This is a genomic window from Desulfothermus okinawensis JCM 13304, assembly GCF_054654515.1.
The window spans coordinates 1-40793 of sequence record NZ_BAAIEW010000028.1 but is presented as its reverse complement, the minus strand read 5'-3'; the positions used below and the strand labels follow the sequence as shown (position 1 = coordinate 40793).

The following is a 40793-nucleotide window of genomic DNA, read 5'->3' as shown; positions in this document are numbered from 1 at the left end:
TTGGAGTAATAACATGAGGGTTAAAATACAGCTTCGTTGCACAGAGTGTAAGTCAAAGAACTATTCGACTACCAAGAATAAAAGGAACACAACTAAATTAGAGTTGAGGAAGTTTTGTCCAAAGTGTGGTAAGCATGTAGTGCATAAGGAATCAAAATAATAAATTTTAAGTGCAGGCCAGTAGCTCGAATTGGCAGAGCATCGGACTCCAAATCCGAGGGTTGGGGGTTCGAATCCCTCCTGGCCTGCCAATTTTTTTGTGTGTACCTATGAAAAAAAATAAAAAAAAGTCAGTAAACGGTCAGAAAAATCCCATTGAAAGGTTTAAGGAGTTTTTTGAAGAATCCAAGGTGGAGATGAAGAAGGTGGCATATCCTTCACAAAAGCAAACTGTGGCCACCTGTACTTCTGTCTTGGTTTTGGTCTTGATAGTTTCAGTGTATCTTGGAATAGTTGACATTCTCCTATCTAAGATAATTCAAGTCATTTTATCCTAAAGGCCTGATTATTTAAAGTAGAGACTATGGAAGAAAAAAAGCAACAAGCCAAGTGGTACATAGTACAGACCCTGTCTGGTTGTGAGTACAAGGTAGAGAAGACCATACAAGAGATGATAAAAAAGGGTAAGGCAAAGGGTTATATTGAAGATGTGGTTGTTCCTACTGAAAAGGTAATTGAGATGGTGAAGGGGCAGAAAAAGACTACAACCAGAAAATTTTATCCTGGTTATGTCTTGGTAAAGATGATTTTGACTGATGAGTCCTGGCACATGGTGAGACAAATTCCCAGGGTAACTGGTTTTATTGGTCATAGGACCCGACCTGTACCCTTAAAGGACTCTGAAGCAGAGGCACTGCTTAGGTTAATAGAGCAAAGACAGGAACAGCCAAGACCTAAATATGATTTTCACCCAGGTGACAGGGTACTAGTAATAGATGGGCCATTTGCAAATTTTGATGGATATGTAGAAGAAGTAAATCAAGACAAGGGCACACTAAAGGTAACTGTTTCAATCTTTGGAAGGTCTACCCCGGTGGAACTGGACTTTGTCCAGGTATCAAAGACACAGTAATTAGCACCTTAGGATATACACCCTCTGGTGCGAGGATAAATCCAGAAGTGAAGGAAGGATGTTATGGCAAAGAAAGAGATAGCAAAAATCAAGTTGCAGATTCCTGCTGGATCCGCTAATCCGTCGCCACCTGTGGGGCCTGCTTTAGGTCAGCACGGGGTAAATATTATGGAATTTTGTAAGGCCTTTAATGCAAAGACCTCTGATCAAAAGGGCATGATTATACCAGTTGTTATTACGGTGTATCAAGACAGGTCCTTTACATTTATCACTAAAACTCCACCTGCATCTGTTTTGCTAAAGAAGGCAGCTAAGGTAGATAAAGGATCTAGCGAACCAAAGAAAGATATTGTTGGTAAGGTTACAATGCAGCAAGTGGAAGAAATAGCCAAAATCAAAATGCCGGATCTAAATTGTAGTGACCTTGATGCTGCTGTGAGGACAATAATGGGAACCGCCCGTTCTATGGGTATAGAAGTTGTTAAATAGTGGAGTTTAGTTATGGCAAAAAGAGGAAAAAAATATTTAGAAGCAAAGAAAAAAGTAGGGGATAGGAAATACGAGTTAGATGAAGCAATTAAGCTTGCCATAGATATAGCCTATGCGTCTTTTGATGAGACAGTTGACGTTGCTGTAAGGCTGGGCGTTAATCCTAAATATTCAGATCAAATGGTCAGAGGAGGGATTGCATTACCCCACGGTCTTGGTAAGGAGATAAAGGTTGTGGCCTTTTGTAAAGGTGAGAAGCAACAGGAAGCGCAAGAAGCAGGTGCTGACTTTGTGGGAGCAGAAGATTTAGTTCAGAAGATTCAGGAAGGATGGCTTGAATTTGATAAGGCAGTTGCAACCCCTGATATGATGTCTCAGGTTGGGAAGGTGGGTAGGATATTGGGCCCAAGAGGGCTCATGCCCAATGCAAAGACAGGAACTGTCACTTTTGATATAGGAAAGGCAATATCTGAGCTCAAAAAAGGAATGGTTGAATATAAGGTTGACAAGGCAGGTATTGTCCATGCCCCGGTTGGTAAAGTATCCTTTGGACTTGAGAAACTAAAGGAGAATATCCAGGCCTTGTTAGACAGTATTAATAAAGCAAAACCCCAGACTGTAAAAGGGGCATATTTTCTAGGTATGGCAATATCCACAACTATGGGACCTGGGATAAAAATAGAACCAACTAAGATAACTAGTTATATTGAATAAAAATTATAAGAGTCAAAGACAGCAGGTGGCCAGTGAGCCTTAATTGCCTGCCGAGACCGGCTTTGGCTCTATACATGGGGAGGTGGATGTGAGTAAGACACGTCAAGAAAAGGCTGAGTTAATTCAGAGAATAAAGGAGAGGGTCACAAAGGCAAATATCATTCTTGTGACAGATTTTAAAGGACTTACAGTTGAAGAGATGGAGACACTCCGGGGAATGCTCAGGGAAAAGGGTGTGGAGTTTCAAGTTGTAAAGAATACCCTTGCCAAGATAGCCTTAAAGGGAAGTGAATTTGAAATCTTGGGTGATCAGCTTAAAGAGAATTGCGCCTTCGCATTTGGGTATGACGATCCAGTTGTTGCTGCAAAGGTACTTGGGGAATATAAAAAGAAAAAGAAGGATTTTAAAATTAAATTTGGTGCTTTTGAAGGACAATTGCTCGATGAGGCAAAAATTGAACAGTTATCAAAGCTTGCCTCCAAAGAAGAATTGCTTTCTCAGATGTTGTGTACATTGAATGCTGTGCCAACTAATTTTGTATGTCTGTTTGCCAATTTAATAAGGGGACTTTTATATGCCTTACAAGGCATAAAAGACCAGAAAGAAGGTTAATTAAGCCAAAGCCAAAAATATTTTAAGGAGGATCAGATGTCAGAAATTACAAAGGAACAAGTAATTGAATTTATTTCAAACATGACAGTGTTGGAATTGGCCGACTTCATAAAGGAGCTTGAAGAAAAATTTGGAGTTTCAGCTACTCCAGTTGCAGCAGTAGCCGGGGTTGCAGCTCCCGGAGGAGAAGCAGGCGGAGCCCAAGAAGAAGAAAAGACAGAATTTGACGTAGTACTAAAGGAGATTGGTGGCAATAAGATTGCAGTGATCAAGGCCATTAGGGCATTAACTGGTTTAGGTCTCAAAGAAGCTAAGGCCAAGGTAGATGAGGTGCCATCAGTAATAAAAGAAGGGGTATCCAAAGAAGAAGCAGAAGAAGCTAAGAAACAGCTCGAGGAAGCTGGTGCTACTGTAGAGCTTAAATAACAGAAGAATATAAAGGGGCAGCTAGGTTTTAGATCAGGGGCCAAGCTGCCCTTTTTGATTTCCCACCAGGTGGTTTTCATTCCAAACCGAGTTCGGTTCTGGTCTCCGTGTGTTGCAAAGCTTAACTAAAAAAATTTTATCAAAGTGTATAAAAAAGTCCAATTCAAAAATTTAAGGTGAAATTATGGGAAGACTTATAAAGAAGTTTGGAAGGATAAAGGAAGTTTTAGATACGCCATATCTTTTACAACTTCAAAAGGAATCTTACAAGGATTTTTTGCAAAAGGACTTACCCCCCGCAAGTAGACGGGAGGATGTAGGACTTGAGGCAGCTTTTAGATCTGTATTTCCCATAGAAGATTTTTACAAAACAGCGCGCTTGGAATACGTTAGTTATGAAATCGGAGAACCCAAATATGATGTGACTGAGTGTTTAATAAAGGGTTTAACCTATGAAGCGCCCATCAGACTCAAGGTGAGACTCATTGTGTATGACGTTGACGAAGAAACTGAAACTAGGTCTATTCGTGATATCAAAGAGCAGGATATCTACTTTGGAACCCTCCCCCTTATGACAGACAGGGCCACATTTATTATAAATGGGACTGAGCGTGTAGTAGTAAATCAGTTGCAGCGTTCTCCAGGTATTTTGTTTGATCATGACAGTGGCAAAACTCACTCAAGCAAAAAAGTACTCTACAATGCCAGGATAATCCCCATGCGAGGTTCATGGCTGGACTTTGAGTTTGATCACAAGGATATACTTTATGTGCGTATCGATAGGCGCAGAAAGATGCCAGCCACTATTCTCTTTAAGGCAATGGGTTTAACCAAAGAGGAGATATTAAATTACTTTTATGATACTGAACAATATAAAATTTTAGGAGACAAGGTATACAGGCAAGTAAAAAGGGAGTTTTTTAGAAGGGAGAGGTTATTTGCTGATGTGTATGACAAAGAGGGGAACATCCTATTTCATAAGGGTAGTGAATTAAATAAAGCCATGTGGGCGGTGATGGTTAATAAGGGCGTTCAGTGGCTGGAAGTAGATCCACATAGTCTTGAAGAGGAATATGTTGCCCAGGATATTGTTGATCAAGATACAGGAGAGGTTTTAACCTGTGTAGGTGATAAGATTAGTCATGAACTTATAGATCTATTATCTGACAAGGGTGAATATCTGCTTAAAGTTTTTCACACAAAAGGTGTTGATATATCAGATTCCATCTTGAAGACTTTGGAGATCGATAAAACAACTGACCAGCAAAGCGCACAAGTGGAAATTTACAGACGTCTAAGACCGAGCTCTCCTCCCACTCCTGATGTGGCAAAGACTTTTTTTGATAACATTTTTTCAAATCCTGATTATTATGATTTATCAATAGTTGGTCGTTATAAATTAAATAAAAGGTTGGGTCACAACCTGCCAATGGATTTAAGGGTGCTCACCAATGAAGATATTCTCCTAACAGTAAAGAAGTTAATTCGATTAAAGGATACCCATGGACCAGCAGATGATATAGATCATCTTGGAAATAGAAGGGTTAGACCGGTAGGTGAGTTAGTAGAAAATCAGTTTAGGATTGGGTTGGTCCGCATGGAAAGGGCTATTAAGGAGAGAATGAGTCAACAAGAAGTGGCAACCTTAATGCCCCATGATCTCATCAATCCCAAGCCAGTTATAGCAGTGGTCAAGGAGTTTTTTGGTACATCTCAGCTCTCCCAATTTATGGACCAGACAAATCCATTGTCTGAGGTAACACATAAAAGGAGGCTTTCAGCACTTGGTCCAGGTGGTCTAACTAGAGAACGTGCTGGATTTGAAGTGAGAGACGTACACCCAAGTCATTATGGAAGGATTTGCCCAATTGAGACCCCTGAAGGCCCTAATATTGGCCTGATTGTTTCTTTAACCACCTATGCAAAAGTAAATAAATATGGATTTATAGAGACTCCGTATATCAAGGTAGTAGATGGAAAGGTAACTAATGAGATTGTATATCTCGATGCCCAAGAAGAAGAGAACGAGATAATAGCACAGGCAACAGATTTAATAGATGATGAGGGAAACATTATCCCTGACAAAGTACCAGCCAGGGAACAAGGCGAATTTGTTGTAGTTGATAAAAAACGGGTAACATTAATGGATATATCTCCACGGCAAATTGTTTCTGTATCTTCGGCACTTATTCCTTTTTTGGAGCATGATGACGCAAACAGGGCACTTATGGGATCAAACATGCAACGCCAGGCAGTACCATTGCTTATAAGTGAGCCTCCATTGGTTGGTACAGGTATGGAATCAACAGTTGCCAAGGATTCAGGAAATTGTCTGTTAGCAGAAGGAGATGGAGTTATAGAATATGTGGATTCACAAAAAATTATAGTAAGATACTATGATGAGTCTTATGCCCCTGAAACATGTGGAGTAAAAGTTTATGACTTAGAGAAATTTCAAAAATCAAATCAGAACAGCTGTTATAATCAAATTCCTATTGTAAAGATTGGGGATAAAATCTCCAAGAGGCAGATTTTGGTGGATGGTCCTTGTATTAAGGATGGAGAATTAGCCCTTGGAAAGAATTTGATAGTGGCTTTTATGCCCTGGGGTGGATACAATTTTGAGGATGCCATCTTGCTGTCTGAAAGGTGCGTAAAAGATGATGTATTTACATCTATCCATGTTGAGGAATTTGAAGTGGTTGCTAGAGATACAAAATTAGGACCAGAGGAGATTACCAGGGATATCCCAAATGTAAGTGAGGACATGCTAAAAGATCTTGATGAAAGTGGTATCATTCGGATTGGTGCAAAAGTAAAACCTGATAGTATCCTTGTTGGAAAGATTACTCCAAAGGGTGAAACACAGCTAACACCAGAAGAAAGATTACTTAGGGCCATTTTTGGGGACAAGGCAAGGGATGTGAAAAACACCTCATTAAAAGTGCCTCCAGGAATTGAAGGAACAGTAATAGATGTCAAGGTATTCAATAGAAGGTCCACTGAAAAGGATGACAGGAGTAAACAGATCGAAGCTGAAGAGTTAAAAGAGATAGATAGAAAGGAACAACTACACATAAAGGGAATAACATCTGCTATTAGGGAAAAATTATGGAATATAATTAAGGGTAAAAATCTATCTAAGACCATAGTTAAACAGGAAAAGGGAAAGGTATGGGCTGAGGCTAATAAACCCTTAAAAAAGTCTGTATTTGAGTCCATTCCTCTAAAGAAGTTAAAGGGTGCCTTTGGAAGTAAAGAAGTAAATGAGCAGGTAGATGAGATACTAAAGGAATACAATAGAAAAATTGAATTTGTTCAGGGTGTGTACGAGAAAAAGCGTGCCAAAGTTATTGAGGGCGACGATCTGCCTCCTGGTGTTATAAAAATGGTAAAGGTCTATATTGCAATTAAGAGGAAAATCAGCGTGGGAGATAAGATGGCCGGAAGGCACGGTAACAAGGGTGTTGTTTCCTGCATTTTGCCAGAAGAAGACATGCCATTTTTTAAGGATGGTAGACCTGTGGATATTGTCCTAAATCCTCTTGGTGTTCCCTCTCGAATGAATATAGGGCAGATTATGGAGACCCACCTTGGTTGGGGGTTGAAGGAACTGGGAGAACAACTGGCTGAAATGGCTAAAGAGGCAGTTGACATTGATAAACTAAGACAAGAAGTAATGGCAGTATTTGATTCAGAAGAGATTAATACAATTATAGACGAGATGAGTGATGATGAGTTTATAGAAGAGGTAAAATCTTTTAAACGGGGTATAGAAGCCAAGACCCCTGTTTTTGATGGTGCCAGTGAAGAAGAAATATGGAATTTATTAAAAAGGGCAGGGCTTCCATCTGACGGTAAAGTTGTTCTATACGATGGAAGGACTGGTGAGCCTTTTTATAGTCCTGTGACTGTGGGTTATATGTATATGATGAAACTACATCACCTTGTTGATGAAAAGATTCACGCCCGCTCAACAGGTCCATATTCTCTGGTAACCCAGCAACCCCTTGGTGGGAAGGCCCAGTTTGGAGGACAAAGGCTTGGTGAAATGGAGGTTTGGGCCCTGGAGGCTTATGGGGCAGCCTATTTATTACAGGAATTTTTAACTGTTAAGTCCGATGACGTACATGGCAGAGTAAAGATGTATGAGAATATTGTTCGTGGAGAAAATTATCTAACTTCAGCTATGCCAGAGTCATTTAATGTTTTAGTAAAAGAGCTCATGGCCCTGGCCCTTGATGTTGAGCTCTTAGTGGATAAAAGGAAAAAACAGGGTTTCAAGAAAAAAGCCGATATAGTTGACTAAATAAAAGTTATTAAGTCCCTTGAAATAAAACTTTTTTCAAGGAGAAGAAAAAATTATGTCTTTAGATGAGTTATATACAATGCAAAGTGGCACAGATGTTCAGGTAACATCGCAGGATTTAATAGGAATAAAAATATCTATGGCCTCCCCGGAAAAGATAAGGGAATGGTCTTACGGAGAGGTAAAAAAGCCTGAAACCATAAATTATAGGACTTTTAAACCTGAAAGAGATGGACTTTTTTGCGCAAAGATTTTTGGGCCTGTAAAAGACTATGAGTGTAATTGTGGAAAATACAAGAGGATGAAACACAGGGGGATTGTATGTGAGAAATGCGGTGTTGAAGTTATTTCTTCTAAAGTGAGAAGGGAGAGAATGGGCCACATTGAACTCGCTGCTCCTGTTGCACACATTTGGTACTTAAAATCTGTTCCATCTAAAATTGGTGTTCTGTTGGATATGACCATGGCAGAGGTGGAAAAGGTGCTCTATTTTGAGTCTTATGTGGTTATAGACCCAAAAGAGACTTCTTTAAAAAAGAAACAGCTTTTAACAGAGGACCAATATGTTCAGGTTCTGGAAAAATATGGAGAAGATGCCTGTCGTGTGGGCATGGGAGCCGAGGCCATAAAAGAGCTTCTAGAGGAAATTGATCTAGAAACGCTCAAAGAGGAATTAAAACAAGAGACGCTTAGTACAAAATCTGTCAATAAGAAGAAGAAAATAACTAAGAGACTAAAGATAGTTGAAGCCTTTTTAGAATCTGGAAACAAGCCAGAATGGATGATTTTAGAAGCACTGCCTGTTATTCCTCCAGATCTAAGACCCTTAGTTCCTTTAGATGGGGGTAGGTTTGCTACAAGTGATTTAAACGATCTCTACAGAAGGGTGATTAACCGGAATAATAGGTTAAAGAGATTGTTAGAGTTAGGGGCGCCTGACATTATTATCAGAAATGAGAAAAGGATGCTTCAGGAAGCGGTTGATGCGCTTTTAGACAATGGTCGAAGAGGTAAGGCAATCACAGGTACGAATGGACGTCCCTTAAAATCACTGAGTGACATGATAAAGGGGAAGCAAGGGAGGTTTAGGCAGAATTTACTTGGAAAAAGGGTTGACTATTCAGGGAGATCAGTAATTGTTGTTGGTCCAAAGCTCAAGCTTCATCAATGCGGTCTTCCAAAAAAAATGGCCTTGGAACTGTTTAAGCCCTTTATTTATCAGAAATTAGAAGAAAGGGGTCATGCCTCGACCATTAAAAGTGCTAAGAGGATGGTGGAAAGGGAAGAAGTAGTTGTATGGGATGTACTGGAAGAGATTGTTAAAGAATATCCTATCCTGTTAAACAGGGCTCCTACACTACATAGGCTGGGAATTCAGGCATTCGAGCCATTGCTTGTGGAAGGTAAGGCAATACAGCTACATCCCCTTGTATGTACCCCTTATAATGCAGACTTTGATGGTGACCAAATGGCTGTGCACGTTCCTCTATCCATTGAGGCGAGGATTGAGTGCAGGGTACTCTTGATGTCAACCAACAATATCTTGTCCCCAGCAAATGGTGAACCCATTATCCTGCCTTCACAGGACATAGTTTTGGGACTCTATTTTATGTCCCTTATCAGGTCCTTTGAACCTGGAGAGGGTAAGGTTTTTTCAGATCCTGAGGAGGTAATTGCCGCATATGATGCTGGTGTTATTTCTATCCACGCCAAGATAAAGGTGAGAATGGATGGAAAGTTGGTTGAGACATGTGCAGGAAGGGTCCTCATAGGAGAACTCTTGCCAAAGGAGGTGCCCTTTGATCTGGTTAATTGTGTTATGAATAAAAAGAGTATCGCCCGTTTAGTTGCTGAGGCATACCATCGGGCTGGTACCAAGGCCACAGTGATTTTGTGTGATAGGTTAAAAGATTTGGGCTTTGAATACGCCACTAGGGCAGGGGTAACTATTTCTGTTAAGGACCTTAAACTACCTTCAAAGAAAAAAGAGATAATTGAAACAGCAAGGCGTGAAGCTGAAGAGATTTTAAGTCAGCACAGAGAAGGTATAATCACCAGGACAGAAAGATATAATAAAGTTGTTGATGTTTGGACTAAGGCCACTAACGAAGTTGCCAAAATGATGATGGAGGAGATTTCCAAGGATATTTTGGTAAATCCCAAAACAGGCGAAGAAGTGGAAAATGACAGTTTAAATCCAATCTACATGATGAGCCATTCAGGATCAAGGGGTAACCCCGATCAGATGAGGCAGCTCGCTGGTATGAGGGGTCTTATGGCAAAACCCTCTGGTGAGATCATAGAAACTCCAATTATTGCCTCGTTCAGAGAGGGATTATCAGTGTTGGAGTACTTTACCTCAACACATGGTGCCAGAAAAGGTCTTGCAGATACAGCCCTTAAAACTGCGAATTCTGGTTACCTAACCAGGAGATTGGTAGATGTAGTTCAAGATGTCATAGTTTCTGAACTGGATTGTGGAACAGTGGATGGTATTGAAATTACTAGGGAAGTTAAACCAGGAGAAGTACAGGAAAAGCTATACAGCAGAATTCTCGGCAGGATAGCCCTTATGGACATCCTCCACCCAGAAACAGGAGAGGTATTGGTCCCTGCAAACACCATGATAGATGAACAAAAGGCTCGATTAATTGATGAGGTAGGGATAAATTCTGTAATTATAAGATCGGTATTAACCTGTCAGAGCAAAAGGGGTGTATGTGCTTATTGCTATGGTAGGGACCTGGCCAGGGGACACCTTGTGAATGTGGGAGAGGCCGTTGGTATTATAGCTGCACAATCTATTGGTGAGCCTGGAACACAGCTTACCATGCGTACTTTTCACATTGGTGGAACCGCGTCTAAAGAGATAGAACAGTCTTCCATAGTGGCTCGCTATTCTGGGAAGATTACCTTTAATGGTGTGAGGACGGTTAAAAATAGGCAAGGATATCTCTTGGTTATTGGCAGAAACGGACAAATTGGAATAGTGGATGAACAGGGTAGAGAACGTGAGAGATATACTCTTCCCATTGGGGCAAGGCTGCATGTGAATATGGGTGACGATGTAAAGAAAGGACAGTTAATTGCTGAGTGGGATCCCTTCCAAGAGCCGTTCATTGTGGATGTTGACGGTGTAGTTCACTACAGTGATATTGTAGAGGGAATGACTTACGAGGAAAAGGTGGATGAAATCACTAATAAGGCCACTAAGACAATTGTGGAATATAGGTCAACCAATTATAGGCCAAGTATATCTATTGTAAATGAAGAGGGTGAGGTAAAGAAGAGGCCTAACTCTTCACTAGATGCGGTATTTTATTTGCCAGTTGGTGCTATTCTAATGGTTGAAGAAGGTCAAAAGGTATATGCTGGGGATATTATAGCGAGAAAACCAAGGGAAACTGCAAAAATTAAGGATATAGTTGGTGGTCTTCCACGGGTAGCAGAACTCTTTGAGGTAAGAAAACCAAAAGAAATGGCCATTATATCAGAAATTGATGGAGTGGTCAGCTTTGGTCCAGATATCAAGGGTAAACGTAGGATCATTGTCACTCCAGAGACTGGTGATTCCAAAGAGTACCTGGTTCCAAAGGGAAGACACATACTTGTACAGGAAGGCGATTATGTGAAGGCTGGAGATTTTTTAACGGAAGGGTCTCCAGAACTCCATGACCTACTAAAAATTAAGGGCGAAAAATACTTGGCAAAATATCTGGTTGATGAGATACAAGAGGTGTATAAGTACCAGGGCGTAAATATAAATGATAAACACATTGAGATAATTGTCCGTCAGATGCTTAAGAAAGTAAATGTTGTTGATCCTGGCGATACCAACTTCCTAATTGGCGAACATGTAGAAAAACACAAGTTTTTAGAAGAAAATATGAAGGCAGTAGAAAAAGGACTAAAGCCTGCAGTTGCTGAGCCCCTGGTTTTGGGTATTACACAGGCCTCATTGTCCACAGATTCATTTATCTCAGCCGCTTCATTCCAGGAAACCACGAAGGTTTTGACAGAGGCTGCCTTAGAGGGAAAGGTGGATTATTTAAGGGGACTTAAAGAAAACGTAATTGTTGGAAGATTGATTCCAGCAGGAACGGGATTTAGATCATATCTAGATATTGAAATAGAAGTACCTGAACAACCAGAAAATCCCGAATTATTCCTAGACGAACTAAAAAAAGAATTGTGGAGTCAAGAGGAAGAGTATTAAGTATTTATTAAACCTTGAATTTCTTTGATTGACAGCTTATAAAAAATAGGCTACGTAAAACATCTTTTGAACACATATTTTTGTTGGTTGTTATTGATATAATAGTTTGAAGGAGGCGGTATATGCCCACGATAAATCAACTTATTAGGAAAGGGCGTGAAAAGGTTAAGTCTTCAAAGAAGAGGGCGGCACTGCAGGGATGTCCCCAGAGGAGAGGGGTTTGTGTTAGAGTTTACACCACAACTCCAAAGAAGCCAAATTCTGCCCTTAGAAAAGTGGCAAGGGTAAGACTAACAAATGGTATAGAAGTTACATCATACATCCCAGGAGAAGGCCATAATCTGCAGGAACACTCTGTTGTGTTGGTTAGGGGTGGTCGTGTTAAAGACCTTCCTGGTGTGCGTTATACAATTATTCGTGGCGCTCTTGATGCTGCAGGAGTTCAGGATCGTAGAAAGAGTAGGTCTAAATATGGTGTAAAGAGACCAAAATAGTTTTTTAAGGAGATGTAAGATATGCCTCGTAAAGGACCTGTACCTAAAAGAGAAATTTTGCCAGACCCAAGGTATAAGAGTAAGTTGGTAGCCAAATTTATCAATGGTGTAATGAGGGATGGGAAAAAGAGTGTTGCTGAAAAGATAGTTTATAAGGCAATGGAAGAGCTGGCAAAGAATACATCAGACGAGCCTTTGACTGCCTTTGAGAAGGCTCTTAATAATGTGAAACCCGAGGTTGAGGTTAAGCCAAGAAGGGTAGGTGGGGCCACTTATCAGGTTCCAGTGGAAGTTACTCCCCACAGGCAGCTCATTTTGGCAATTAGGTGGTTGATTGGAGCGGCCAGGAGCCGTGGAGAGAAAGGTATGGTACGGAGGCTCAGTGCAGAGCTTACCGATGCTTATCATAATAGGGGTATTGCAATAAAGAAGAAAGAAGATACCCATAGAATGGCGGAAGCCAACAAGGCCTTTGCTCACTATAGGTGGTAAGTTAAGGGTCAGTTTTTGAAATTTTTTTATTGAGGTGAAATGTGGGAAGGATAGTACCTATTGAGAAGCAGCGAAATATTGGTTTTATGGCGCACATCGATGCAGGGAAGACTACAACTACAGAGCGTATCCTCTTTTATACCGGTGTGTCTCATAAAATAGGGGAAGTTCACGATGGTGAAGCCATTATGGACTTTATGGCCCAAGAACAGGAAAGGGGTATAACCATAACATCTGCTGCAACAACTTGTTTTTGGAAAGGTTATAGGATTAACATAATTGATACACCGGGCCATGTGGACTTTACTGTGGAAGTGGAAAGGTCTTTAAGGGTATTGGACGGCGCAGTAGCTGTATTTTGTGCGGTTGGTGGTGTTGAACCACAATCTGAGACAGTATGGAGACAAGCAGATAAATATAGGGTGCCAAGGCTTGCATTTGTCAATAAGATGGATAGGGTTGGGGCAGATTATTTTAGGGTTGTGGACATGATAAGGGAACGACTCAAGGCCAAGCCTGTGCCTATCCAGATACCCATAGGTAAAGAAGAAAATTTTATTGGGGTCATAGATTTAATTCACGGTCAGGCCCTGTACTTTGATGAACAGACCCTAGGGAAGAAGACTTATTCTGAGACTATTCCTGAGGAGTTAGTGGAGGAAACAGAATATTGGAGATCTCACTTAGTGGAGGCAGTTGCAGAAGAAGACGATGAGTTGCTGGAGTTTTATTTATCAGGAGAAGAAATACCTACTGAGAGGTTAACTGAGGCAATTCGGAAAAGTACAATAAATTTGAAGATATGTCCTGTTTTTTGTGGGGCAGCCTTTAAGAATAAGGGTATACAACCCCTACTAGACGGAATTATAGACTTTTTGCCTTCACCAGTGGATTTACCACCAGCTGAGGGACTTAGACCAGACAGTGATGAAAAGGTAATTTGTGAATGTAGAGATGATGCCCCCTTAAAGGCGTTTGCCTTTAAATTGATGACAGATCCCTATGTTGGGCATTTGACGTTTTTGAGGATATATTCTGGCCACATTGAAACAGGAATGAGCCTTGTAAATACAACAAATATGAAGAAGGAGCGAATTGGAAGGCTCCTTAAGATGCACGCAAATAAGAGAGAGGAGATAAAAGAGGCTTGGGCAGGGGATATAGTAGCTGCTGTTGGCCTTAAAACTGTTGCCACAGGCGATACCCTGTGTGATCCCAAAGACCCAGTTGTACTTGAGAACATTGATTTTCCAGAACCAGTAATAGATGTGGCCATAGAGCCAAAGACAAAGTCAGATAGGGATAATTTGTCTTCTGCACTTGCCAAGCTGACAAAAGAAGATCCTTCCTTTAAGGTAAAGACTGACGAGGAAACGGGGCAGACAATTATTTCAGGAATGGGTGAACTCCATATAGAAATTATTGTAGATAGATTGATCAGGGAATTTAAGGTAGATGCCAATGTGGGGCAGCCAAAGGTGGCTTACAGGGAGACCATCACTAAGCCAGCCAAGAGTGAAGCTAAATTTGTTAAGCAAACTGGTGGTAGGGGACAATATGGACACGTGGTTATTGAAGTTGAGCCAGCGCCTGGTGAAGGGTACATATTTCAAAATTCCATAGTAGGTGGAGTAATACCCAAAGAATATATACCGGCTGTGGATAAAGGCATTAAAGATGCCTTGCTCAGTGGCGTCCTGGCAGGTTATCCTACAATTGACCTTAAGGTCAATTTGGTATTTGGGTCATATCACGAGGTGGATTCATCTGAACAGGCCTTTTACGTAGCTGGATCAATGGCAATAAAGGACGCATGTTTGAAGGCCTCGCCTGTAATATTAGAACCCATAATGTTAGTGGAAGTTCTCTGTCCAGAAGAATATGTGGGTGAGGTTATGGGAGATTTAAACAGTAGGCGGGGAAAGATATTGGGTATGGAATCCAGGTTAGGTACCCAAATTGTGAGAGCTTATGTACCTCTGAAGGAGATGTTTGGCTATTCAACAGTAATAAGGACCTTAACTCAGGGTAGGGCCAATTTTACAATGCAATTTGATCATTATGAAAAGGTACCAACAACAGTAGCAGAAGAAATTATAAGAAGCAGGGGGTAGTTATGGGGAAGGAGAAGTTTGAGAGGCGGAAGCCACATGTAAACATAGGGACGATAGGTCACATAGATCATGGTAAGACGACGTTGACGGCGGCGATAACGAAGCAGTTGAGTTTGAAGTATGGGAGTGCTGAGTATGTACCATTTGATGAGATAGACAAGGCACCAGAGGAGAAGGAGAGGGGTATAACCATAGCCACAGCGCATGTTGAGTATGAGACACCCAATAGGCATTATGCTCATGTGGATTGTCCTGGTCATGCGGACTATATAAAGAACATGATAACAGGTGCAGCGCAGATGGATGGTGCCATATTGGTGGTAGCGGCTACAGATGGTCCAATGCCTCAGACCAGGGAGCACATATTGCTAGCCAGGCAGGTAGGAGTGCCCAGCATAGTGGTATTTTTGAACAAGGTAGATTTAGTTGATGATGAGGAGTTATTGGAGTTAGTGGAGTTAGAGGTGAGGGAGCTACTTAGTCAGTATGATTTTCCAGGGGATGACATACCAGTGATACATGGTAGTGCATTGAAGGCGTTGGAGAGTGACGATCCAGACAGTGAGGAAGCGAAGTGCATATTTGAGTTAATGGAGGCGGTAGATTCGTATATACCTGAGCCAGTTAGGGAGATAGACAAGCCATTTTTGATGCCCATAGAGGATGTATTTACCATATCAGGAAGGGGCACAGTGGTAACAGGAAGGGTAGAGCGTGGGATAGTGAAGGTAGGAGATGAGGTAGAGATAGTAGGATTAGGCGAGACGAAGAAGACAGTGGTGACAGGCGTAGAGATGTTCAGGAAGACATTGGATCAGGGTCAGGCAGGAGACAATGTAGGGATACTGTTGAGGGGGATAAAGAGGGACGAAGTAGAGCGTGGACAGGTAGTAGCGAAGCCAGGTAGTATAACGCCGCATACGAAGTTTAAGGCAGAGGTATATGTATTGAAGAAGGAAGAGGGAGGCCGTCACACGCCATTTTTTACAGGTTATAGGCCCCAGTTTTATTTTAGGACCACAGATGTAACAGGAGTGATCAAGTTAGAAGAGGGAGTGGAGATGGTTATGCCAGGAGACAATGCGCAGTTTGAGGTAGAGTTGATAGCACCTATAGCCATGGAGAAGGGACTTAGGTTTGCAATAAGAGAAGGTGGAAGAACTGTTGGGGCAGGTGTAGTCTCGGAGATAATTGAATAGGAGTTGAGATCATGGTGAATATGCAAAGTGATAGGATTAGGATTAAACTAAAGGCCTATGATTACAGAATCCTGGACAAGGCGGTCCAGGAAATAGTGGAGTCCGCAAGAAACACCGGTGCTGCTGTTGCAGGTCCCATTCCACTGCCAACTAGGATACATAAGATAACAGTAAACAGATCCGTCCATGTTAACAAAAAATCTAGAGAACAATTTGAGATCAGGATACACAAGAGGTTGCTTGATATTTTAGAGCCTACACAGCAAACTGTAGATGCCCTTGGCAAGCTCAGCTTGCCAGCCGGTGTGGACGTAGAGATCAAGCTCTAATGTGGCTAATTTTGTAGAGGGGTTACTTATGAAGGGATTAGGTTTAATAGGAAAAAAACTCGGTATGACGACGATATTTGCCCGTGACGGGAGAAAGGTTCCAGTCACTGTCCTAAAGGTGGGTCCTTGTCCAATAATCCAGATAAAGACAAAGGATAGGGATGGCTATAAGGCCCTTCAACTTGGCTTTGACCAGGTTAAGGAAAAGAAGGTCAACAGACCACAAAAGGGGCATCAACAGAAGGCTGGGAAAGGTTTTTACAGGTTTTTGAAGGAGTTTAGGGTAGAGAGTCTTGAGGGATATGAGCTTGGACAAGAACTCACTGTTGATCTCTTTTCCGTTGGAGAGAAAGTTAAAATAACAGGAGTGTCCAAGGGACGTGGTTTTGCTGGTGTTATGAAGAGGTGGAATTTTGGAGGTTCCCCAGATTCCCATGGTCACCACAAGGTTCACAGGACTCCTGGATCAATAGGACAGTGTGCAGATCCTTCAAGGGTATTTAAAGGCAAAAAGATGCCTGGACATATGGGCAATGTCCAACACACCTATAAGAATATTGAAATTTTGGATGTAAGGCACGAAGATGGTCTAATTTTAGTAAAGGGCCAAGTGCCAGGTGCAAGGAATTCAATCGTTTACATCCGAAAGCAGAGTTGAGGTGGATATTATGACAGTGGTAAATATTTATGATCAAGAAAAAAAAGTAGTGGGAGAAATTGAGCTTCCAGATACTATATTCAATGTGGAGGTAAAACCTGGTATACTGAATTTTGTGGTGAAGGCACACTTGGCTGCAAAGCGTGTGGGAACTGCATCTGTTAAGACCAGGTCAACAATTAGGGGTGGTGGAAAGAAACCTTGGAGGCAGAAAGGGACAGGAAGGGCAAGAGTTGGGACAATTAGATCTCCTCTTTGGGTGGGTGGTGCAGTAGCCCACGGACCTAAGCCTAGGGATTATTCTTTTAAGGTGAATAAAAAGGTTAAGAGACTTGCCATGAAAATGGCTTTGAGCTCAAAGCTCCAAGGGCAGAAACTGATAATAGTTGACAAACTAGAAGTGGACGAACCCAAGACAAAAATGTTTGTCAAGATAAAAAAAGCCCTTGAAGTAAAAAAAGCCTTGATTGTTTTACCTAAACAGGATAATAACATCTTTCTTTCGGCAAGGAATTTGCCTGATACTAAGTTGTTGTTGGACAAGGATATAAATGTGTATGATCTTTTAAAATATGATACATTGGTTGTTACAGCAGAAGCAGTAGAAAATATTAAGAAAAGGTTGGCATAGCCATGGACTACACAAAAATTTTAATAAAGCCTTTAATCACAGAAAAGACGACTTTTTTAAAAGACCAAGGTAATCAGGTGGCATTTATTGTAGACAGAAAGGCCAATAAAATAGATATAAAGAAGGCTGTAGAAAATGCCTTTAAGGTGAAAGTGAGCAAAGTGAGGGTAGTTAATAAAAGGCCGAGGGTTAAAAAACGTTTTGGAAGGGTAGTTGGAAAGTTAAGTGGCTATAAAAAGGCGTACGTACAACTTGCGCCAGGTGAAAAAATAGACTTTTTTGAAGGTGTATAACTATGGGTATAAGAGTACTTAAGCCAACTTCGCCAGGTAGAAGAGGACAGACAGTTTCAGATTTTTCAGAAATTACAAAGTCAGAGCCAGAGAAGAAGTTAGTAGTTGGTCTTAGGCAAAGTAGTGGACGCAATTGTTATGGGCGCATAACAAGTAGAAGAAGGGGTGGAGGCCATAAGCGTCGCTATAGGATTATAGATTTTAAGAGAAACAAGTTGGATGTCCCAGCAAAAGTAGCGGCTATAGAGTATGATCCAAATAGGTCTGCGAGGATCGCACTACTCTATTATGTTGATGGGGAGAAAAGGTATATCATAGCTCCAAAGGATTTGTCCGTAGGGGACATGGTAGTTGCCAGTAAAAAAGCTGACATAAAAGTGGGGAACGCAATGCCCTTATACAGTATCCCCAATGGTACAATTGTTCACAATATTGAGCTCCATCCAGGTAGAGGAGGGCAGCTCTGTAGATCAGCAGGGACTTACGCACAGATAATTGATAAAGAGGAAAAATACGTAATGTTGAGGCTTCCTTCTGGGGAGATAAGGAAAGTCTTGGCAAAATGTTTTGCCACTGTAGGGCAAGTTGGTAATATAGATCATGAGAATATTAAGATTGGCAAGGCTGGAAGGAATAGATATTTAAATAAGCGGCCCAAAGTGCGTGGTGTGGCAATGAACCCAATCGATCATCCTCATGGCGGTGGTGAAGGTAAGACGTCTGGAGGTAGGCATCCCGTTACTCCATGGGGTGTTCCAACAAAGGGTTACAAAACCCGTAAAAGAAATAAATATTCAGACAAACTAATTGTTAAAAGAAGAAAATAGTCAGAGAGGTACCTTATGCCAAGATCATTAAAAAAGGGGCCTTTTATAGATGACCATCTCCTAAAAAAGGTTAAAAAGGCAAAAGAGACCAATGATAGGTCAGTAATCAAGACCTGGTCCAGGAGATCCACTATACTCCCTGATATGGTAGGTTTAACATTTGCTGTTCACAATGGGAAAAAATTTATCCCAGTGTTTGTGACTGAAAATATGGTTGGGCATAAATTAGGCGAATTTGCGCCCACTAGGACATTTCATGGCCATGCTGGCGATAAGAAAAGTAAGGTCAAGGGTAAAAAGTAATATAAGAGGTAAGTTATGGAGGCAAAAGCTACGCTAAAATTCGTCCGGATATCTCCAAGAAAGGCCAGACTGGTAGCAAAAAATGTAAAAAATATGCCAGTGGAAAAGGCGTTGAATATTTTGCAGTTCACGCCTAAGAAGGCTGCAAAAATAATTTATAAAGTAATGTATTCAGCCCTGTCTAATGCAGAGAATAATTACTCCATGGATGTAGACAGGCTGTATGTAAAGAATATATTGGTCAATGAAGGTCCAACGTGGAAAAGGATTAGGCCAAGGGCCATGGGCAGGGCTACCAGGATTTTGAAGAGGACGAGTCATATAACAGTCATTCTTGATGAAGAGTAGGAGGAGAGGGCATTGGGTCAAAAAGTACATCCATACGGGTTTAGGTTAGGGTATAATAAAAATTGGTTGTCACGTTGGTATAGTAAGAAGGATTATTCAAGATATGTCTATGAAGACAAGCAACTGAGAAAATTTATTAAACAGAGGCTTTATCACGCTGGGATATCAAGAATAGAGATCGAAAGGGCTGCGGAAAAGGTCAGGATAATTATTCATACAGCCAGACCAGGGATTGTTATTGGTAGAAAAGGTGTAGAAATTGAAAAGCTCAGAAATGAACTTAAAAGGAAATTCAAAGGGGAGTTCATACTCGAGGTTGTAGAAGTTAGACGGCCTGAAATTGATGCCCAATTGGTCGCAGAAAACGTGGCTCTACAACTGGAGAGGAGGGTGGCATTTAGGCGTGCCATGAAAAGAGCCATTAGCTTGGCCCTAAAATTTGGTGCTAAAGGGATAAAGATTGCCTGTTCAGGGAGATTAGGCGGCGCCGAAATAGCCAGGACTGAGTGGTTTAGGGAAGGCAGGGTGCCGTTGCACACGTTAAGGGCAGATATAGATTATGGTTTTGCTACTGCGTTGACTACATATGGAATTATTGGCGTTAAGGTGTGGATATTTAAAGGCGAAATATTAGACGAGGTAAAAGCAGATGCTTAGTCCAAAAAAAGTAAAATATAGAAAGCAACATAGAGGATTTACAAAGGGAAAGGCCTACAGGGGTTGTAGGGTCAGTTTTGGAGATATTGGTCTAAAGGCCTGTGAGCATGGAAGGCTAACAGCCCAACAGATTGAGGCTGCTCGTGTTGCTATAATGAGAAGTTTAAAGCGTGGTGGAAAGGTTTATATTAGAATATTTCCAGATAAGCCTGTGACTGAAAAGCCAGCTGAGACAAGAATGGGAAAAGGAAAGGGATCTCCCTCAGCATGGGTGGCCTTGGTTAAACCTGGGCGTATTCTTTTTGAAATAGCTGGTGTAGATATATCTAGGGCCAAAGAGGCGCTAGTTAGGGCATCATATAAATTGCCCATTAAGACAAAAATTGAGGAAAAGGGGATATAGTGATGGATGCGGCTAAATTAAGGGAGATGGAAATATCAGAGCTACAAAAGAAACTAGCTGAATTTAGAGAAGAATTGTTTAAATTAAGGTTTCAGCACTCAATTGGTCAGCTAAAAAATACAGCCAGGATACCCTCTGTGAAGAGGACCATCGCAAGAATATTAACAATCATGCGGGAAAAGCAATTGGAGTTAAAGGATGGAAGGACCAAAGAAAGCAATTAAAAGAAACAAAAGGGTGCTTACCGGCATAGTGGTTAGTGATAAGCCTGATAAGACCATTGTGGTGAGTTGTGAAACAATGGTAAAGCATCCCCTGTATAAAAAATTTATAAGAAAGAGAAAAAAATTCATGGCCCATGACCCAAGAAATGAATGTGGTATGGGGGATAAAGTCCAGATTATAGAAAGTAGGCCACTTAGCAGGAGAAAACGCTGGAGGCTTCTCAAGATTTTGGAAAAAGCGGTTTAGGAGGATAAGGCCATGATTCAAGTTGAGAGTAAATTAGATGTAGCAGATAACTCAGGGGCTAAAATAGTAAAATGTATCAAAGTACTTGGGGGAAGCAAGAAGAGATACGCAACAATTGGAGATGTAATAGTAGTATCGGTGCAAGAGGCCATTCCCCATTCCAAGGTGAAGAAAGGTGAAATATATCGTGCAGTAGTTGTCAGGACAAAAAAGGAAGTTGGAAGGCCTAATGGGTCATACATAAAATTCGATACAAACTCAGCGGTTTTGTTAAATAAAAATATGGAGCCCATAGGTACACGTATTTTTGGACCTGTAGCCAGGGAACTTAGAGACAAGAGATTTATGAGGATTGTATCATTAGCCCCAGAAGTACTATAGAGGTGGGTCAGATATGAATAAGAAATATAAGATTAAGGTAAATGATAAAGTAATGGTGATATGTGGCAAGGACCGAGGAAAGGTCGGTACAGTAAAAAAAATTTTGAAAAAAAAAGATAGGGTAATAGTCGACCAAGTAAATATTGTTAAGAGACATATGAAAGGGAATCCATATACAGGACAGGCTGGAGGGATTGTAGAGAAAGAAGCTCCTATTCACATATCTAACGTTATGTTGTTTTGTGAGGCGTGTTCAAAGCCTACCAGGGTTGGTTATAAATTTACTGAAGAGGGTAAAAAGCTTAGATATTGCAAGAAATGCAATGAGATTCTTGATTAACAAAGGGTGTGACTATGAACCGTTTAGAAAAGATATACAAAGAAAATGTAGTTCCAAAATTAATGGAAGAATTTGGATATAAATGTATAATGGAAGTGCCTAAGTTGAGGTGTATTTCTCTGAATATGGGTCTAGGTGAAGGTGCACATGATAACAAAATAATACAGGACGGGCTAAAGGAATTAACTCTTATTGCAGGCCAGAAGGCAGTGCCCACTAGGGCAAAAAAGTCAATTGCAGCCTTTAAGGTAAGGCAAGGTATGCCTGTGGGTTGTCGTGTTACCCTCAGAAAAGAAAGGATGTGGGCATTTTTTGACAAATTAATTAATTTTGCAATTCCCAGGATAAGAGACTTTAGGGGACTGCCCGATAGGGGTTTTGATGGTCGAGGGAATTTTACTTTGGGTATTAGGGAACACACAATATTTCCTGATATTCCCATTGATATAGTGGATAGAGTCAAAGGAATGAATGTGACAATTGTAACTACAGCCAAGACTGATAAGGAAGGCAAAACATTGTTAAAGATGTTGGGAATGCCATTTGTTAAGTAAAGGAGGATAAATTGGCTAGAAAGGCACTAATGGTAAAGGCTCAGAGAAAACCAAAATTTAAGGTTAGGAAGTATAATAGATGCCCATTATGTGGTAGGCCAAGGGCTTTTTTGAGAAAATTTGGAGTATGCAGGATATGTTTTAGGACAATGGCTTTATCGGGTGAACTTCCAGGGGTCCGCAAATCAAGTTGGTAAGGAGCGTGTTATGGGAATGACAGATCCAATAGCAGATATGCTAAGCCGCATAAGAAATGCTCACATGGCCCTTCACAAAAAGGTCAGTATACCTAAGTCCAAGATGAAGAAGGCCATATTGGAGATTTTAAAAAGTGAAGGCTATATAGACGGTTATGAAGAACAAGAACATGACATCATTGTAAATTTAAAGTATGTAAAGGGCAGGCCAGCTATAACTGACTTAAAGAAGGTTAGTAAGCCAGGAAGAAGGGTATATGTAGGTGTTGATGACATACCCCAGGTTCAGAACGGATTGGGTATATGTATTTTGTCTACTTCACGGGGTATATTGGAAGGGACAGAAGCCAAAAAACAAAGGGTTGGCGGAGAGCTTATCTGTAAAATATGGTAGGGTGGTAAATATGTCTAGAATAGGAAAAGTACCAATTAAGATACCTGAAAAGGTAACTGTTACCTTCAAAGGAGACGAGATAGAGGTCAAGGGACCAAAAGGGTTAATAGTTCTTGGTAACAGCGATCTTATAGAATATGAACAAGAGGGCGACACAATATACGTAAAAAGAAAAAATGATTCTAGGAAGGCAAGGGAGCAGCATGGTCTTAGGCGTACCTTGCTTGCAAACGCAGTTGAGGGAGTGACCAAAGGATTTGAAAAGGGATTGGAAATAGTAGGAGTTGGATATAGGGCTGAGGTCAAGGGAAAGACATTGGTCATAAATGTGGGATATTCCAATCCAAAGGAATATCAATTACCTGAAGGAATTACTGCCAGGGTAGAAGGGAATAAGATTTTTATAACTGGTATTGATAAACAATTGGTAGGTGAAGTTGCTGCACAGATTAGGAGGATTAGGCCTCCTGAGCCTTACAAGGGAAAAGGGATTAAATACATTAACGAACAAATTTTACGCAAAGCTGGAAAATCTGCTAAGGCTTAAGGGTGGTGGTTATGAAACTAAGTAGAAACGAGCTCAGAAAAAAAAGAAAAATTAGGATAAGAAAAAAGATTTTTGGTACCACTAAAAGGCCCAGACTGGTAGTTTTTAGGTCTAATAAACATATATATGCTCAGATCGTGGATGATACTAAGGGTCATACAATCGCATCCTATTCAAGTTTGAGATTAGGAGAAGCGAGGAAATTAAATAAAGACACAGCCAAGATGGTGGGAAAAGAAGTTGCTAAAATTGCCTTAGAATTGGGTATAGAGAAGGTGGTTTTTGATAGAAATGGTTACATATACCATGGTAGAGTTAAGGCTTTGGCTGATGGAGCCAGAGAGGGTGGACTAAAATTTTAAATTTGAGGTGATGTATGAGCACAGTAAATGAAATTGGCCTAATAGAAAAAATAGTCCATTTAAATAGAGTGTCAAAGGTTGTTAAGGGGGGTAAGAACTTTAAGTTTACCGCCCTAGTGGTTGTGGGAGATGGAAATGGTAAAGTTGGTTATGGTTATGGTAAGGCCAACCAAGTTCCTGATGCAATTGTAAAGGCTACAGAAAGGGCGAAGAAGAACCTAATTGAAGTGCCTATTATTGATGGAACCATTCCTTACCAGGTTATTGGAGAATACGGGGCTGCAAGGGTTTTACTCAAGCCTGCAGTAAAGGGTACTGGTATTATTGCTGGTGGACCTGTTAGGGCTGTTATGGAGGCTGCAGGGGTCACTGATGTGTTGAGTAAAGCCATTGGATCAAGAAATCCCATAAATGTCATAAAAGCCACTATTATGGGCATTACAATGCTACGTGCACCTGAAGAGGTATCTGAAATTAGAGGGAAAAGTCTATCAATCGGCGGGTAGGGGGATTTTATCATGAAAGTTAAGTTAATAAAGAGTAAAATTGGTTGTAGCCCAAAGCAGCGTAAGACCTTGCAGGCATTGGGCCTAAGAAAAATAAATCAAGTAAAAGAGCTACCAAATAACGATGCAATTATTGGTATGATAAACAAGGTAAAACATTTAGTCGAGGTGGTGGAGAAATGAAATTACATGAGCTAAAGCCATTTCCTGGTGAAATAAAAGCCAAGAAGAGGATTGGTAGAGGTCCCGCCAGTGGACAAGGTTGTACAGCAGGAAAGGGTAATAAGGGCCAAAATGCAAGGGCAGGCAAAGGTCCTGCACCCTGGTTTGAGGGTGGACAGATGCCACTTGTGAGGAGGCTACCAAAAAGGGGATTTAAAAATCCATTTAAGGTGGAATATAATGTATTCAATTTGGAGTTCATTGAGAAGAAGTTTAATGATAAAGACGAGATAACTTTAGAGGATTTGTATAAATACTGTAAAAAAGACAGACCCATAAAAATATTGGGTAAGGGTGAGATCAACAAAGGTTTTAAGATTTGGGCACACAAGTTTAGCAAGAGCGCTTTAGAGAAGATAAATCAGGCAGGTGGTGAAGCCAAGGTTTTGGAGGGTTAATAGGTGATACCACAAATTGAAAATGTGACTTTCTCAAAGGAGCTTAGTCGCAGGATATTAATTACCTTGGGATTATTAATTGTATATAGATTAGGGATACATGTTCCAGTACCAGGAATTAATACAGGGGCCATTGCTGACTTCTTTGCCTCGGCTCAAAATACATTATTTGGCCTATTTGACATGTTTGCAGGTGGCGGGCTCAGTAAATTCTCAGTATTTGCTTTGGGAATAATGCCTTATATTTCAGCTGCAATTATAATGGAATTACTTGTGGTAGTTAGTCCTGAATTGGAAAAGCTAAAAAAGGAAGAAGGTGAGGCTGGCCGAAGGAAAATTACCCAGTACACAAGGTATGGTACAGTACTTATCACCTTAATTCAGGGTACAGGAATAGCATATGGTCTACAAAAGATGACAAGTCCAGCAGGAGTTCCTGTTGTACCACATCCTGGTCTAACATTTATGTTAGTGACTGTGATTACCTTGACCACGGGGACGGTATTTTTGATGTGGTTGGGGGAGCAAATTACTGCCAGGGGAATAGGTAACGGGGTGTCTCTGATTATATTTGCGGGAATAGTTGCCAGGATTCCAGGGGCAATAACAAAGACGGTTAAACTGTTGCAAACTGGTGAGCTCAGCTTGTTTTTGTTGCTTATATTGCTGGCAGTTATGTTGGGGGTACTGGCTTTTATTTGTTTCATAGAAACTGCACAGAGAAGGATACCAATAAATTATGCCAAACGCATGGTGGGAAGGCGCATGTATGGGGGACAGAGTTCTCATTTACCCCTAAGGATTAATACTGCTGGGGTTATTCCACCAATTTTTGCATCTTCCATACTTATGTTTCCAGCTACCATAGCAAATTTTTCACAGGTTGAATTTTTACATCAATTGTCAGTATATTTTAGACCAGGATCTCTCCTGTATACCATACTTTATGTGGGTCTTATAATATTCTTTTGTTTCTTTTATACGGCAATTATATTTGATCCCAAGGACATTGCGGAGAATTTGAAAAAGCAAGGAGCCTTTATCCCAGGAATTAGACCAGGGAAACATACAAAAGAATATATAGATAAGGTTTTGACCAGACTCACTTTTTGGGGGTCTTTATATGTGTCTGCAGTTTGTGTGCTTCCTATGATTCTCATTTATAAGATGCATGTACCCTTTTATTTTGGTGGTACCGCCCTATTAATTGTGGTTGGCGTTGCCATTGATACCATGACCCAAATACAATCACATTTAATATCTCAACAATATGAAGGGTTACTAAAAAAGGCCAGGATCAAAGGTAGAATATAATTTTAAGGAGAAGACCATGAAAGTTAGACCCTCTGTAAAAAAAATGTGCAGTAAATGCAAAATTATTAGAAGAAAAGGCATAGTACGTGTTATATGTGAAAATCCAAAACATAAGCAAAGACAAGGATAAAGTGGAGGATTAAAGTGGTAAGGATTGCAAGCGTAGATTTACCAAAAAACAAGAGGCTTGACATAGCATTGACTTACATATACGGAATAGGCCGCTCCAGTGCCCTAAAGATTTTGGAAGCAGTGGGGGTTGATTGGACAAAGAAGACAGACGAATTGGGTGCAGATGAAGTAAATGCCATTAGAAAAGAGATTGAACAAAATTACAAGGTTGAGGGTGATCTTAGAAGGGAGATTACCGCAAACATAAAAAGGCTCATGGAGATAAATTGTTACAGGGGAATCAGGCACAAAAGGCATTTGCCTGTACGGGGGCAAAGGACTCATACCAATGCCAGGACAAGGAAAGGTCCTAGAAGGTCTATTATAGGAAAAAGAAAGAAATAAAATTGGAGAGATGAAATATGGCAAAAGCTAAACGTGGCGGGAAAAGAAAGGAGAAAAAAAATATTCCAACTGGCTATGCCCACATAAAATCTACCTTTAACAATACAATAGTGACATTTACTGATCAAAAGGGCAATGTGGTAAGTTGGGCAAGTGCTGGATCCTGTGGTTTTAAGGGATCCAAAAAAGGTACACCATATGCAGCCCAGATTGCCGCTCAAAAGGCAGCAAAACAGGCACAGGATCATGGGATGAGGAGCGTGGGGATATTTGTTAAGGGTCCTGGGGCTGGTCGTGAGTCAGCCATGAGGGCCATACACAATGAAGGGTTTAAGATCACGTTTATAAGAGACGTGACCCCTATACCTCATAATGGATGCAGACCACCAAAACGTAGAAGGGTTTAGTAAAAAATTTAGGAGGATAAAGCCTTGGCAAGATATACAGGTCCAAAGTGCAGATTGTGCAGAAGAGAAGGTACAAAACTTTTTTTAAGGGGAGACAGATGCTACACAGATAAGTGCGCCTATGAGAGGAGGCCATATGCACCTGGTCAACATGGAAGGCGTAGGAAGAAGTCCAGCAACTACGAGATACAGCTCAGGGAAAAGCAGAAAGTCAAAAGGCTGTATGGTGTATTAGAGGGACAATTCAGGAAATATTTTGAAATTGCAGAGGCAAAAAAAGGTGTTACTGGAACAAATTTACTCAGGATATTGGAATTACGCTTGGACAATGTTGTATATAGACTTGGGTTTGCAAACTCAAGAAATCAGGCCAGACAATTGGTTAGACACGGTCATTTTCTCGTGAATGGCAAAAAGGTAGATATACCTTCATATCAATTACGGGTAAATGATGTAGTAGAGGTCAAGGAGAAAAGTAGAAAGGTCCCAACCATTCAGGAGGCACAGGAGGTAGTGGCCAGGAGAGGGGTCCCTCAGTGGTTGGAACTTGATTCTGAAAATTTTAAAGGCCAGGTGAAAGCCCTTCCTGAAAGAGAGGACATAACATTTCCAATAAATGAAAACCTCATTGTAGAGTTGTATTCTAAATAAAAAATAAAATTAATTGGGTAAGGTGTATGATAGTAAAAGAACAAGGCAGGATCATAAATGTGAGGAATTGGAGCGAGCTTGTAAGGCCAAAAAAAATTGAAAAGGATCCTGACTCAAACCAATTTTATGGAAAATTCATTGTGGAACCCTTGGAAAGGGGATATGGAACCACATTGGGGAATTCCCTTCGAAGGGTTTTGCTTTCATCTTTGCAAGGGGCAGTTATTGTTTCAGTAAAGATTGAGGGCGTGTACCACGAATTCACTTCCATACCAGGGGTTATGGAGGATGTAACAGAGATTGTGTTGAATTTAAAGAAAATTAGATTTTATATGGATACAGATGAACCTCAAAGATTAACTCTTTTTGCCAACAAAAAGGGAGAAGTTACGGCTGCTGCTATTCAAGAGACCAGTCATGTGAAGGTACTCAATCCAGAGCAACACATAGCTACTCTTACTGAGGATAAAGAGTTTAAAATGGAATTGGAAGTGCGTATGGGTAAAGGATATGTTCCTGCTGAAATGCAGGACGTTCCTAGTGATATAGGTACTATTGTTTTAGATGCAAATTTTTCCCCCATTAGAAAGGTTGCATATACAGTAGAGCAGGCTCGTGTGGGCCAAATGACCAATTATGACAAGTTGATAATGGAAATATGGACTGATGGCTCTGTTTCTCCAGAGGATAGTTTGGCTTATTCTGCAAAGATACTAAAAGAACAGCTTGATATATTTATCAATTTTGACGAAACCATTGGCGGAGAGGAAGAAGAGGAGAAGACAGAGGAAGAGATAAATCCAAATCTCTTTAAGACAATTGAGGAATTGGAACTTCCAGTTAGGGCGAGCAATTGTTTAAAAAAGGCCAATATACATTATGTGGGTGAATTGGTACAAAAAACTGAAGCAGAGCTGCTGAGGGCAAAAAATTTTGGAAAGAAATCCTTAGATGATATATTAAAAGTCCTCCACGATATGGGTTTGGACCTAGGGATGAAAATCGATAATTTTCAGGAACAACTAGAAAAATGGGAAAAAAAGAGGAAAGAGGATCATGAGGCATAGGAAGAGTGGAAGGAAGTTAAATAGGACTTGGGAACACAGAAAGGCCATGTTTAAAAACATGGCAAAGTCTTTAGTGGAACACGAGAAGATTACCACAACAGTTCCTAAGGCAAAGGAACTGAGAAAACTCACTGATAAGCTTATTCATTTTGGACTGGAAAATACGGTTCATGCAAGGCGTAAGGCTTTTAGAATCCTTGAGGATCGTTCACTTGTTAAAAAGCTTTTTGATGAGATAGCTCCACGTTATAAAGGTAGACCTGGAGGATATACTAGGGTTGTAAAAATGGCCATGCCCAGACCAGGTGATGGGGCGGAAATGGCCATTGTGGAGCTTGTTCAGGAGCAATTTCAAGTCCAGAAAGAGGAAACACAAGAGGAAAATGCTGAACCCGTTGAAAATTAGATAAAAATTAAAGACACAAAAAAACAGGGGCAACCCTGTTTTTTTGTGTCTTTATGTATAAGCAATTGTAATAGAAATTATTTGTTATGGATATAGTAAGGCTAAGGAGTTTTTGTAAGGTTTACGAGCTAAGGAGTTTTTCAAAGGCAGCAAAGGAACTTTTTGTCTCTCAGCCCACAGTTTCAAGCCATATTTTGTCCTTGGAAGAGGAATTCGGTCAAAAGTTATTTGACCGAATTGGAAAAAATATTATTCCTACCATTGGAGGAGATACCATATACAGATATGCCAAAGAGATTCTAGATCTTATATATAAAGCTGAATTGGAAATAAAATTGATCAAAAATCAAGTAATTGGTGAGTTAAAGATTGGCGGAAGTACCATACCAGGTTGTTATATCCTTCCAAAAGTAATATCAAAATATTGTAAGGCCTATCCCAAGGTAGAGGTTCAGCTTCAGATATTTGATTCAGAGCAAGTGGTCGGGAAAGTGGCTGATGGTTCTTTAGATGTTGGCATTACTGGTGCTGTATTTGATAGAGAAGATCTCTTATTTAAAAAAATAGTATCAGATAAACTTGTATTTATTGGCAGATCAAAATATCTAAATGACATTTCCAGTCCTGGGGATATAAGGAAAGTCCCTTGGGTCATAAGGGAAAAGGGTTCTGGTACAAGAAGGGCTGTTGAAGGGGGACTTAAGATGGCGGGTATTGAATTATGCCAATTAGACATTAAGGCATTGGTCACAAATACCCAGGGTCTTTTGAGCCTTGTTTCAAGTGGAATTGGAATAAGTGTAACCTCTTTTTTTGCTGCTCAGTCGTTGATTAAATCACATGAGGATGTGGTTATTAGAGAATATCCCTTTTTTGACTTTAAAAGGAGTTTTTATCTGGTTTATCACAGGTCCAGAACCATGTATCCTGCTTCTAAGATCTTCATTGATTATATTTGTAAAGCTTCCAAAGAACTAGTAAGAGGTTTTATTTAAGGGAGAATATTAATTATGGTTGAGTTATTAGATAAGGTTTCTGCAGCAGGGTGAGCGGCTAAGGTCACTCCAGGGTCCCTGGAGGATATAATTTCTAAGTTAAATATAGAAGATGATCCAAGAATTATTGTATCTTTGCTCGACAATGAAGATGGGATTGTATTAAAAAATCCTGAAGGTATGGAATTAATCCAAACCTTAGACTTTTTTACTCCCATAGTGAATGACCCATATGCCTTTGGACAGATTGCAGCTGCAAATGCCATGTCTGATATATATGCAATGGGTGGAGAGCCTTATAGTGCTATGAATATTGTATGTTTCCCCACAAAGGAAATGGATCTCAACATATTAATTGAAATTTTAAAGGGTGGATACCACAAGATTTTAGAGGCAGGTGCAGTTTTGGCTGGAGGGCATAGTGTTGAAGACAGGGAAATAAAATATGGGCTTTCAGTTACAGGAGTTGTAAAAAGGGAACACATTGCTACTAATAGTGGTGCTAGGGTAGGTGATTTCTTGGTGTTAACAAAGCCAATTGGTACTGGAATATTGGCAACTGCCATAAAGGCCAAATGGGAAGGGTATGAAGAGATAGAAAAAGAGGTTTACTATTGGACGTCTAAACTCAATAAGGGCCCAGGTGAGGTTATTAGAAAATTCAATATAAAAGGGGCCACTGATATAACAGGTTTTGGACTGGGAGGACATTTACTTGAGATGGCAAAGGCCTCTTGTGTTGAGATAAATTTGTGGAGCAAGGAAATACCCATCTTAGAAAGGGTAATAGAATTTACACAGATGGGACTTGTACCAGAAGGATCCCATGCCAACAAGAAATTTTGCGAAAAAAGGGTGCAGTTGTCTGGAGAAGTTGATCCTGTATTAGTGGACATTATTTTTGACGCCCAGACTTCAGGGGGAATGGTGCTCTCTGTTTCAGTTGATAAAATAGATGATGTTTGTAACTACCTGACCCAAAAGGGGGATTTGGCCTGTATAATTGGAGAAGTGAAGCCTTTTGGAGGAAAGGGGTTTTTAAAGATAATATGATATTGTAAAACATACTTTATAGGCCTCGAGATCTCTTCTATATAAAAGGGTGTTTAGTTCATCTTAGTGGTCTCTCCAGTGGTCCTTATTGCCTCTATTACAGGAGGAAGTTTACTCAACTTTTCTAATGTGGAGTATAGGTGTTCTGAACTATCTATTTCTATTTGAAAGAATATTTCAGTGGTATTGTCCACTTTTGTATTAAAGTTACCAGAGATTATGTTTATGTCTTCGTCACTTAGGGATTTAGCAATAAGTGCAAGGGCTCCTTTTTCGTTTTTAGATACAATTTTTATGGTAGCAGTGTATGTCTTGTTGTCTTCTCCAGCCCAGGTGACCTCTACCAACCTATGGGGCTCTAAATTTTTCACATTTGGACAGTCTGAGGTATGGACGATGATCCCTCTCCCTCTGCTTATATATCCAACAATAGGGTCTCCTTTTACTGGCTGGCAGCACTTTGCATATCTAATGAGCAGGTTTTTGGCACCTCTAATAACTACCCCTTCTTTCCTCTCTTCATTTATTTCCTTAATCTCTTGCTGTGCACTATTTTTTGAGCCTCTATTTTTTGTTGAATCTTGTTTTTTAGTTTCTGGTTGAAGAAGTCTGTTTAATACCTGTTTTGGGGTCAATTTAGCGTATCCAACTGCTACTAAAAGGTCCTCCACTGTTTTATAAGAAAATTCTTCTGCCACTTTATCCAACGATCCATTTTTGAGTTCCCTATTGAAATTAATACCCAATTTTCTTGCTTCTTTTTCCAATATCTCTTTAGCCAGGCTAATGCTGGTGGCCCTTTCCTCTGTCTTAATCCAATGTCTTATTCTGGTCTTTGCCTTAGCAGTCTTTACAAACTTTAACCAATCCCTACTTGGCTTGTGATTGGGATTTGTTATTATCTCAACCAGGTCTCCATTTTTTAACTTGGTATCCAAGGGAACAAGTTTACCATTTACCTTGGCACCTACACATCTATTCCCAACTTCAGAATGAATCATGTATGCAAAATCCACTGGTGTAGCCCCTTGTGGTAGTGCCAGTACGTCCCTGTTTGGTGTAAATACGTAGACTTCATCCTCAAATAGGTCTATTTTTAAAGACTGGATAAATTCCTTTGGATCTTTTAGATCCCTTTCCCAATCGAGTATTTGTCTGAGCCAGGAAAATCTTTTTTCGTCTTTAGGATTTATTATCTTTTTATCTTTGTATTTCCAGTGAGCAGCTACCCCGTATTCAGCAATGTAGTGCATTTTCTCTGTTCTTATCTGTATTTCTATCTGCTCACTGTCTGGGCCTATAACTGTTGTATGTAAACTTTGATACATATTGGGTTTTGGCATTGAAATATAGTCCTTGAACCTTCCAGGGACTGGCGGCCACTTTGAATGGATAATCCCAAGGGTAGTATAGCAGTCCTTAATGGAATCAACTATCACCCTAAAGGCAATAAGGTCATATACTTGATCTAAAGACAGTCTTTGTTTTTTCATTTTTTGATATATGCTATATATGTGCTTTTGTCTTCCGCTTACAGTACCCCTGATATTGTTTTTTTCCAAAATTTGTTCTAGCTCAGATATGACCTTCTTTATGTAATCATCGCCAGTTAAGCGATGCTGTTTTATCCAGTTTAAAATTCTGTTATATACATCTGGTTTAAGAAACTTAAGGCTCAAATCGTCAAGTTCTACCTTGATTTTGTATAGACCCAGTCTGTGGGAAATGGGAGAATAGATCTCTAAAGTTTCCTGGGATATTAGCCTCCTTTTTATGGGATTTTGAAATTCAAGGGTCCTCATATTATGCAACCTGTCGGCAAGTTTCACTAAGATCACCCTGAGATCCCTGGCCATTGCCAGAATCATTTTTCTTATATTTTCAGCCTGAGCTGTCTGCTTTGACTCAAAAGTCATTTTTCCTATTTTTGTAACACCATCTACTATATCTGCTACCTCTTGACCAAAATTTTCTAATATATCTTCAATGGTAACTTTTGTATCTTCAACAGTATCGTGTAGCAGTCCACCAGCTACTGTGGGAGCATCTAGTTTTAAATCTACCAGGACATTGCTAACTTCTAAAGGATGAGAAAGATAAGGCTCTCCATTTAGCCTGAATTGTCCAGCATGTGCAGAAGCTGAATAAACATAGGCCTTCTCAATGAGTGCAAGTTCTGAGGGGTTCATATATTTCGAGGCCTTATCCAATATGTCAGTTATTCGTATCATAAAAAAATTAGCTCCTATGTGCTTAGTGTTAACGATAAAATATATAAGATAGTCTATATAGTAAAGAAAAAAAGCTGTTTTTGACCCTTTTGTTTTCTAAAGAAATACTTGCCAAGGGATATATTTTAAACTATATAATATAAGTTGTATGCCTTGTGGTTTTGACAAAAAGACAAAAAGGGTGTATTAGCGCAAATTTTTGAAACAAAATAGCAAAAATTATTTTATAAAGTATATTTTGAGGTGGGTAGCATGACAATGGATAAGGTGGATAATGAGATAAAACAAAGAGTTGTGGAACTTACAGAATCATTTATTAATGACTCTATTCCTGAATATATTAGAGAAAGGGCAAATTCAATTTTGTCCAATGTGGAAAAAATTGATTTAAAGACCAGGGATGAGTATTGGGATATTGAGGGAATAATTCAGGGCGAAGACTTTCAGGTATATAATCCAGAGATAGGAATAAACCTTGGAGATGGAACGGTCACTTACTTTTGCAACTGCTCAGATTCTTTTTCTGGTGTGTGTCCACATGTGGGGGTTACTCTTTTATCTCTACTCAAGAGTTTTAAAAATGGTAAACAAGAACAACCAACCCCAAGAACAGATTGGAAACAGTCATTTCGGAGATTTTTTCAAGCAGCCCCAGAGCCTGAGCCTGGAAATAACTATTTGATATTTAGATTTTATCCAGAACCTCAGAGATTAATGGTATCCTTGTTTAGGGCCAGGCAAAATAAATCAGGACTTTCCAAAGTACAAAATCCAGTTACTTTGGAGCAGATAATTAATAACCCAGACTGGTGTGAGGTTTCCCCTGAACTTCCAAATGTGGCTCTCCAAATAGGCCAATATTTGGATTACCTAGGCCATAAGGTAGAGATTCCTGCAGGGCTCATCACCTGGTTTTTGTGGACTATTAAAGATGAGTTCTATTTGTTTTGGGAGGATACAGAAATTCCTGTTAGAATCACCACACAGAGTATGAGACTACAGCTAAGACCCATATTATCAGAAGATGGGTTGAGTTTTGATGTATTGCTCAGTCATGAGGATAAGATGCCCTTTTCAATATCTAAAGAGAATGTTTTTATATACGGCCACGTACCCATGTGGGTGTTGTGGAAAAAGACTTTTTATCCAGTGTATTCCACTTTGGATTCAGATCTTATTATGAAATTAGTCAAGGAGCCTCCAATAATCAGTCATAACGAACTTTCAGAATTTTTAGACAGGGTATGGTCAAAGATCCATTCATCGGATTTATATGGACAAGAGGAATTTTTGGAACGTATGGAACCTATCTTTGTCTCTGCCAAGTATAATCCAAAGATCTATTTAGACGAAGAGGGTAGCTTACTCACATTGACCATACAAAATGTATATGAAACTGAACATGGAGATGTGGTTGTAGGAGAGATCAATCCAAGTTTTCAAACTGGAAGCTATAATTTTGAGGGGCGTTCTTATTTAATAAGAAGGGATCAAAAGGCAGAAGAAGAGCTCATTAATAAGCTAATCGAAATGGGTTTCCAAACAAGGACCAATTCCATTTGGTTTTTGGAACCAGAGGGAGCAATTAATTTCCTATTGGATTTCTATCCTCAACTGGTTGAAAAATATAGGGTTTATGGAGAAAAAAATCTCTCTAGATTTAAAGTGCGTCATATAAAACCAAAAATAGTTGCAACTATTGATTCAGAAGGGGAAAACCAAGATTGGTTTGATCTTAATTTATCTGTTGAATATGATAATATAAAGGTGCCCATTGATAAGATTTGGAAGGCCTGGACACAAGGTAAGCGTTATATCCAACTGAAAGATGGCTCATATGCCAGTTTACCTGATTCGTGGTTAAAGAGACTTAAAAATAAACTTGAATCAATGGGTATGGATCCAGATGCAGCTCCAAAGAAAAAATTTAAGAAATATGAAGCCCCTGTTTTAGATAAAATCATCGATGAGGTTGAGGAAGTTGAAGCAAATACCTTTTGGAATAGTTTAAAAGAAAGGATACACAATTTTGAAAAAATCGAACAGATAGAACACCCAAAAAACCTAAATGCTCAACTTCGTCCATATCAGTTACAGGGAGTAAGTTTTTTAAATTTCCTAAGAGAATATGGTTTTGGCGGCATACTGGCAGATGAAATGGGTCTTGGCAAGACCTTGCAAACTTTAGCATTACTTCAGCATGTGAAGGAAAAAGGGGGAGGGGGGCCTAATTTGATAATAGTCCCTACCTCAGTGCTTCCAAACTGGCAAAAGGAGATAGATAAATTTGTCCCTCATATGAAGACCTTGATTATTTATGGAGCAAAGAGGGATCCATTATTTAAAAAGATACCCCAAAGTGATATAGTACTTACTACATATGCTTTGATTAGAAGGGATTTAGATCAATTGTTAAAATATGAGTACAGTTCGATTATTCTGGATGAAGCCCAAAATATCAAAAATCCAAATACAATAACAGCAAGGTCTGTTAGGAAGTTGAAGACAAAATTTAGGGTATGTTTGTCTGGTACCCCCATAGAAAATAATTTATTTGAACTATGGTCTTTGTTTGAGTTCTTAATGCCAGGATTTTTGGGATCTCAGCATGCATTTCAAAAAAGCGTTGTGAAACCCATTAAAGATGGGGATGAAGAAGCCCTAAATTACTTGAGGGCAAGGGTAAAGCCATTTATCCTGCGCAGAACCAAGAAGGAAGTGGTCAAAGAACTTCCACCAAAGGTAGAACATGTATACTACGCAGCTTTAATAGACGAGCAGAAGGAACTTTATGCAGCCTTGGCCAAGAGGCTGAAGGAACAGGTACTAAAGAAAGTAGAGGAAAAAGGACTTGCCCAGTCCCAGATGTCAATACTAGATGCCTTACTAAAATTAAGGCAGATATGCTGCCATCCAAGGCTCCTTAAGCTGGATATGCCTGGCATCAATACAAATATGCCATCTGGAAAATTTGAGGCCTTTAAGGATTTAGTGACTGGTATAATTGAAGATGGTCACAAGGTCCTTGTTTTTTCCCAATTTGTCCAGATGCTCCATATTATAAGGGCTTGGCTAAAAATGAACAAGATACCTTTTGCCTATTTAGATGGTTCCAGTAAAGACAGATTTGAGCAGGTAGAGCGGTTTAATAATGATCCATCTATTCCCATCTTTTTAATTTCACTTAAGGCAGGTGGTACAGGGCTAAACTTAACCTCTGCTGATTACGTAATCCATTATGATCCATGGTGGAATCCTGCAGTTGAAAGCCAGGCAACAGACAGAACCCACAGGATTGGGCAGACCAAGAAGGTGTTTTCGTATAAACTTATATGCGAAAATACAGTGGAAGAGAAGATTTTACAACTTCAGCAAAAGAAAAAAGGAGTTGCAGAGGCAATAATCCCAGGTCAGGATCACTGGAGGTCCTTGACAAGGGAAGATTTAGAGATGTTGTTTGAGGTGTAGATTGGGATATTGGTTTAACCCCAGTTTATCATTTTGATAAACTGGGGTTAATTTCGATTTTTGAAGGAAGAGGTGTGTCTCAAAGAGCTATTTTTATCTCTATTTGAGAATTAAATTAGATTTTTGTCTTTTCAGTATAAATTTTTGGATTTCATTTTTTGATTTTTATTCAATCCTTGCTTAATTTGCCTTTAATCAGAAATCAATAGCGGATTTTAGGTCAATTTTTGGAGTTGACTGACTAAGGCATTATTCGTAAATAATATTAAAAAGGCATATTAAAAAAGGAGTTGAGCTATGGATAAAGTCAATGATTTTGTTCATGGCAGATTTCAAAATGTCGTTAGATTTTTAAACGAAATCAGTTCTAATGGCCATAAAAAGGTGTCTCTATCTTTAATTACCCCTGTATTTATTGTTTTTTGTATAAGTTTATCCTTTGCTGGCAATCTCCCAGAAGGTGGCAGAATAGTTGCAGGCTCAGGTAGCATTAAGCACTCTGCAAACACCATGACTATCAATCAAAACACAAATAAGATGATAGTAAATTGGAAGAGTTTTTCTATAGGCAAAGGAAATTCAGTAAACTTTAAGCAACCATCAAGTAGCTCTATCGCTCTAAATAGGGTATTGGGCTCAGATGTTTCTGTTATTCAGGGGGCATTAAATGCCAATGGTAAGGTTTTTTTAGTGAATTCAAATGGTATATTATTTTCTAAAACTGCCCAGGTCAATGTGGGTGGATTAGTGGCTTCTACACTTGATATATCCAATGAAGATTTTCTATCTGGTAAATACCACTTTAATGGTGCTTCCATAGCAAGCATAGTCAATCAGGGAAAGATAAAAACAGCAGAAGGTGGTGCAGTAGCCCTTATTGCTGCTAAGATTGAAAATAGTGGAGAGATTTCATCACCACAGGGCAATGTCTTAATGGGAGCAGGCAATAGTGTAGTTCTTGATTTGGGAGGCTCTGTAAAGATATCGGTAGATAAAGGAGCACTCAATGCACTTATAAAACAGGGCGGTGCAATCAAGGCAGATGGAGGCTTAATTTATCTTACTGCTAAAGCTGCCAATGAACTTAGTAAAAGCGTGATAAACAATAGTGGTGTAATAGAAGCTAGTAGCATCTCTGTAAATGAAAAAGGGGAAATATATCTTGTGAGTGATAAGGAAAAAGGTGTTGTTAATGTAGATGGAAAAATAAGTGCAAAAGGGGGTTTTGTTGAAACAAGCGGAGCAGAAGTAAAAATAAAGGATACTGCTAACATTACAGCAGGTAAATGGTTAATTGACCCTAGAGATTTTACCATTGCACCAGAAGGTGGAGATGTTACAGGTTTAACCCTATCTAATAGCTTGCAATCAGGTGATGTTACTATTCAGTCGTCAAGCGGAGCAACAGAGGGCAATGGAGATATATTTGTAAAAGATGATATAACTTGGAGTTCTGGTCATACACTTACCTTATCTGCCTACAGGAATATAGAAATCCTCTCAACAATAGATGCATCACAGGGCAGTGGCGGAAAAGTGGTATTGGAATATGGTCAGGGAAGCAGTGATGGAACAATAAACGGAAAAGAAGCCACGTATAGTTTTGGATTAACAGGAATGGGATTTATAGGGAAGATAAACTTACAAGCAGGTCAGAACTTTTCTACCAAACTTGGGTCAAATGGACAAACGATAAACTATAGTGTGATTACAAGTCTTGGTCAGGAAGGAGACGAAGACGGAGATACAACAAATAGCCTACAGGGGCTTGCCAATACCAGTATCAGTAAACGTTATGGAAACTATGCATTGGGTGCAGATATTGACGCATCAGATACCCAAAACTGGAATGGTGGTGCAGGATTTAGTCCAATTGGGCCTTCATTTCAAAATGCATTTTTTGGTAAGCTTGATGGACTTGGGCATACGATAAGTAACCTTTATATTAACCGTCCTTCTACAGACTATATTGGACTTATTGGATATGGTAGAAGTGGGGTTGAAGTTCGTAACATTGGTATTTTAGATGGAAATATTGAAGGGCATGAAAATGTAGGATTATTATTTGGAAAGATTGATGGAGCTGAAAAAATTCAAAATGATTATGTTACAGGAAGTGTATCAGGGAGTAGCTATGTAGGTGGATTAGTTGGAAATGTATTTTATACTACAATTAGCAATAGTTATGCTAATGTAGATGTTTCTGGTAGTTCAAAGAGAGTTGGCGGGTTGGTAGGTTATCTATATGGAAGTACCATTGAAGAGAGTTATTCAACAGGAAATGTATCGGGTAATTTATATGTCGGTGGATTGGTAGGTGATACAATGTTTAATACCATTGAAGAGAGTTATTCAACAGGAAATGTATCGGGTAATTCATATGTTGGTGGATTGGTAGGTTATCTATATAAAACTACCATTGAAGAGAGTTATTCAACAGGAAATGTATCGGGTAATTCAAATGTCGGTGGATTGGTAGGTTATAACTATAATAGTAATATAAATAATTCATTTTGGGACACCCAGACCTCCGGCCAAGGGAGTAGCGCCGGCGGCACGGGCAAAACCACAGCTGAAATGAAACAGCTTGCTACTTTTCAAGATGCAGGTTGGGATATTACTTCTGGTGATAGTGCTGATGGTGTCTGGGGTATTTATGAAGGAACATCTTATCCTGTTCTTAGAGCCTTGCAGAATAATCTTGTGATAAGAGCTAATGATTATACAAAGACTTATGATGGTAATGCCTATAGTGGTGGTAATGGTGTAGAGTATTTGCCTGCATCCGGTTCATCTGTTGTTAGTGGAACTGTTGCTTATAGTGGTACAAGTCAGGGTGCTAAAAATGCTGGAACATATCTCATTACTCCTTCTGGTTTAACACTTAATCGTTCTACTCTACAAGATTATCAAAGTTTTCGTGGTATTGAATTTCGTAGTGGTGTTTTAACCATCGAACCAAAATCCCTAAAAATAACAGGAACTACAGTAGCTGACAAAGAGTACGATGGTACAACAGATGCAACAGTAACTCCAGGGACATTATCTGGATTTGTTGGAAGTGAAACAGTAGAAATTAATACAGTTACAGGAAGATTTGAGGATAAAAATGCAGGAGAAAATAAAAATGTATATGTAAGCTATACATTAAAAGATGGATTAAATGGAGGGTTGGCATCAAACTATAAATTAGATGATGAGATATTAACAGCCACCATCAACCCCCGCCCAGTAAATCTTACTGGCAGTCGTGTGTATGATGGAACTAATGTGGTTAACGCTGACATTTTTAGTTTGGGTAATCTGGTAGCAGGAGAAGACTTAAACCTTACAGGCCAGGGCACAGTAGCAGAGAAAGATGTTGGCAACAACAAACCGGTAACACTAGGCAGCTTGGCACTTGAAAATGGCAATAACGGCCTTGCAAGCAACTACACTCTGCAAGGTGGTACTCATACAGCCACCATCACAAAGAAACCCCTAACAGCCACCTATACTGCATCTGACAAGGTATACGATGGGACTACAGCAGCTACTGTCACAGCGACAAGTTCTGACATCATAAGTGGAGATGATATAAGCCTTACAGCAACAGGGGAGTTTGAAGACAAGAATGTAGGGACAGACAAGAGTGTCAATGTAAGTGGAACACTATCAGGAGCAGATGCAGGGAACTATGCCTTTCAAAATCCAACATCAACAGTAAAAGCAGACATCACTCCCAAA

Annotated in this window: 46 protein-coding genes and 1 tRNA gene; 46 read left to right on the top strand and 1 reads right to left on the bottom strand. The window is 39.8% G+C overall.

The features are described from left to right. Positions 1-13 precede the first annotated feature (13 nt). The 44 genes from rpmG to selD all read left to right on the top strand — a co-directional run bounded on the left by rpmG (position 14) and on the right by selD (position 31368). Entirely contained in the window at positions 14-160 is a 147-nt protein-coding gene (gene rpmG / locus ACYQ0O_RS10880) for a 50S ribosomal protein L33 (RefSeq protein WP_075069998.1), read from the top strand. A 14-nt stretch (positions 161-174) separates the two neighbouring features. Next, positions 175-251 (top strand) — tRNA-Trp (locus tag ACYQ0O_RS10875). An 18-nt stretch (positions 252-269) separates the two neighbouring features. Further along, positions 270-497, top strand: a complete 228-nt coding sequence (gene secE / locus ACYQ0O_RS10870) for a preprotein translocase subunit SecE (protein ID WP_459892955.1) — start codon at positions 270-272, stop codon at positions 495-497. 26 nt (positions 498-523) lie between these two features. Beyond that, the gene (gene nusG, locus ACYQ0O_RS10865) at positions 524-1072 is read left to right on the top strand and encodes a transcription termination/antitermination protein NusG (protein WP_459892953.1); all 549 of its coding nucleotides are present in this window, start codon (positions 524-526) and stop codon (positions 1070-1072) included. Positions 1073-1135: 63 nt separating this feature from the next. Further along, on the top strand, positions 1136-1561 hold the full coding sequence (gene rplK / locus ACYQ0O_RS10860; RefSeq protein WP_075069996.1) for a 50S ribosomal protein L11: 426 nt from the start codon (positions 1136-1138) through the stop codon (positions 1559-1561). A 12-nt stretch (positions 1562-1573) separates the two neighbouring features. After that, positions 1574-2275, top strand: coding sequence for a 50S ribosomal protein L1 (gene rplA, locus ACYQ0O_RS10855; protein WP_459892950.1), 702 nt, complete (start codon positions 1574-1576; stop codon positions 2273-2275). Positions 2276-2363: 88 nt separating this feature from the next. Beyond that, positions 2364-2888 carry a 50S ribosomal protein L10 gene (gene rplJ, locus ACYQ0O_RS10850; RefSeq protein ID WP_075069999.1) on the top strand — a complete coding sequence of 175 codons (525 nt, stop codon included), beginning with the start codon at positions 2364-2366 and terminating at the stop codon, positions 2886-2888. Positions 2889-2924: 36 nt separating this feature from the next. Then, positions 2925-3314 (top strand): 50S ribosomal protein L7/L12, encoded by a 390-nt coding sequence (gene rplL, locus ACYQ0O_RS10845; RefSeq protein ID WP_459892948.1) that lies wholly within the window; start codon positions 2925-2927, stop codon positions 3312-3314. Between the two features lie 184 nt (positions 3315-3498). Continuing rightward, positions 3499-7623: a DNA-directed RNA polymerase subunit beta gene (gene rpoB / locus ACYQ0O_RS10840; protein ID WP_459892946.1), complete on the top strand. Its 4125-nt coding sequence runs from the start codon at positions 3499-3501 to the stop codon at positions 7621-7623. 55 nt (positions 7624-7678) lie between these two features. After that, the gene (rpoC, locus tag ACYQ0O_RS10835) at positions 7679-11839 is read left to right on the top strand and encodes a DNA-directed RNA polymerase subunit beta' (protein ID WP_459892944.1); all 4161 of its coding nucleotides are present in this window, start codon (positions 7679-7681) and stop codon (positions 11837-11839) included. Positions 11840-11961: 122 nt separating this feature from the next. Then, positions 11962-12333 (top strand): 30S ribosomal protein S12, encoded by a 372-nt coding sequence (gene rpsL, locus ACYQ0O_RS10830; RefSeq protein WP_075069997.1) that lies wholly within the window; start codon positions 11962-11964, stop codon positions 12331-12333. Positions 12334-12354: 21 nt separating this feature from the next. Continuing rightward, a complete protein-coding gene (gene rpsG, locus ACYQ0O_RS10825) occupies positions 12355-12825 on the top strand; it encodes a 30S ribosomal protein S7 (protein ID WP_459892941.1) in 471 nt (156 codons plus the stop codon). A gap of 41 nt (positions 12826-12866) precedes the next feature. Then, complete coding sequence (gene fusA / locus ACYQ0O_RS10820; protein ID WP_459892939.1) at positions 12867-14939, top strand: elongation factor G; 2073 nt, start codon at positions 12867-12869, stop codon at positions 14937-14939. A gap of 2 nt (positions 14940-14941) precedes the next feature. After that, on the top strand, positions 14942-16138 hold the full coding sequence (gene tuf / locus ACYQ0O_RS10815; protein ID WP_459892937.1) for an elongation factor Tu: 1197 nt from the start codon (positions 14942-14944) through the stop codon (positions 16136-16138). An 11-nt stretch (positions 16139-16149) separates the two neighbouring features. After that, positions 16150-16467, top strand: a complete 318-nt coding sequence (gene rpsJ, locus ACYQ0O_RS10810; protein ID WP_459892935.1) for a 30S ribosomal protein S10 — start codon at positions 16150-16152, stop codon at positions 16465-16467. A gap of 28 nt (positions 16468-16495) precedes the next feature. After that, complete coding sequence (gene rplC, locus ACYQ0O_RS10805; protein WP_459892933.1) at positions 16496-17125, top strand: 50S ribosomal protein L3; 630 nt, start codon at positions 16496-16498, stop codon at positions 17123-17125. 10 nt (positions 17126-17135) lie between these two features. Further along, complete coding sequence (gene rplD, locus ACYQ0O_RS10800) at positions 17136-17756, top strand: 50S ribosomal protein L4 (RefSeq protein WP_459892931.1); 621 nt, start codon at positions 17136-17138, stop codon at positions 17754-17756. 2 nt (positions 17757-17758) lie between these two features. After that, positions 17759-18049, top strand: a complete 291-nt coding sequence (gene rplW, locus ACYQ0O_RS10795; protein WP_459892929.1) for a 50S ribosomal protein L23 — start codon at positions 17759-17761, stop codon at positions 18047-18049. A gap of 2 nt (positions 18050-18051) precedes the next feature. Beyond that, positions 18052-18876, top strand: coding sequence for a 50S ribosomal protein L2 (gene rplB, locus ACYQ0O_RS10790; RefSeq protein WP_459892927.1), 825 nt, complete (start codon positions 18052-18054; stop codon positions 18874-18876). Positions 18877-18891: 15 nt separating this feature from the next. Beyond that, positions 18892-19179, top strand: coding sequence for a 30S ribosomal protein S19 (gene rpsS / locus ACYQ0O_RS10785; RefSeq protein ID WP_459892925.1), 288 nt, complete (start codon positions 18892-18894; stop codon positions 19177-19179). A 15-nt stretch (positions 19180-19194) separates the two neighbouring features. Beyond that, positions 19195-19527, top strand: a complete 333-nt coding sequence (gene rplV / locus ACYQ0O_RS10780; RefSeq protein WP_459892923.1) for a 50S ribosomal protein L22 — start codon at positions 19195-19197, stop codon at positions 19525-19527. A gap of 12 nt (positions 19528-19539) precedes the next feature. After that, positions 19540-20184, top strand: coding sequence for a 30S ribosomal protein S3 (rpsC, locus tag ACYQ0O_RS10775; protein WP_459892921.1), 645 nt, complete (start codon positions 19540-19542; stop codon positions 20182-20184). Continuing rightward, positions 20177-20587, top strand: coding sequence for a 50S ribosomal protein L16 (gene rplP / locus ACYQ0O_RS10770; protein WP_459892919.1), 411 nt, complete (start codon positions 20177-20179; stop codon positions 20585-20587). Before rpsC ends, rplP begins: the two co-directional genes overlap by 8 nt. A 2-nt stretch (positions 20588-20589) precedes the next feature. Then, positions 20590-20811: a 50S ribosomal protein L29 gene (gene rpmC / locus ACYQ0O_RS10765; protein ID WP_459892917.1), complete on the top strand. Its 222-nt coding sequence runs from the start codon at positions 20590-20592 to the stop codon at positions 20809-20811. Then, positions 20786-21058 (top strand): 30S ribosomal protein S17, encoded by a 273-nt coding sequence (rpsQ, locus tag ACYQ0O_RS10760; RefSeq protein ID WP_459892915.1) that lies wholly within the window; start codon positions 20786-20788, stop codon positions 21056-21058. The genes rpmC and rpsQ overlap by 26 nt, the downstream gene beginning before the upstream one ends. Positions 21059-21070: 12 nt before the next feature. Then, positions 21071-21439 carry a 50S ribosomal protein L14 gene (rplN, locus tag ACYQ0O_RS10755; protein WP_459892913.1) on the top strand — a complete coding sequence of 123 codons (369 nt, stop codon included), beginning with the start codon at positions 21071-21073 and terminating at the stop codon, positions 21437-21439. A gap of 13 nt (positions 21440-21452) precedes the next feature. Beyond that, the gene (rplX, locus tag ACYQ0O_RS10750) at positions 21453-21779 is read left to right on the top strand and encodes a 50S ribosomal protein L24 (protein WP_459892911.1); all 327 of its coding nucleotides are present in this window, start codon (positions 21453-21455) and stop codon (positions 21777-21779) included. 14 nt (positions 21780-21793) lie between these two features. Beyond that, positions 21794-22333, top strand: a complete 540-nt coding sequence (rplE, locus tag ACYQ0O_RS10745; RefSeq protein ID WP_459892909.1) for a 50S ribosomal protein L5 — start codon at positions 21794-21796, stop codon at positions 22331-22333. An 11-nt stretch (positions 22334-22344) separates the two neighbouring features. Further along, the gene (locus ACYQ0O_RS10740; RefSeq protein ID WP_075069934.1) at positions 22345-22530 is read left to right on the top strand and encodes a type Z 30S ribosomal protein S14; all 186 of its coding nucleotides are present in this window, start codon (positions 22345-22347) and stop codon (positions 22528-22530) included. A gap of 10 nt (positions 22531-22540) precedes the next feature. Beyond that, complete coding sequence (rpsH, locus tag ACYQ0O_RS10735; protein ID WP_459892907.1) at positions 22541-22924, top strand: 30S ribosomal protein S8; 384 nt, start codon at positions 22541-22543, stop codon at positions 22922-22924. 10 nt (positions 22925-22934) lie between these two features. Continuing rightward, the gene (gene rplF / locus ACYQ0O_RS10730; protein WP_459892905.1) at positions 22935-23471 is read left to right on the top strand and encodes a 50S ribosomal protein L6; all 537 of its coding nucleotides are present in this window, start codon (positions 22935-22937) and stop codon (positions 23469-23471) included. An 11-nt stretch (positions 23472-23482) separates the two neighbouring features. Next, the gene (gene rplR, locus ACYQ0O_RS10725) at positions 23483-23833 is read left to right on the top strand and encodes a 50S ribosomal protein L18 (RefSeq protein WP_459892903.1); all 351 of its coding nucleotides are present in this window, start codon (positions 23483-23485) and stop codon (positions 23831-23833) included. A 14-nt stretch (positions 23834-23847) separates the two neighbouring features. Then, positions 23848-24339, top strand: a complete 492-nt coding sequence (gene rpsE / locus ACYQ0O_RS10720; protein ID WP_459892901.1) for a 30S ribosomal protein S5 — start codon at positions 23848-23850, stop codon at positions 24337-24339. 12 nt (positions 24340-24351) lie between these two features. Next, positions 24352-24522 carry a 50S ribosomal protein L30 gene (gene rpmD, locus ACYQ0O_RS10715; RefSeq protein ID WP_075069936.1) on the top strand — a complete coding sequence of 57 codons (171 nt, stop codon included), beginning with the start codon at positions 24352-24354 and terminating at the stop codon, positions 24520-24522. Continuing rightward, on the top strand, positions 24519-24959 hold the full coding sequence (rplO, locus tag ACYQ0O_RS10710) for a 50S ribosomal protein L15 (protein WP_459892898.1): 441 nt from the start codon (positions 24519-24521) through the stop codon (positions 24957-24959). The genes rpmD and rplO overlap by 4 nt, the downstream gene beginning before the upstream one ends. Positions 24960-24974: 15 nt before the next feature. Further along, on the top strand, positions 24975-26273 hold the full coding sequence (secY, locus tag ACYQ0O_RS10705; protein ID WP_459892957.1) for a preprotein translocase subunit SecY: 1299 nt from the start codon (positions 24975-24977) through the stop codon (positions 26271-26273). A 16-nt stretch (positions 26274-26289) separates the two neighbouring features. Continuing rightward, positions 26290-26403: a 50S ribosomal protein L36 gene (rpmJ, locus tag ACYQ0O_RS10700; RefSeq protein WP_459892896.1), complete on the top strand. Its 114-nt coding sequence runs from the start codon at positions 26290-26292 to the stop codon at positions 26401-26403. A gap of 14 nt (positions 26404-26417) precedes the next feature. Beyond that, entirely contained in the window at positions 26418-26789 is a 372-nt protein-coding gene (rpsM, locus tag ACYQ0O_RS10695) for a 30S ribosomal protein S13 (RefSeq protein ID WP_459892894.1), read from the top strand. Between the two features lie 17 nt (positions 26790-26806). Continuing rightward, positions 26807-27196: a 30S ribosomal protein S11 gene (gene rpsK, locus ACYQ0O_RS10690; protein ID WP_459892892.1), complete on the top strand. Its 390-nt coding sequence runs from the start codon at positions 26807-26809 to the stop codon at positions 27194-27196. A 24-nt stretch (positions 27197-27220) separates the two neighbouring features. Continuing rightward, on the top strand, positions 27221-27847 hold the full coding sequence (gene rpsD / locus ACYQ0O_RS10685; RefSeq protein WP_459892890.1) for a 30S ribosomal protein S4: 627 nt from the start codon (positions 27221-27223) through the stop codon (positions 27845-27847). Positions 27848-27873: 26 nt separating this feature from the next. Continuing rightward, on the top strand, positions 27874-28914 hold the full coding sequence (locus ACYQ0O_RS10680) for a DNA-directed RNA polymerase subunit alpha (protein ID WP_459892888.1): 1041 nt from the start codon (positions 27874-27876) through the stop codon (positions 28912-28914). Continuing rightward, positions 28904-29320, top strand: a complete 417-nt coding sequence (rplQ, locus tag ACYQ0O_RS10675; protein WP_075069938.1) for a 50S ribosomal protein L17 — start codon at positions 28904-28906, stop codon at positions 29318-29320. Before ACYQ0O_RS10680 ends, rplQ begins: the two co-directional genes overlap by 11 nt. Before the next feature lie 86 nt (positions 29321-29406). After that, positions 29407-30315, top strand: coding sequence for a selenium metabolism-associated LysR family transcriptional regulator (locus tag ACYQ0O_RS10670; protein WP_459892885.1), 909 nt, complete (start codon positions 29407-29409; stop codon positions 30313-30315). A gap of 15 nt (positions 30316-30330) precedes the next feature. After that, a complete protein-coding gene (gene selD, locus ACYQ0O_RS10665) occupies positions 30331-31368 on the top strand; it encodes a selenide, water dikinase SelD (protein WP_459892883.1) in 1038 nt (345 codons plus the stop codon). Positions 31369-31421: 53 nt separating this feature from the next. Here selD and ACYQ0O_RS10660 read toward each other — a convergent pair whose 3' ends face one another. Further along, positions 31422-33599: a RelA/SpoT family protein gene (locus ACYQ0O_RS10660; protein ID WP_459892881.1), complete on the bottom strand. Its 2178-nt coding sequence runs from the start codon at positions 33597-33599 to the stop codon at positions 31422-31424. A 252-nt stretch (positions 33600-33851) separates the two neighbouring features. Here ACYQ0O_RS10660 and ACYQ0O_RS10655 point away from each other — a divergent pair, with 252 nt between their 5' ends. Beyond that, positions 33852-37067, top strand: a complete 3216-nt coding sequence (locus tag ACYQ0O_RS10655) for a DEAD/DEAH box helicase (RefSeq protein ID WP_459892879.1) — start codon at positions 33852-33854, stop codon at positions 37065-37067. 297 nt (positions 37068-37364) lie between these two features. Further along, on the top strand, positions 37365-40793 hold a 3429-nt coding region (locus tag ACYQ0O_RS10650), incomplete at its 3' end, for a YDG domain-containing protein (protein ID WP_459892877.1).

Excerpts from the sequence above, each read along its gene's own strand:
- rpmG (WP_075069998.1), top strand. The coding sequence starts at position 14 with ATGAGGGTTAAAATACAGCTTCGTTGCACAGAGTGTAAGTCAAAGAAC.
- rplW (WP_459892929.1), top strand. The coding sequence starts at position 17,759 with ATGGACTACACAAAAATTTTAATAAAGCCTTTAATCACAGAAAAGACG.
- nusG (WP_459892953.1), top strand. The coding sequence starts at position 524 with ATGGAAGAAAAAAAGCAACAAGCCAAGTGGTACATAGTACAGACCCTG.
- rplE (WP_459892909.1), top strand. The coding sequence starts at position 21,794 with ATGAACCGTTTAGAAAAGATATACAAAGAAAATGTAGTTCCAAAATTA.
- rplF (WP_459892905.1), top strand. The coding sequence starts at position 22,935 with ATGTCTAGAATAGGAAAAGTACCAATTAAGATACCTGAAAAGGTAACT.
- rpsS (WP_459892925.1), top strand. The coding sequence starts at position 18,892 with ATGCCAAGATCATTAAAAAAGGGGCCTTTTATAGATGACCATCTCCTA.
- ACYQ0O_RS10655 (WP_459892879.1), top strand. The coding sequence starts at position 33,852 with ATGACAATGGATAAGGTGGATAATGAGATAAAACAAAGAGTTGTGGAA.
- rpoC (WP_459892944.1), top strand. The coding sequence starts at position 7,679 with ATGTCTTTAGATGAGTTATATACAATGCAAAGTGGCACAGATGTTCAG.
- rplN (WP_459892913.1), top strand. The coding sequence starts at position 21,071 with ATGATTCAAGTTGAGAGTAAATTAGATGTAGCAGATAACTCAGGGGCT.
- rpmC (WP_459892917.1), top strand. The coding sequence starts at position 20,590 with ATGGATGCGGCTAAATTAAGGGAGATGGAAATATCAGAGCTACAAAAG.
- rpsL (WP_075069997.1), top strand. The coding sequence starts at position 11,962 with ATGCCCACGATAAATCAACTTATTAGGAAAGGGCGTGAAAAGGTTAAG.
- rpsG (WP_459892941.1), top strand. The coding sequence starts at position 12,355 with ATGCCTCGTAAAGGACCTGTACCTAAAAGAGAAATTTTGCCAGACCCA.
- rplK (WP_075069996.1), top strand. The coding sequence starts at position 1,136 with ATGGCAAAGAAAGAGATAGCAAAAATCAAGTTGCAGATTCCTGCTGGA.
- ACYQ0O_RS10670 (WP_459892885.1), top strand. The coding sequence starts at position 29,407 with ATGGATATAGTAAGGCTAAGGAGTTTTTGTAAGGTTTACGAGCTAAGG.
- rpsE (WP_459892901.1), top strand. The coding sequence starts at position 23,848 with ATGAGCACAGTAAATGAAATTGGCCTAATAGAAAAAATAGTCCATTTA.
- rplA (WP_459892950.1), top strand. The coding sequence starts at position 1,574 with ATGGCAAAAAGAGGAAAAAAATATTTAGAAGCAAAGAAAAAAGTAGGG.
- rpmJ (WP_459892896.1), top strand. The coding sequence starts at position 26,290 with ATGAAAGTTAGACCCTCTGTAAAAAAAATGTGCAGTAAATGCAAAATT.
- rplQ (WP_075069938.1), top strand. The coding sequence starts at position 28,904 with ATGAGGCATAGGAAGAGTGGAAGGAAGTTAAATAGGACTTGGGAACAC.
- rpmD (WP_075069936.1), top strand. The coding sequence starts at position 24,352 with ATGAAAGTTAAGTTAATAAAGAGTAAAATTGGTTGTAGCCCAAAGCAG.
- rpsQ (WP_459892915.1), top strand. The coding sequence starts at position 20,786 with ATGGAAGGACCAAAGAAAGCAATTAAAAGAAACAAAAGGGTGCTTACC.
- rpsH (WP_459892907.1), top strand. The coding sequence starts at position 22,541 with ATGGGAATGACAGATCCAATAGCAGATATGCTAAGCCGCATAAGAAAT.
- rplO (WP_459892898.1), top strand. The coding sequence starts at position 24,519 with ATGAAATTACATGAGCTAAAGCCATTTCCTGGTGAAATAAAAGCCAAG.
- rplP (WP_459892919.1), top strand. The coding sequence starts at position 20,177 with ATGCTTAGTCCAAAAAAAGTAAAATATAGAAAGCAACATAGAGGATTT.
- rplB (WP_459892927.1), top strand. The coding sequence starts at position 18,052 with ATGGGTATAAGAGTACTTAAGCCAACTTCGCCAGGTAGAAGAGGACAG.
- rpsJ (WP_459892935.1), top strand. The coding sequence starts at position 16,150 with ATGGTGAATATGCAAAGTGATAGGATTAGGATTAAACTAAAGGCCTAT.
- rplR (WP_459892903.1), top strand. The coding sequence starts at position 23,483 with ATGAAACTAAGTAGAAACGAGCTCAGAAAAAAAAGAAAAATTAGGATA.
- ACYQ0O_RS10680 (WP_459892888.1), top strand. The coding sequence starts at position 27,874 with ATGATAGTAAAAGAACAAGGCAGGATCATAAATGTGAGGAATTGGAGC.
- rplL (WP_459892948.1), top strand. The coding sequence starts at position 2,925 with ATGTCAGAAATTACAAAGGAACAAGTAATTGAATTTATTTCAAACATG.
- tuf (WP_459892937.1), top strand. The coding sequence starts at position 14,942 with ATGGGGAAGGAGAAGTTTGAGAGGCGGAAGCCACATGTAAACATAGGG.
- rplC (WP_459892933.1), top strand. The coding sequence starts at position 16,496 with ATGAAGGGATTAGGTTTAATAGGAAAAAAACTCGGTATGACGACGATA.
- ACYQ0O_RS10660 (WP_459892881.1), bottom strand. The coding sequence starts at position 33,599 with ATGATACGAATAACTGACATATTGGATAAGGCCTCGAAATATATGAAC.
- rplV (WP_459892923.1), top strand. The coding sequence starts at position 19,195 with ATGGAGGCAAAAGCTACGCTAAAATTCGTCCGGATATCTCCAAGAAAG.
- rplD (WP_459892931.1), top strand. The coding sequence starts at position 17,136 with ATGACAGTGGTAAATATTTATGATCAAGAAAAAAAAGTAGTGGGAGAA.
- rpsK (WP_459892892.1), top strand. The coding sequence starts at position 26,807 with ATGGCAAAAGCTAAACGTGGCGGGAAAAGAAAGGAGAAAAAAAATATT.
- secE (WP_459892955.1), top strand. The coding sequence starts at position 270 with ATGAAAAAAAATAAAAAAAAGTCAGTAAACGGTCAGAAAAATCCCATT.
- rpoB (WP_459892946.1), top strand. The coding sequence starts at position 3,499 with ATGGGAAGACTTATAAAGAAGTTTGGAAGGATAAAGGAAGTTTTAGAT.
- rplX (WP_459892911.1), top strand. The coding sequence starts at position 21,453 with ATGAATAAGAAATATAAGATTAAGGTAAATGATAAAGTAATGGTGATA.